The following is a 57671-nucleotide window of genomic DNA, read 5'->3' as shown; positions in this document are numbered from 1 at the left end:
GTGAGGCAGGCGGATACGGGATCACTGTGAAGGGCGGAAAATTCCTGGAAGCAGTCGCAGAAGCGGATACCGTGGTCTTTGACAAGACCGGGACGCTAACAAAAGCAAAGCCCACGGTGAAAGAAGTAATCCCGTTTGGAGATGAACCAGAGGAAGAATGCCTTCGGATCGCAGCATGTCTGGAGGAACATTTCCCCCATTCTATGGCAAATGCCGTGGTGGATGCAGCGAAGAAGCGTCGGCTCGCCCATGAGGAAATGCATTCTAAGGTAGAGTATATCGTTGCGCACGGGATCTCTTCCTATATTGACGGGAAAAAAGTGGTGATCGGAAGCTGCCACTTCGTCTTTGAAGATGAAGGATGCAAGGTCCGCCCGGAATACCGGGAAAGATTTGAGGCGCTGCCGGAAGAATACTCCCACCTGTATCTTGCCATCGAGAAGGAGCTGACGGCGGTAATCTGTATCGAAGATCCGCTGCGGGAAGAGGCGGCGGACATGATCCGCATGCTGAGAGCGGAAGGAATACGGAAAACAGTTATGATGACCGGAGATAGTGAGAAGACCGCCGCCTCTGTTGCACACCGGGTCGGCGTGGACGAATACTATGCAGAGGTTCTGCCGGAAGAAAAGGCAGGATTTGTGGAGCGGGAGAAAGCGCTGGGACACAAGGTCATTATGATCGGGGACGGGATCAACGATTCCCCGGCGCTGTCTGCCGCCGATGCAGGCATTGCCATCAGCGGCGGAGCGGAACTCGCAAGGGAGATTGCTGACATTACCATTGCGGCGGAAGATTTGGGAGAATTGATCATACTGAAGCGTCTCGCCAACGGGATGATGAAGCGGATCGGGAAAAATTATCACCAGATCATCGGGGTCAACGCAGGATTGATCGTGCTTGGCGTTGCCGGAGTCCTCCAGCCAACAACTTCGGCGCTGCTCCACAACACGTCTACACTGCTGATCAGCCTAAGGAGCATGGGGAACCTTTTACCGGAGAAAGAGGGAAGAGAAGACGGCAGACTCAGTACAACTTAAAAAACGGAAAGGGATGAGGCGTCCGGCAGAATTCAGCTTTTAAACAAGGCCAGAATTCTGCTGGACGCTTTCTGCACGTTGCTCAAAAATCTGACAGATAAGATGAATAAAAAACATAGGAGTTATTGAATTTTAACTAAAGTTAGCGTATACTAACCCATGAAAAAGAATAAATGAAGTATATTATCAATTTTTTTATCGGTGCTATTGTAAAAACAATGGAAATATTGCGAATGGGACGGAGGGATAGTTATGGCTGACGCAATCATTATACTTGTTGTTGTGATAATCCTGATCTTTGCACTAAAGGGATCGATCAAACATTTCAAAGGCGAGGGCGCCTGTTGCGGCGGCGGATCCGGCAGTGTGAAAACAAAAAAAGCAAAAAAGAAGACGCTTGACGGACCGGTGGTCGGACGGCGCACAATCCGTATTTCAGGCATGCACTGCCAGAACTGCGTCAACAGCGTGACTAACGCACTCAATTCCATAGACGGGGTATCTGCGGAAGTGAGCCTGAAGGACAACTGCGCAGAAGTCGCCTGTGACCGCCCAGTGGATGATATCGATCTGAAACAGGCGGTGGAGAAGGTTGGTTTCGAAGTGGTTGGAATTTCACAGGCATAAGGCGGAGAGAACCGTGAGCAGGAAAGATGAGATTATTGAAAGGATAAAAGAAAACGGATGCCGGATCACAAAGCAGAGGAAGATCCTGATCGATATCATCTTGGAAAATGACTGCGCAAGCTGCAAAGAGATTTTTTATAAGGCTTCACAGGAAGATGACAGGATCGGAGTGGCAACAGTCTGCCGCATGATCAATGCGCTGGAAAGAATCGGGGCGATCAGTCGCAAGAATATGTACCGGATCGAATCCGGAGAAAACTGCGCAGGCGGATGTGATATCGTCCTGGAGGATGATACCGTTTTTAGCATTCCAAAGGAAAAACTGGATCAGATCGTCCGGGATGGCGTCAGACGGTGCGGTTACCTGAGCAACGGGAAGAAAATATCGAGGATCATTTACCGCGACGGGCAGACGTAGTTGACGGAACGGTACAGAGGATGAAAAAATGTATGAAGACAGGAGACATCAGGTGAAAATGCCGGGCAGTCTCCTGTTTTTTGATGATAAAAAAGTAATAATAAAGATATTGATATCCATCCTCAAATAGTGTATCTTATAACTAATCGGTTAGAGATAACTAACTAACAGGAGAAAAATATCCGATGACAGGAGGACAGACATGAGTGTAGTAATCATAGGCGGACATGACAGGATGGTAGGTCAGTACAAGAAAATATGCAGACAGTTCAACTGCAAGGCAAAGGTATTTACACAGATGTCAGCTTCCATGGGAAAACAGATCGGAAGCCCGGATTTGGTCGTGCTCTTCACGAATACGGTCTCCCACAAGATGGTAAAATGCGCCGTTGAGGAAGCAGAAAAATGTCACGCATCGATCGTAAGATGCCATACAAGCAGCAAGAATGCGCTGGAAGAGATCCTTGGAAATGCATGTGCATGAAGCGGGATGCTTTGAAAGCCATTTTATAAATATCAAACAAGGAGGATTTTCAGATGTCTCTTATCAACAAAGAAATCAGTGACTTTACAGTGCAGGCTTATCATGATGGCGCTTTCAAAGAAGTGTCAAAGGCGGATGTGGTGGGAAAATGGAGTGTGTTTTTCTTCTATCCGGCGGATTTCACTTTTGTGTGCCCTACAGAGCTGGAAGATCTGGCAGACAAGTATCCGGAATTTCAGGCGGCGGGATGCGAGGTATACTCGGTTTCCTGCGACACCCATTACGTGCATAAGGCATGGCATGATGCGTCGGAACGGATTAAAAAGATTGCATATCCCATGCTTGCAGATCCTACCCATGTACTCTCCGGAGATTTCGAAGTGTACATTGAGGCGGACGGCGTAGCGGAGAGGGGCACATTCATTGTGAACCCGGAAGGAAAGATCATCTCCTATGAAGTGAACGCCGGGAATGTGGGACGTAATGCAGATGAACTTCTGCGCAAGCTGCTGGCATGCCAGTTTGTCCATGAGCACGGGGATGAAGTGTGCCCGGCTAAATGGCAGCCCGGAGCGGAAACCCTGAAACCGAGCCTTGATCTGGTGGGACAGTTATGAGAGAGCAGGATGTAAAAAATTTATATGATGCTGTAGTGATCGGCGGCGGCCCGGCAGGGCTGACCGCCGCCCTGTATCTTGCCCGTGCCAGATACAGGGTGCTGGTGGTGGAGAAAGAACGCTTCGGCGGACAGATCACCATCACCCATGAGGTGGTGAACTTTCCCGGCGTGGAACGAACCAGCGGGGAAATGCTGACGGAGACCATGCGCAGGCAGGCGGAACACTTCGGGGCAGAGTTTCTGCTGGCGGAAGTGACCGGTCTTGACATGGACAGCGACATCAAGACTGTCCGGACCAGCCGGGGAAATCTGAACTGCTTCGGCGTGCTGCTGGCTGCAGGTGCCCGTCCGAGGAAGGTTGGATTTAAAGGGGAAGAGGAGTGGCGCGGGAGGGGCGTGGCCTACTGCGCGACCTGCGACGGGGAATTTTTTGCCGGAAAGGACGTGTTCGTGGTCGGCGGCGGATTTGCCGCTGCGGAAGAGAGCGTCTTTCTGACGAAGTATGCCAGCCATGTGACCGTTCTGATCCGGGGGAAAGGCTTTTCCTGTGCGCCTTCTGCGGCAGAACCTGCGCTGATACACGAGAAGATCACAGTCCTTCCCCACACCCGGATTGAAGAGGTTTCCGGGGAGACTTATCTTGACCGGCTGCGGTACCGGAACACACAGACCGGGGAGGCCACAGAGTACCGCCCGGCACAAGGGGATACTTTCGGAGTCTTCGTGTTCGCCGGCTACGAGCCGGCTACAGAGCTTGTGAAAGGTCTGGCGGAACTTGACGACAGGGGCTATATTGTCACAGACCGGAGCCAGAAGACAAGCTGCGAAGGGTTATATGCTGCAGGGGATGTGTGCATCAAGCCTCTGCGTCAGGTAGTCACCGCCGTTGGGGACGGAGCGCTGGCGGCTACAGAGCTGGAGCGTTATGCCGCCGCCATGCAGAAAAAGACCGGGCTGCGTCCGGTACAGCCTGCCGCAAAGCATCCGGAGATACGAGGGGCAGCGGCGGGGCTGTTTACCCAGGATATGCTCACCCGGCTGGATTCTGTCTTCCAGAGGATGGCTGCGTCTCTGGTGTTGAAACTGTATCTGGATGACACGGCTTTGTCAGCCGAACTGGAAACCTATATGACGCAGCTTTGCACTCTGACGGAAAAACTCGCTCTGGAAAAAGACGAAAGCATGGATACGGAAACGGCGGAGGTTCAGGAGCGCCCCTGCGTGCGAATCTGCAGAGAGGACGGCTCCTGGACAGGACTTGCCTTTCACGGCGTCCCGGGAGGACATGAGTTCACGTCTTTCGTGCTGGGACTCTATAATGCGGCAGGACCGGGTCAGGCGCTGGACGAAGAGACTCTACAGAGGGTGCGGGCGCTTCCGGCGGCGAAGCTGCAGATCCTGGTCTCCCTGTCCTGTACCATGTGTCCGGAGCTGGTGACGGCAGCCCAGCGGATCGCAGCAGAGAATCCTCTGGTTACGGCGGAGGTCTACGACCTGAACCACTTCCCTCAGCTTCGGGAAAGGTATCATGTCATGAGCGTTCCCTGTCTGGCAGTTAATGATGGAGATAAAGTCGATTTCGGGAAAAAGGATATCCGGCAACTTGCGGAACTGCTGGAACTGCAGGGAAAATAGTGATAAATCCGGTCAGCCATCAGAGAGGAGGGAGTCCAGTGTTTACGATACGGCCATACAGAGAGGAAGATACAGAAGGCTGCGGGAGATGTTTTTACGAAGGCTTTTTCACCTGTCCCATTAATGAAAATGACAGGATCTTTTTGCGGGATTACGCCCGGGTCCTGATAGAAAAATGCAGCTTCGCTTATGTGGCGGAAGCCTCGGATCACCAAATCGTGGGTTTTATCAGCGGCAATTACGGGAAAAGATTCCGTTCGATGAAGACAGATCCTGACCAGTGCAAAAAGCATTATGTGGCCTGGTGCCGGATGTTCCTGAAGTTCTATCTGAAAGGGTACCGCTTGTCCGAAGCCTTTCAGAAACAGCTGGACGGCTTTATTTTACAGGCACGTGAGCGGGAGGGAAAGTTTTTTGACGGATGTGATCTGGAGCTGGTGGCCCTTACTTCCAGAAAGGATTACCGGAAAGGGCTAGGGACGGCGCTGGTATCCAGGTTTATGGACAGAGCCGCGGCTGACGGAGCCCGGAATGTGCGGCTTCTGACAAATACCCTGGCTTCATGGGAATTCTATGAAAAGAGAGGATTTACGAAAATCATAGAAAAGCCATTCACGGATGGTTCCGGGCAAAAAACCCTCATTTATGAATATAACACCAGACAAAGAGGAAAATGAAATGACCAGACAGCAAATTTGAAAAGGGAGAATAAAGGGTATGGAGACAAATAGAAGGAAACGGGAGCCGGTCAGGCTCGGCACACACGGGGAGAATTATGGCAACTGGATGTCCGCGCCGGTCTTTTATATGGTGGGTGCGCTGATTGTTCTCATGGCGGTCTTATGTGTCATATCGCATTTTATCCCCGGCATGGACCCGATCGGAGTTCTGGCGCTCGTCGTTGCAGCAGCAACGCTGATCCTGCTTGGCTGGCTTAACTGGATCCGGAGACAGTATGCTTTTGGTGGAGGCGGCATGATGGAGAAAGTACATGAGGTTCTTCTGTCTCACCTGGATTTCGACGGGAAGGGGACGCTTCTGGAGGTGGGATGCGGATCGGGTGCACTCTCCATCCGGGCGGCGCTTTCCTGGCCGGAGGCGGAAGTGACCGGCATGGATTACTGGGGGGCAGTCTACAATTACAGCCAGGCCATGTGCGAGAGTAATGCCCGGAGCGAGGGCGTATCTGAACGGTGCCGGTTCCTTTATGGCGATGCCCGGAAGCTGGACTTTCCGGACGAGACTTTTGACGCCGTGGTCAGCAACTATGTCTATCATAATATCAACGGCGCAGACAAGCAGGCTCTGCTTCTGGAAAGTCTGCGTGTGCTGAAAAAAGGCGGCGTGTTTGCTCTCAACGACGACATGAAGCCCCGGATGTACGGGGATATGGAGGAGTTTGCCGAAAAACTGCGTAAAATGGGATATCAGGAGGTGCGGATCATCGATACGGCCCGGGAGGCCTTCGGTTCCCATCGCCGGGCCGCCTTGATGATGCTGGGAGATTCCCGAATGCTGGCAGGCCGGAAATAATTCCTGCCGGCTGAACAAATATAGAAAAAAACAGGAAAAGGACCGGACGAAAAATCTGATTCTTTTTTGACAATCATTCTCAACAGGTGTATAATTTGGTTAGAAACAACTAACCAAAAAGAAAGAAGGTCTGTTAAGTGGGAAGGTATTACAGATTGTCAAAATCAATCACGGAGGAGATGGCTGCAGAGATCATAAGAGAGGCAAGAGAGGTTGAAAATGTCCGTGAGGCGGAGTTCCTGGAAGATTGTTCCAAAATCCTGCTAATGACGGAGAAGGAGAACTATCCGGAAGTGATGACAAAGCTTGTCAATATTTTCAGCCGAGTCGGACGCGGGTGTGAGATCTCTTTCGCAGGCTTTGCATATCAAAATGAGTAGCAGAAGAAAATTCCTGATCCCGGCAGCTCTTGTACTGATCGGCGTCTCTCTCTGGAATATCCTCCCTGATTATCTGGATAAGCGCACCTCATCCCAGACCTATGAAGACTTGAGAGAAGATTATACAGAGGTTCGGGCAGGGGACGATACAGAACAGAAGAAGGACTGGTGGCTCACAGATGTACTGATCCGGTTCGATGAGTTAAAAGAGCAGAATCCGGATATCGTGGCATGGATCCGCTCGGATGATCCGGGAAGTACTGGGATCGATTACCCGGTTCTCTATTCAGGGGATAATGAAAAATATCTGAGAAGAGATCTGTACGGAGAAGACCATATCGCCGGGAGCATCTTCCTGGAGGGGCTGAACCAGCCGGATTTCACGGACTATTATACGATCATATATGGGCATAACATGAATGACGGGAGTATGTTCGGCGGCCTGAAGAAATATAAAGAAAAAGAGTTCTGGGAAGAGAACCAGTACTTCACCCTATATACGGAAGATATGGCATATCGGTATCAGGTATTCGCCTGCCAGAATGCAGTAAGCGGAGGAGATGTCTATAAGATCGGATACGAACTGGGAGAAGAGTATCAGGCGTTGATCGACGGCATGGCCAATGGTTCCCTGATCGACACAGGCATCCATCCGGACAGCAGCCATAAGGTCATGACACTGTCCACCTGTACCGGAGACGGATACAGCAGACGGTTTGCAGTCCACGCAGTCTGTGTGGAAGCGCAGAGTACGGATACTGCCGGGGAGCAGGAATAACCGTGAAAGGATAGTGGAATATGAAGAAAAATGAAAATCTGTCTGCCGCCGGGGAGATCGGCACGAATGTCCCCAAAAATGCAGAGGAGATGGAAGAAGATTTCCTCGAGGTGATCTATCAGCACTGGCGGAACGGGGAGCCGATGCGTTTGGTTGATTTTGCAATGGAGACCGGAGAAAACAAGACACATCTTAGAAGCCTTGCCAGGCGCCTGATGAATCATCGGTATATTAAGATGGAAGATGATCTGATCATCCTGACGGATATAGGCAAGATGAGAGGGAAAGAGTGCCTTGACCGCCATCATAAACTGACCCAGTTTTTTCAGATGGTCAGCGGGATGGACCAGCAGGAGGCGGAGAGGGATGCCTGTCGGGTTGAACATACGATCAGCCGGGCAGCTATGGAAGGGATCACCAATTTCCTGATTCGTGGCGATGTATATGACAGAAGCTATTCCAACATGGATCTGTCCCTTCTGTTTGAACCGGGGACTTACGAGATGGCGATGGAGATTTATGAAATCGAGCGCAGACAGCCCAGGGTTATTGCCCGGGAGTGGAAGCTTTTTGAACCATATGTCTGTTTAGAGGTAAAAGACGGCGAAAGCCGTTTCTGCATCCGGAAAAGGAATCGGGAAAAGATGGTAAGCCTGTGGTACAGGAAAAAAGAAGACTGGATACAGGCTGACAGTGATTCGGCACAGATTTACCTTCCAACGTATCTGTTTGAGTATTCGGTCAGCACACAGGCTCCTGTCACAGAAGGTAACCTCGTGATCGCGGTGACCGAAGACGGGAGTGATCCGCTTATGCTGGACTGCAGGGAAATCAATGTACATGTAGTGTGAAGGAAGGAAAGGTATGGCAACGGGAGATAATTTAAAACGGGATGGAAGGCCCTCTTTACTACAGATACGGTATCTGATCGAGCTGAAAAAACTGCAGCCGGTAAAACGGGGATTTCAGGTGGTCATAGCAGAGCGGTGTCATGTGTCCAGACCCGGCATAAATAAAAGCCTGAAAAAAGCAATTGAGCAGGGACTGATTACGCAGTATTATACGTTCACAGACTATGGGGAAGAATGGATAAAATCCTATGAAAACCTGATCGACAGGCTGGAAAAATATCTGGACGATATTAATATCCCGGAATCAGAAAAAGATAAGCATATCCGGATGATGGTTGAGGATATGGATCCTTTTCTGGTGGAATCTATCCTTTCCGCCCATGAGGAACTGGTAAAACCACAGAACAGGAAATATAAAAGCCTGATGAAGGACTTCGAATACAACATAGAAGAGGGAGATCATCTTCCTGTCCGCATTGTAGTCTACCGGATGACCCGGCGAAAGAACGGTGAAAGTCCATTTTCTATGGGAAACAGAGCGTTTGATTTTACAGCCGAACTGACGAAAGAAAACGGGGATGCATACCTTCTGCTGCATCCCTGCGAGATGCAGGCAAGATCAAGACTTGACGGGAAGATCATGACTGGTAAAATCCAAAGCCTGAAATATGAATACAACGGAGTACTGCAGCTTGTGGAAGAACTGAGAGAGGGAACGGAAGTTATAAAACTCCCGTTGGAAGCGTTTAAGATTCATATTGGTACGGGCGGTGAGATTAAGGGAACACTGCCGATCACAGTGACCTGCAGCGTTGGCAACGGACATATGCCGGAGAGCACAGCCCTATTGGTGTTTTGGATGTGATAAGGAGGGTATCCTGGTGGAATAGTATCATTACAATATAATAAAGATTTGAAAATGGCATAAAAGACAGAATATATAATAAAATATAATTAAAAGTCAGAAAATTAACCAAGAAGAAACAAACTTGTTTAAAAATATGCTTGACAGTAACTGGAAGCATATGGTATATACTTGTTAGGGTTAGTAATGACTAATCAAAGAAAGAAGGAACTAACCGTATATAGCCAAAATTACTCTTGTTTTTTGTGGTGTTTCGACTAGGGAATGGCGGATGTGTATGGTTCCCTTCGAAACACCATTATTTTTATTTGCCCGAATGGGCAAGAAAGGAGCAATTTATGAAAAAGCTTTTTAAGAAGTTCGCGGCGATTGGTATGGCAGCTATGATGATCATGGCGATGGGAGTAACGGCATTTGCGGCGGAGTCAGAAAAACAGTACAAGGAAATTCCAATTGCGGCTACGCTGTATAAGGATGGAACTTTTGGGACGGATGAACAAGATGAATCAATGGGGAATCCTGCTTTTTCAAAGGGAGGGGTGATGAAAGTCTGGTATACTGTTGATGAAAGCGGTGATGAGATAGTTACTCAGACGCAAATTGTTTTAGATACATCCTCTGTTACATATATGGGATTTATTACCGGATGGATGACTGAATTAAACATTGATGGGGTTCAGTTTGAAACTACCGCAATGGATGGAGACGGCAACATCACACAGTTTACAGGAACATATGATTCTGAAATAGTTCTTGGCCAAGCTTATGATGCAACAGTAAATATAAGTGTTGGTGGTTTTATGCCAATGAATAGTCAGGGCGATATTGTCTTTACAGCACAATAAAATAACTGAACACAATTTTCAGAGTAAACTTATTAAGAAAGATTAGAAGGAGCGATAAGAGATTATTGCTCCTTCTTCTAGGAGATGGGATATGCGTACTAACATTAGTCAATTAAAAAGAATAATAATGATTTTTTTAATGATTGTTATGGTAATTACCGTTTTACCTCCGTCATTTGTGAATGCAAGTACATCAAGTACGACGATAGAGGCAGATCAGAACAATCAAAATCAGGGAAAAAGTATAAAGGAACAACTGCAGGAACTTTTGGACTATGCGTCTACTTTAGATTCTTCGGATTATACGGCGGAGTCATGGTCTCCGGTTAATATACTGTTGACCGGAATCAAAGCTAATATAGATAACGAAGAGATGCTGTCGCAGTATGGGGAACAGTGGTTAAATACACTAAAGCAGAAATTAGATGAGTTGATTCCGATAGAAGATGATAGTTCAGATGATGGTGAAACAGATTTTGAAAAAGGAGTTTATAAAGTTCCAGTAAAGGGATACGGAAATATAAATTACGAAGGTCAAACAGATAGTGCTTTATATCCGTATGGTATGTTGGAAGTGAAAGACAATGGTATAGAACTGACGATCAGATTGCAAGGATATTCTGCTTTTGACAATTTTTTTGTACTTCGTCAAAAATATATAAACGAATATATATCTAGCGATAATAAGAAAGAATATGCTCCTAATGCATCTGGCATAGATGATTCTAATCAATCAAAACAGCAATGGATAGCGGATGGAAGACTTTCGGAAGAAGAAAACGACTATTATATAGATAAGTCTAAGTTTGAAATTGAATTAGATGAAAGTTTAGATTATGCGGATATTACAATACCGTTGGAAAATACATATAATGATACAAGGTATGTAGGGTATCCCGAGTATGTTTCAAGCGATTCTCAGTCGAAAAATATTCGTGGATATTATTTAAATATTGGTTTTGATAGTGCGGAAAAAATACAAATACCGGAGGAGGGAGAATACACATGGAATATCATTGCTGATGCAGGTTCGACTGGTTTAAATATCAGTAATGATGAAACGACAGATAAGATCCAGGCTTTATTAAGTGAAGATGGAATGGCGACTGCTATAGTACAAGGTGATACAGCGACAGTTGAAATGCATTTAAATGAAGATGTCGAAGATGTCAAAATCTTGAAAAAACGAACTTTGTCGGGCTACGCAGGAACATTAAGTGCAAGGTTCAATACAAAGAGTTCAAGAGACAGTGATTATGAAACAGTCGTCCAAGAAAGTAATAAAGTAATCTTTAGCGTTGATTTGTCTTCTTATAAGGATTTAGTATTTGGCAAAAGTATCCTTATATCAGCTAAAACAGAGCAAAAAAATTTATATAGTATAATTTCTTTTGTGACAAGTGGAATAGAGAAATTAAATTTAATAGATAACAATACTGGATTATCTTATGAGACAGATTCTACTAATGTTGCCAAAGAAACAGTATTCAAAGCGACAGAACTTACAGAAGAAAATAGCTCTTATGCAACATATGAAAAGTTTTTTGGAACATCATATGCGGAATGGATGGGCTGGTATACTAAACTGGAAAAAGACGGAAACGAAATACTTCCTAAACGCAACGGGACACTGAGTATACCGTTACCTGCAGGATGGAATACGGAATTAATCCATCTTTTCCGTGTAAATGCATATGGAAATTACGAGGAGCAAGATATAACGATAGAGAATGATGTGATTACAGTACAAGCATCACAGATGGGAACGTATATTTTGTGTGTTGAACGTGATTATTCGACAGATGGTTCACAATTAGAAGATGGAACTTATTCAATTGATGTTGCAGTATGGAATATGATACAAGACCAACCATCTATGGCTGACCAAGGGGTGAAATCGCCTGCAAAATTGGTTGTAAAAAACGGAAAAAAGATTTTATATTTGGAATTTGAAGCAGTAAGCAATTTAAATCTGTCCTCTTACATGACTCATATGTGGGTGTATGGGAGTGATGTGTCATATTCTGAAGCCGGATATCCACAAGGGGATAAATATGCTGTTACAGCCTATGAATATTATCGAAATGATAATAATGATTTTTTGACAGATGATTTTAATAAAGGGAGTTTAAATTATTATCCGAAACAGATTTACTTTGAACTTCCAAATGATGATTCGGAATTCCCGGTTCGTTTTAGAGTACCTGTAATGGATGCTATTGGAGGTGGGGATTTTGCCCAGGATGCTCGTTTCCGAATTGACTATAGTACGGCTAAATTAATTTCAACTGCAACGCCGGATGCGCCGATCAAAGATGCTCTCGGAGAAATGATCTCCATAGCGGAAACGGCTGTCAAAGAAGAATATACTCCGGCAACATGGAGTGTATTAGAAGAAGCATACAAGACAGCTAAGGATGTTTATGAGAAGAATGCCTCCACAGAGGAAATGGAAACGACTTACACTTCTCTCCGTGATGCAGTGGACGCTCTGGAAAAACCGGAGGCAATGGAACTGGAACCAGGGGTTTACACGGTAGAGGACTCTTTTGACCAGGGCGATGGAGTTACACAGACCCGGCTTCTTGTGTCGGAAAATGAGACGAAGGTTTATTTTACCCTGAACGGAGTAAAAGAATTCTATTACTATGATACGGAGAATGCGCAGTATACAGAGCCGGAACTGGAGACCAGCGAAGACGGTGAAGGGAATCAGGTAATAGAGCGGGCGGTTATTACGTATGCGTCAACGCCGTCACTGATATCGGTTAAATATCTGGCGGGGGATAATGAGACAGTTACAGGTTCCCTGACACTGAATGACTGCACGAAGCAGGAAGTGACGAAAGAGGCTCTTGCGGCAGCCCTTGAACAGGCAAACAAAATCATAGAAGCAGCAGCGCAAACTCCGGAAGATTATGACGGAGAAAAAGTAGACGCATTAGTCCAGGCGGTTGCAGCATCCACAAAAGTAAACAGTGACCCGGTTGCAATCCAGACAGAAGTAGACGAACAGGTTTCTGTACTGGAAAAAGCGGCTGCAGAGGCGAGCAGCAATACTGAAGAAGAGCGTACGGCATTAGAAGCAACGATTACGGCGGCAAATAGGGAAGCGGCAAAAGAAGATGTCTATACTGCATCGAGCATCAATGAACTGAAAGATCTGATCGCTTCGGCGCAGGAACTCCTGAATGGAACGCCGACTGCTTCCGAGCTCGAGGCTATGACGCTCCGAATCCAGGCATTCTTGGAAGAGGGGCTGATCCTTAAAGCGGATTTCTCAGAACTTCAGGCACTCTATGACACAGCGGTGAAAACAGCGGAGAACGCAGACGAAAGTTATTCCGGTTATACAAACCTGACTGAGATCATCAAACAGGCAGAAACGATACTGAATAACGGTGATGCGTCACAGAGTGAAGTGGATTCTATGGCAGAAGCCCTTACTCTTGCAATCAGTGCGTTGGACGATTCTGTGGAAAAAGGGGATCTCAGAGGATTGGTAGAACAGGCGGAGAAACTGATCTCAGACGGAAATTATCAAGGATGCACCCAGGCGACACAGGAACTGCTGAATGCCAGCCTCGAGGCGGCCAGGGCGGTTTTGGCTGATCCAGCGGCGACACAGTCTGAAGTAAATAAGCACTACGATATGCTCCAGGCTGCAGATGCGGCTATGGTCAAAGAGAAGACCGGGCTTGCAGATGGAATTTATGAGGCGGATGCAACGATACTCCATGCGGCTGATACAGACGGAACCCAGCTTAGCATGGCAAATTCCGCAGTGGATAAACCGGTGCAGGTGATCGTGGAAAACGGAGTTCCAAAAGCGATCCGCTTAAGTTTCCACGCTCTGACCACTACAGGACTTACAGGATATCTCGGAAATCTGTGGTACTTCCCCGGATACCGTGATGCGGCCGTGCCAAACGGACAGACACCGGTGCAGGCGGAAGTAGAAACATGGTATACCGATGAAGAAATTGGCGAGGATCCTTATGCGGACTACATGGATGGAAAGCAGTATCCAAAATCTATGCTGATCCCCATTGAGTCAGATGGAAACGGTGTTTATTATACGGAATACTGGATCCAGGTATTCGTGCCGGTCATGGAATCCATTAATACCGGAAGCGGAACCCAGTATGCAAGGCTGAAGCTGGAGATCGATGACTGGAGCGATATGAAGCAGATCAGCGGAACTGAAAACGCAGATAAAGAGGAGCTTCAGAAACAGCTTCAGGTATTAAAAGATTTCCTTGAAGCGATTTCCGAAGAAGATGCAGATCCGTCAACAGAGGACTTCCGTACAGAAGATCTGGCAGTGCTCGAAACTGCGATCACAGCCGGAACTGCTGCCGATGAAAATATGAATATCGGTCAGGAGCTTGTGGACAGCACAGTGAAGGCACTTGCCGCAGCAGAAACACTGTTTGCTTCAGAAAGCATTGAATCAGATAAGACTGCGCTGAATGAGGCGATTGCGAAAGCTGAGGAAGCACTGGGCTTAGAAAATGTTGTCTACACAGAGGCGTCCAGACAGAACCTGGAATGGATTTTAAATGCGGCGAAGGTTGTTGCCGGAAATGTGTCGGCGGAACAGGCACAGATCACATGGTGGACCACAAGGCTTGAGCAGGCGGTCGAGAACCTGGCGCTGATCAGCGCGGACAAGACAGAGCTGGCAGCTGCTCTTGAAACAGCGGAAGAAAGGCTGAAAGAGACCGACCTTTACACAGGGGCATCCCTTGACGTCCTAAGAAGTCTGTATGAGAGAGCTCAGGAACTCTATGACAATGCCGGAAGCACCCAAGAAGACATAGATAAATACGTAGCCATGCTGAACTACTACGTGGAAAGCATGGTTCCGGTCCAGGAAGGCGAGACATTCCGGGATGGCCTGTATTCCATGCTGCTGACAGCGTCGAACATGGCAGGAAGGGAAAACTCCTTTACAGATTCCACATTAAATGCACTGAAAGCAGCAATCAAAGCAGCGGATGCTGTATATCAGGATGAGGACGCAACTCAGGCTGAGATCAACGAACAAGCGTCTAAGCTCTATTATGCGATCCTCGCATTGGAAGCTAAACCAGCGGAAACACCCGGAACAGGAACCGGTGACGGCGGAAGCGGCAATGATAACAATGACGACGGCAATAACGACGGAAATACAGATCTTGACATCGAGAACCTTGCCGACGGCGTATACTCCATCTACGGAGAGATGGTGAAGACAGACAAGACTTCCGAATCCATGTCCAATGCGGCGGTCAACCATACGATCAAGCTGTCGGTTGAGGACGGGAAGTATTACATCACTATGAACTTCAACGGCCTTCAGTATGCCGGACAGTACGGCTACTTAAAAGACCTGCAGTATTTCCTGACCGGTTACACCACGAATCAGTACGGCGTACCCCAGGGAGACCTTGCAGACGTGACCATCGATTCCTACCAGACGGACGAGGATGGAAACCGCGTCAGTGATTCCTTCGGAACAGATTATCCGGATTATGTAACCTTTGAACTAATCCCGGAGGCTCTGGAAGACGGTTTTGTACCGCTCCAGGTATTCGTTCCGATCATGGAGTCCATCGCTGACGGCACAGGCACTCAGGCCGTTTATCTGAAGCTTGACTGGAGCAGCCTGAAGCTGACAGAAGCGGATGATCCAGACTTCGAAGATGACGGAAATAATGACAACAATAATAATAACAATAACAATAATGGCAATGGAAACGGCGGTTCCGGCTTAAGTGGTGGCAGCGGACTGGGCAACAATACATTGGGAAGTACTCTTGGCGGCTCCAGCCTCGGCGGTTCCAGTCTTGGCGGCAGCTCCCTTGGCGGCTCCAGCTTAAAAAGCGGTTCCAGCTTGACCGGAGCGTCCAGTGTCAAGACAGACGACATATCTTCCGACATCAGCGGATGGGCGGCGGTACTTGCGATCGGCTGCATGGCTTTGCTGGTGGGCGTTCTGGAGAAAAGGTCACAGAAGAAAAATAAGGGAATGTAAGCCTTTATATCGGCAGGGGCGGCGCATGGAACAGACGCTGCTCCTTTCCGGTTGTAATGATTCCATCCAGAGAAGGAAGCTTCCCGGACGGAACAAGAAAAGAGACAGGAGAAAAGGATGAAATCAGTAAAGAAAATAAGAAAGATTTTTGCCGGCCTGCTTGCAGCCCTTGTGCTGACAGTGACAGGGGCGGGAGCCGGAGCGGTTCCGGTTCTGGCAGCCAGCGGCAATGTTTATACCTGCGTGATCCATCCCTGCTACGCACATCCGGTCACCGGCGTGATCGAAGACTCCGGCGGGGAGGCGTCCTATGCCACAGGCCAGGGGATGGTGGACGGCGCCATTTATACAACCGGTATCCTGGAGCTGACGGACAGCGGGGAATATTACCTGACGATCCGTATGAGCCTGATGGATTACACGTCCAACCACAGCTTCTGGGTGCAGAACGTGGGGGATTCCGGCTGGTCAAGCCCGGCCATCGGCGTGACAGGCAACGGGACAGATGACAACGGTGCTACGGCAGACATCTGTATGCAGGTGCCAAGCGAGAACTGCGTAGTCAGGGGCTCCATGTATGTGGAACCTATGGGAAGGGACGTGATCTTCTATCTGTATCCCAGTGATTACACGGCAGGAAACAATACAAATATGAATGCGACGATCGTGACAGAAGCCTCCGGAAGCGGCGGGACAGCGACAACCAGCGGCTCGGGGAGCACAGGCACAGAAAGCGGGACGAGCGGCTCCGGCAGCACGAGTACCGGAAGCGGCAATGCCAGCCTGTCCGGTTCCTCTCTTCAGAGCGGTTCCGGGTTATCAGCCTCCGGCTCTTCAGATACGGAGGCTGGAGACGGCAGTACGGAAGCGCCTGCACTGTCCAGTTCCATTGACGAAGCAGCCCAGCCGACTCCGTCTACCGATACAGAGTTAAATGACGCCCGGGGATTAAGCCTGTCAACGGGAGCAGACGCATCCGAAGAGGCGGAAGAGACGGGAAGTTCCGGCGGGAGCAGCGCATTTGCCATCGGAGCGGCAGCCACGGTCTCCGGGCTGATCCTGATGGGGACAGCGGCGGTGATCGTCTATTTCTTCCGGAAGAACTGGAAACGCTGGGGCGGAGGTTACGATGATGATGAAGCATAACTGGATCAAAAGAAACAAGAGGCTCTCGGCCCTGGCTGCCTGCGCAGCTCTCTCCTGCAGCCTGCTTGCAGGGTGTGTGGATCAGAGCGGCGGGGATGCGGGAGAAGGAACGGCGGACGGCAGCGCTTCTTCTCAGACGGAAAGTGTGGAGACCATGTTGGAGATCACGGATCCGGAGGAGAAAGCCGCCGTAGAAGCGGCAAAGGCAAAGGTGCAGGGAATGGAGGGGGAGCCCAGGATCATTGCTACCTCCCCTTCCACGGCTGAGATCTGCGACCGGCTGGAGCTGGACCTGGTGGGTGTGTGCTCCAGTTCCATTTCAGAGCTGCCCGAGCGATATGCAGAAGCGGAAGAGGTGGGGACCGCCATGGCCCCTGATATGGAGATCGTGGCGTCCCTGGATCCGGACTGGATCTTAAGCCCTGCCACCCTCCAGGCCGACCTGCAGCCCAAATACGAAGCCATCGATACGGACTGGGCATTTCTAAACCTGCGGAGCGTCCAGGGCATGTACCGCTCCATCCAGGAGCTGGGCGAGATCTTCGGCAGGGAAGAGCAGGCGCAGGACATGGTGGATGAGTTTACAGAATTTTATGAAGATTACAAGGATACTAATGAAGGGAAAGAAGCACCGAAAGTGCTGATCCTCATGGGACTGCCCGGCAGCTATATCATTGCCACCGAAAATTCCTATGTGGGAAGCCTGGTGGAGCTGGCAGGGGGCGAGAACGTCTACGCCGGGACAGACCAGGAATTCCTGACAGTCAATACCGAGGACATAAAGACAAAGGAGCCGGATGTGATCCTGCGGGCGGCACACGCCCTGCCGGATCAAATCGTGGAGATGTTCAATGAAGAGTTTGCCACAGACGATATCTGGCAGCATTTCGATGCAGTGAAGAATGAACGGGTGTATGACCTGACCTATGAGTACTTTGGCATGAGCGCCGATTTCGACTACCCGGAAGCGCTGGAGGAACTGCAGCCTATGCTCTATCCGGAGAGCGAAGAGGATCAGGAAAAGGCCAAAGAGAACAGCGAGAACGCCGCAAAGGCAGCCGAAGAGAGCGAAGCCTCCGAGAAGGTAGACGAAGAGACACTGCAGGAGATCACGAAGTAAGGAGGGAGAGCCATGAGTGAAGACAGAGACTTAAGACAGGACGGCAGCCTTACGGATCCGGTGGTTCCAGATTCCGGGAAGCAGGACCGGAGCAGAAAGAAACGAAAGACAGCCCGGGCGGCGGCCGCCTTTATTATAACAGGGATACTGCTGGCGGTGCTGATTGTCCTGTCCGTCAATATCGGGAGCTTGAAGGTCTCCCCCTCGGAGCTGTTCCGGGGACTGTTTATCGAGCGGATCGACGATGTGGCGGCCATCTACGACCTGCGTTTCCCGAGGATCGTGATCTCCCTGTTCGCAGGGGCGGCGGTGGCGGTCTCGGGCGTCCTTTTCCAGGCGGTGCTGAAGAATCCGCTGGCGGACCCGGGGATCATCGGCATTTCCAGCGGCGCAGGTTTTGTGGCGGTACTGATCACGGCATTTCTTCCGGCCCTTTACTTTTTTACCCCGCTGTTCGCATTCGCCGGCGGCGTGCTGGCCTTTTTCCTGGTGTACAGCCTGTCGTGGAAAGGAGGCTTAAGTCCGCTGCGCATCATTCTGACCGGCGTGGCAGTGAGCGCCATGTTTACCGGTCTTTCAGACGCCCTGAATTCCATGAGCGGAGGAAATTCTTCCGGCGTGGCGTCCATCGTGGAGGGGAATATCACACAGAAGACATGGGAGGACGTGCAGACCCTGCTCCCCTATGTGATCGCAGGGCTGATCCTTGCGCTTTTGTTTACAAAGATTTGCAACTTGATGTCTCTGGAGGACAAGACGGCCAGAAGCCTGGGTGTCAATGTGAACCTGATGCGGATCCTGATCTCCCTGGTGGCGGTGCTCCTTGCCAGCATCTCCACAGCGGTGGTGGGAGCCATCAGCTTCCTGGGGCTGATCGTGCCACATATCGGGCGGCTGCTGGTGGGCAGCGACCATCGGGCGCTGGTACCCTTCTCCATGCTGGCGGGAGCCTTTACCTTCCTACTGGCGGATACCATCGGCCGGACCGTGGCGGCGCCCTACGAAGTATCGGCGTCCATTGTCATGAGCGTGATCGGCGGACCGTTCTTTATCATTCTGTTAAGGAGGTCGAAGAAGTATGCAGCCTGATATGAAACAGATGAAACCTGACAGCGCCGAGTCCAGAGAAGCGGTGCAGCCGGTACAGAAGCCAGCCATGGAAGTGCGGGACCTGTTCTTTTCCTACGGGAAGAATAAAGTCTTAAAGGGAACATCCTTTACCATAGAAGAAGGGAAGATCACCACCATCATGGGAGCCAACGGGTGCGGGAAATCCACCCTGTTCAACCTGATGACCAAAAACCTCTATCCCAGGAAAGGGAATATCTTCCTCCATGGGAAGAACATCCAGAACCTGGGGCTGAAGGATTTTGCCAGGCGGGTATCCATCGTCCATCAGTATAATTCCTCTGCGGACGACATTACGGTAGAGCGGCTGGTATCCTTTGGCCGCACGCCCCATATGAAGATGATGCAGGGGCACAGCGACGAGGATGAGAAGCTGATTCAGTGGGCCATGGAAGTGACCAATGTCCTGAAATACCGGGACAGGGAAGTGAGCCGCCTCTCCGGCGGCCAGCGCCAGAGGGTGTGGATCGCCATGGCTCTGGCACAGAACACGAAGATCCTGTTCCTGGACGAGCCAACAACTTATCTGGATATCCGTTACCAGATCGAGATTCTGGAGCTAGTAAAGAAGCTGAACCGGGAGTATGGGATCACCATTATCATGGTGCTCCATGACATCAACCAGGCAATCCACTTCTCAGACCGGATCATCGGACTTAAGGACGGGCAGGTGACCGCCCAGGGCGCGCCGGATGCGGTGATCACAGAGGAATGCATCCGGGAACTGTACGGGATCTCCCTGGGAGTGACCACCATTGAAGGAAAGAAATTTGTCCTGACTGTGTGACGGCTCGCAGCGTCGGGAACAGAAATAGGAGTGAAACAAAATGAAGAATAAGAATCCATTACGGATCTTCTGGATACTGCTGGGCTTTCTCTGCCTGGGGCTGGGGGCGGTGGGCATTGTTCTGCCGATTCTCCCCACCGTGCCCTTTTTCATGGCCACGGTGTTCTGCTTTGCGAAAAGCTCAAAGCGGCTCCACGACTGGTTCATCGGAACGAATCTTTATAAAAAGCATTTGGACAGCTTTGTGAAGCAGAGGGCCATGACTATGGAGACGAAGCTGCGGATCGTGGGAACCGTGACCGTGGTGATGGCGGTGGGATTCCTGATGATGAGCAAAGTCCCGGTGGGAAGGATATGCCTTGCCATTGTGTGGGTGTGTCATCTGCTGTATTTCTTCCTGCGGGTAAAGACAATCCGGCCGGGAGAAGCACAGGCGGCAGAGTAAAGGGAGTGCAGGATGATCAAGAAAAGATTAGTGGACTTATTGTCCCATGCAAAAAAATATATTGTATATCAGGTGGCATGGAATTGTCTTTCCCTGCTCTGTCAGATCGTCATGATCTACTGTGTGTCCATGCTTCTGGAGCGGGTCCTGTTCTGGGGAGTGACGACTGGGGAGGCGGCCCGCTTCGGCGGGATTGCTGTTCTGGCTATGGCGCTGCGCTTTGTCTGTGACCGGGGAGCTTCCAGGGCGTCCTACTATGCGTCCGTGGATGTGAAGAGAATCCTGCGGGATAAGATTTATGAAAAGCTTCTGCGGCTGGGCGCAGCCTACCGGGAGAAGGTCACGACCTCCGAGGTGGTGCAGATGGCGGCGGAAGGCGTGGAGCAGCTGGAGACCTATTTCGGGAAATATCTTTCCCAGCTCTTCTACAGCCTGCTGGCACCGGTGATGCTGTTCCTCGTGCTGTCTTTCGTGAACTGGAAGGCAAGCCTTGTCCTGCTCATCTGTGTGCCCCTGATCCCCATATCTATTGTGGCGGTGCAGAAGTTCGCAAAACGTCTTCTCAATAAATACTGGGGCATCTATACGGAGTTGGGAGACAGCTTCCTTGAGAACCTGCAGGGGCTGACTACGCTGAAGATCTATCAGTCGGACGAACTGAAAGCACAGGAGATGGATGCGGAATCCCAGCGGTTCCGACAGATCACCATGAAGGTGCTGACCATGCAGCTCAACTCCACGAGTGTGATGGATATTATCGCATACGGCGGGGCAGCCGTGGGCATGATCGTGACTCTTTCCCAGTTCATACAGGGGAACTTAAGCGTACACGGCGCCCTGATGCTGATCCTGCTGGCGTCGGAGTTTTTTATCCCCTTACGTCTCCTCGGTTCCTTCTTCCATATCGCCATGAACGGCATGGCGGCAAGCGATAAGATCTTCGCCCTTCTGGACCTGCCGGAACCGCCGGAGAAGACGGAAACCCTGGAGGGAAAGGAGATGGATCTGGTATTTACCGATGTCCATTTTGCTTATGAAGCGGACCGTGAGATCTTGAAGGGCGTCAGCATGGAATTTCCGGCGGGAAGCTTTACTTCCATCGTGGGGACTTCCGGCTGCGGCAAGAGCACGGCGGCGGCCATTCTGATGGGAAGAAATCAGGGATATCAGGGTAGTGTGACCATCGAGGGAAAGGAACTTTCTCAGATCCGGGAGGACAGCCTGATGGAGCACATCACCCTGGTCAGCCATAACAGCTATCTCTTCAAAGGGACAGTGGAAGAAAACCTGCGGATGGGAAAGCCGGACGCATCAGAGGAAGAGATGGAGGAGGCTCTGCGGAAGGTGAACCTGTGGGGCTTCCTTTCCTCACAGCAGGGGCTCACAACGCCCCTGTCGGAAAAAGGAGGGAACCTCTCCGGCGGCCAGTGCCAGCGTCTGGCCATCGCCCGGGCGCTGCTTCACGACACGCCGGTCTATATCTTTGACGAGGCCACCTCGAACATTGACGCGGAGAGCGAGGAGATGATCATGGACGTCATCCATACGCTGGCGAAGACAAAGACCGTGATCCTGATCTCTCACCGTCTGGCAAACGTGGTCGGTTCAGACCGGATCTATATGATGACGGACGGACGGATCCCAGAGACAGGAAGACATGAGAAGTTGATGGAACAGGACGGAGAATACGCAAAGCTCTATCGTTCTCAGATGGAACTGGAGCAGTACGGAAAGGAGGCGGCAGTATGAGCGGAGAAATGAATCGTGAAGCCATGGGTGCAGGGACGGCCAGGGAAACGGCGCCCCGTAGGCGCAGCGGCATCCGGATCATGGGGCAGCTGATCGGTCTGGTGCGTCCCCTCCTGCCGGTCATGCTCCTTGCCATCGTGCTCGGTACAGTGGGCTATCTGTGCGCCATCTTCCTGACGATCCTGGCCGGATACGGGCTGATGCATACGCTCCTCGATGCGGCCATGGAAGCTCTGGGGCTTGGGATAGAAGCGTCCGGCGTCGGATTTTTCCTCGGAATGGAAACCGGCACCCTGTTTCTTGTACTGGTCGTGATGGCAGTGATGCGGGGGATCTTCCACTATGGGGAGCAGTACTGCAACCACTTTATCGCCTTTAAGCTGCTGGCCATCATCCGGCACAAGGTGTTTGCGACCTTGAGGAAACTCTGCCCGGCGAAGCTGGAGGGGCAGGATAAGGGGAACCTGATTTCGGTGATCACCTCAGACATCGAACTTCTGGAAGTGTTCTATGCCCATACCATTTCGCCCATCGCTATCGCCATCCTGACTTCCCTGGTCATGGTGCTCTTTATCGGGCATTTTTCCATCCCGGCGGCCATTTTAGCGCTGATCGGATATATGACTGTGGGAGCGGCTATCCCTCTGTTCTTCGGAAAAAGAGGAGCGGATAAAGGGATGGAATTCCGCACCGGTTTCGGGGATCTGAACAGCTTTATCCTGGATTCCCTCCGGGGACTGGATGAGACCATTCAGTACGGGCAGGGAGAGAAAAGGCGGAAAGACATGGCGGAGCGCTCCGATGAACTGGGCAGGATGCAAAAAGAACTGAACCGTCTGGAGGCGTCCCAAAGATCGGTGACGAACCTGGCAATCCTGCTGTTTTCCTTTGCCATGCTCTTTCTGATGATCGGGCTGCGGCAGACAGGGGGCGTGGATCTGACCGGGATGCTGGTGGGAACCATCGCCATGATGGGATCCTTCGGCCCGGTGACGGCCCTTTCCAATCTGTCCAACAACCTGAACCAGACCCTTGCCAGCGGGGAGCGGGTTCTTTCCATTCTGGAAGAAACGCCCCAGGTGGAGGAAGTATCCGGCATGGAAGAGGTCTCCTTTACCGATGCGGAGGCGGACAATGTGGACTTTTCCTATGAAGAGGAACAGATCCTGAAGGATTATACGATCAGGATCCCGAAAGGGAAGATCGTGGGGATCCACGGAGCCAGCGGTTCCGGCAAATCCACGCTGCTGAAACTTTTGATGCGGTTCTGGGACGTACAGGGCGGACAGATTAAACTATCCGGCCGGGACGTGCGGGGGATCAACACAGAGAATCTCCGGCGGATGGAATCCTACGTTACCCAGGAGACCGTCCTATTCCACGACTCTATTGCAAATAACATCGCCGTGGGGAAACATGGGGCGTCCAGGGAAGAGATCATGGAAGCGGCGAAGAAGGCATCTATCCATGACTTTATCCTGACCCTTCCGAAGGGCTATGATACGGAGGTGGGCGAGCTGGGCGATACCCTGTCCGGCGGTGAGAAACAGCGGATCGGGATCGCCCGGGCATTCCTCCACGACGCACCCTTTATTCTTCTGGACGAACCTACCAGTAACCTGGACTCCTTAAATGAGGGCATGATCCTGAAAGCTCTGAAAGAAGGGTGGGGAGATAAGACGGTGCTGCTGGTGTCCCACCGAAAATCCACCATGAACGTGGCGGATGTGGCGTACCGGATGGATAATGGAAGGCTGTCATAGGGCTGTAGTTCACTGCAGCTGGAGACGGTAAAAGAGCGATACATCAGAAGACAAGGAGAAAAATATAGGAATATGACAGGACACAGATGGAGGCGGACGGCGGCGTTCCTACTGGCAGGAGGGATGCTGCTGTCTCAGGGAGGATATGTGTATGCGGCAGAGCAGGAACCGGCGGAGATGATAACTGCAGAGCAGGAAACCGGCGCTGTCTCTGAAGCGGCGCCTGTGACAGAAACGGTACCGGAAGAAGTTACCGCTTCTACAGAGGAAGCACCGCTGTATGCGCTGGATGCTTCCAGCGCATCCGTCCAGGTTTCAGATACGGTGTGTGCCATGATCCATGACGGGACCGTATATCTGGACGAAGCCAGCGGGTATCTGCGCAGGACTGTAGACGGGAGCTGTGTAGATCCGGTGTCTGGAGAGGCTTTCCCGGAAGAGGAAGCCCCACAGCCAGCCCTGGAGGAAGACGGGGAAGCTGGCGCAGATGACGGGCAGGGAGAACCGGAGGATCCAGAGACAGCGGGAAATCGGCAGGAAAACGGAGAAACCGGTGATATTGAGGAGGAAGATGCATCAGATACCCCGGGATCCGGCACGGAACCGGAGAAAGAGAACGGCGGGACAGAAGACGGAAACGAGCCGCCAGAAGAGCAGATGCCGGAAGATGCACAGACGGAGGTGACACAGCCAGAGCCGGAAGACATCCAAAAAGATGAAGGACAACCTGAGACGGAAGCCCCCCGGGCTGAAGAAGGAACCGGCGCTTCGGACAGGGAGTCTCTGATCCAGGGGGCGCAGATCGTACAGGCGCCGGTGATCGTTGATGATTTCCGTTTCTGGACCGTGGCGAGAAAATATGGCTTTGCAAAGGAGGATCTCTATATCCGGGAAGAGGTTCCAGAAGATACGCCTGCACTGAACGCCACTTCTCTGGATGAGGAAGTACGGGCGGTCGGATACCTGAAGCAGGACGGGCTGGTCTATATCCTGAAAGAAGAGGAAAACGGCTGGCTTTACGTGGAGTCCGGAACAGTACGGGGATTTATTAAAGCGGATGAAATCCGCACAGGGGAAGAGGCACAGAAGATCCTGGAAGTATATCAGCAGGAGGCAAAGCAGAAAGCAGAAAAGATGGGGCAGGAATACAGCGGTATTGAGATTGCGGCGCCCATAGCGGAAGCGCTGGTATCCCCTGCGGACAATGAAGCATACGCCTGGCTCCGGGCAACGGTAAGCCAGACCGTGATTGCAAAAGAATATGCCCTTGCGTCTGTTTCCGGTCTTAATATCCGGGAAGGAAAAGGAGAAGATACGGACGTTGTTGGCACGATGGAGGAAGGCGCTCTCTGCTATATCATCGCAGATAGAGCGGATGACTGGGTCTATGTGGAATCCGGTGATGTGCGCGGATTTGTCAGCAGCAGCTATCTTGAGACCGGCGATGATGTCACAGCCCGTGTGGAGGCTGCCGGGGAGGAAAGTTTTCCGGCTGCCAGTGAGACTGTCAAGCCGGAGGAGAACGATGCGCTCTACTATACGCTCACTTCTGTGAAGTCAGGTGTGCCAGGCGGCGAGGTGCGGCAGTCCCTCCTTACGTTTGCTTCCCAGTTTATCGGGAATCCTTATGTCTGGGGCGGCACCAGCCTCACCGATGGTGCGGACTGCTCCGGTTTTGTCCAGAGTATTTACCGGGAATACGGCTATGAGCTGCCAAGAGTGGCTGCGGATCAGGCTTATGCAGGTACACAGATCCCGGTAGAGGATGCATTGCCGGGAGACCTCGTTTTTTACGCAGATGACAGTGGGGATATTTACCATGTGGTGATCTATGCCGGCGACGGGAAAACGATTGAGGCGCAGAGCGGAAAAACCGGGATCGTGCAGGGAACCCTTGATACGGCAGACGCTGTGTGGGCGGTACGTCTTTTGGAAGACAGCGCATTATCGTATGGTGCCGGAGATATCAGTGAAGTGAACGCTTCCACAGATATGTATGGTGAGAACCTGGGTGTTTTTGACCTGACCTACTACTGTGCCTGTGAAATCTGCTGCGACGTGGAGACCGGGGTCACAGCTACCGGAACACCGGTAGTAGAGGGCAGGACCATCGCGGTGGATCCTTCCGTGATTCCTTATGGGACACAGGTCATTATCAATGGACATGTGTTTACTGCGGAAGACTGTGGCGGTGCAGTCAAGGGAAATCACATTGATATCTATGTGAACGACCATCAGACGGCGCTGGAACTGGGAAGAAACCAGGCAGAAGTGTATCTGGTGAAATAGAGGAAGCATTCCGGAAACGGAAAATGATTTCCGGGATGCCGATCATTTGGCGGCAGGATCTTTCATTTGGGAGGTGGAAGATTATGGAACTGGGACAGTCCTTGGAGGATTATCTGGAAGCCGCTTATCGGCTTTCAAAAAATCAGGATGTGCGGAATATTGACATCGCCCTGCTTCTGGGAAGATCAAAGCCCAGCGTATCTGTGGCTGTGAAAGAACTGATGGAAAAGGGTTATGCAAAAAAGGATAGCCGGGGCAACATCATCCTGACTGAAAAAGGAAGAAAAATGGCAGAGAAAGTCTACGGCCGCCACCTGTATTATACGAAACTATTGATCGCCGCCGGGGTGGACCGGGAGAGGGCGGAGTATGAAGGATGCCGGATGGAGCATATCCTGTCTGACGACAGCCATGAAAAACTAAAAAAATTTATTGGACCATTATAGAAAATAAAATGGAAAAGGATCGGATGAAAGAATTCCGGTCCTTTTCTTTTGTCAAAAAAATAACTTCTGTATAGAAGAAAACATTGGATCCCGTATTCTTACTGTCTGGAGATACGGAAAATTACGATCCAAAGTATCCGGAATCCAGGAACCGCTATGTCACTATGGTACTTGGTGCAAGGCAATCACCAGAGAAACATTGTTCGGCATCCTTTGGGAAAATTCTGCTGAACCGGATATTATGGAATCTGTAAATTGCGATAACAGTCTTATATTCTACCTGTGATGTAGAGAAAAATCTACATGGTGCGTAATGGTGGAAAGCGCCGGATACATTTATAATTTAATGTACCGAAAGGAGAAACTGTTGGAGAACAGAGATTTTATCATAATCGGAGAAAATATCCGGCGATTGCGCAAAAGTAATAATTATACACAGGAGTATCTTGCAGAGAAACTTCATATTTCCTCAAATCATGTATTTGCCAAAGGTTTATAGGGGAAAGAAGAGAAGAACTCAAAGAAAATATTCATTGGAACAGAAACAGATCAGACTGGTCGCTGACCAGATCGAAATGCTGATCCAGGCCACCAACGGGCATACTCTTGTGCTTTTTACCTCTTATACGATGATGGGAAGCGTTTATCGGGTACTCAGGGGAAAAACCAATGTTCCAATACTGCGCGTATGGAAAGATTCCCAGCGAGTGATCCGGGAATTTAAAGATCAGAAGAATGCAGTCCTGTTCGCAGCAGGATCCTGTTGGGAGGGCGTGGACTTCCCCGGAGATATGGTGTCTTCGCTGATCCTTGTGCGGCTGCCTTTTCCGGTGCCGGATCCGATGCGGGAAGCAGAACGTGAGAAATACGATAGTCTGCAGGAGTACATTCACCAGATTATTGTTCCGGATATGCAGTTGAAGCTGCGGCAGGGATTCGGCAGAGCCATCCGGACAGAGACGGATACCTGCGTTGTGTCCATTCTGGATGGCAGGGCAGCGCCGGGAGGACGATACCATCAGGCAGTATTGGAGGCTTTACCCGAGTGCCGGATGACGGAGCAAATTGCGGATGTGGAGCAGTTTATCCGGGAGCGGAAAGGCATTGAATATTATATGTAAAAGCGGCGTTAGGATCAGCTAGAAAGATTGGTGGTTCTGCTTGCTTTTCAGAAAATAGATTGGTGGTATTGGTGAATAGCTTGTTTCACATGAAGTGGGTATACTGTGTATAGCGTCAGAGAAAGGAGAGAGGCCCGTGAGACGATACGAAGTTGGAACAGTAAAAGACGGAACCGTGAGATACTATTTCGTCCGGGAAAAGGAGACACTTGCAATCGAGCCTCTGACAGCCAAGTACCTGAAGCATTATATCAGCAGCAACCATTCACCCAACACGGCAAGGAGGGCGGCATATGCCCTGTGCTTCTATCTGGAATATCTGAATGAGAAGCGGATGAAACTTACGGAACCCTATGATTTATCCTTTGATGAGCAGTATCAGCACTTCACAGGATTTCTTTCCTGGCTGAAACGGATTCCTTACAAAATTGAAGACGAGAAGATCCCGAGGAATAAAACCTGTAACGCATATTTAAAAGATGTGTTCAGGTTTTATTCTTTTATTGAGAGTGAGTATCCGGATACCGGTTATCTCAAAGTATTGTCCTATCAGCAGACCGTGGCCGTGAATGCGGTGGGAGTAAGGAAGACCCTGCGGTATCGGACATTCAAAGGCTACCTGAAAGACGAGGAACGCGATGTCCGGGCAGCGAGCCAGGAAGAAGTCCTGGACACGCTGAAAGCCTGTACGAACTGTCGGGATCAACTGCTGATCCTGATGATGGCGGAACTTGGCTTCCGGCTGGGTGAAATCCTGGGGATTGATTACACAAAGGATATCGACTACGAGACCCATGAAGTGAAAGTAAGGTTCCGTTCCGATAATGAGAATGAGGCAAGAGCAAAGAATGCAGAAGAAAGGCGGGGAAAACTCAGTGAGGATACCTTCCTGTTCCTGCTTCATTACATCAGCGAATACCGGGAACTGTTGCAGTACCAGACCTTTCTTTTTATCAATATCGCAGGCGACACCAAAGGGAAGCCGTTAAAAGCAGCCTCAGTGTATGACATGTTTGAGAGGATGGAAGCAAAGACCGGGGTGAAACTGACGCCCCATATGATCCGCCGTTACTTCGGAAATCTCCGGTATGAATCCGGCTGGGCGCTGGAGCTGATCAGTTACGCATATGGTCACCGGCATCTGGAGACGACAAAAGATTATCTGGATATCATAGACAGCAGGCTGATCGATGCCAGCAACCGATTCTATGAAGAGACAAAAGACATTTACGGAGTGAATGGACTGCTGCGCAGGAGGTGAGAAAAGTGCCGGCTTATCAACTACATATTGCAGACCAACAGGAAATCCGGCAAGAAGAGCAGAGAAGAAAAGAATTAAGGGATGAACTGGAGAAATGCACCCAGGTAAACGGAACTTTCCGCAATAAGATCTACCCATTCCTTGTAAGCAGTCTGGTATTTGGAACGGATCCATATCGCAGGGGAGCGGATCAACGAGAGTAATCCCGCTGGCTGCCTTGTATTCGAAGATGTGAAGAACAGAGAGAACAGAGAACTGCTGAAACGGTATATGAAATATCTGATCGCAGTATCCGATTTGTCAATCAGTAACATCCGGGGCAAAAGCATGTACCTACGGAACTATCTGAAATTTTTAGATAGGGAGAAACTGACTGTGGGAGAACTGACCAGAGAGATCTTTGAGATTTATATCAATCAGATGCTGGACAAAGACCTGGAACCTAAAAGCTTTAATACAGAACTTCTGGCAGTCACACAGTTCTATAATTTCCTGTTGGTTCGGGGTGAAGTCAGTCACATGCCATATCGGCCTAATGACTACATACAGAAGAATTTTGATATCCATCATGACCGAAGTGTGGAGGCAGGCGTTAGCGAAGAAATCATCTTAAAACTTCGGTATTTCCCGGAACATCTCAGACTGATGTACCTGCACTTGTGGGGAATCGGCCTGAGAGCCAGCGAAGTTTGTACGCTAAAAGGAGATGCCTATGAATGGGATGGCAGGGATGCATGGATCAAGGTCTGGCAGACAAAGATGCGGAAATACAAGAGAGTTCCCATTCCGGAGATGCTGTACCGGCTGATGAAGGTGTACATCAAAAAATATGATATTGGTGCAGACGACTATCTGTTCCCGAACAGCAAAGGCGGAGCATTCCGCTACGGAACCCTTCGATCCCAGATGCTGCGGTACTGTGAAGAAAATCAGATCCACGGTGGGGAATATATTTTTCGCTCCCATGACTACCGGCATAATGTGGCCACAGAATTTTATGATAATGGCGTGCCCTTATCCAGTGTCAGAGACTACCATGGACATACCTATGATGAGATGACGCTGATGACCGGGCTTATCGCCAATGTGGAGGGACTGGACTTTGACTCCCTGAAGAAAGAGGGCGGGATCATGGGCATTTTTAAGAAGGCGGAGTCCAAAGTGAAGAAATTCCTCATGCAGTACGAGAAGCTGGAAGTCCAGGTGGACAGGATCGAGGGCAAACTGGAGGAGGCCCGGATGGAGATGCTCAAAGACATCGGCATGCTGGATGCTATGTATGAGAAAAACCTGTCCTACTTCCGGCAGCTTCAGCTCTACATTGTGGCCGGAGAGGAGAAGCTGCAGGAGTTGCGGGAACAGACGCTTCCCTCCCTGCGGGCCGAGGCCGAGAGGAGCGGTGATCCCATGAACGCCCAGATCGTTCGGGACTTTGAGGACACGGTGAACCAGTTTGAGAAGAAGATCCATGATCTGAAGACAAGCCGGACCATCGCCATCCAGACGGCCCCGCAGCTCCGGCTTGTACAGAACAATGACAAGCTTCTGGCTGACAAGATCCAGACGGCGATCCAGGAGACTATCCCCCTGTGGAAGAGCCAGATGGTCATGGCGCTGGGACTGTACCGGCAGCAGGAGGCTCTGAAGCTGCAGCGAAATATTACCGATACGACGAACCAGCTCCTTTTGCAGAACTCGGAGAAGCTCAGGCAGAACACCCTGGACGTGGCGAGGGAGTCAGAGCGGAGCATCGTGGATATCGCGACGCTGAGGAAGGCAAACGAGAACCTGATCAGCACCATGAGCGAGGCGGATCCTATACAGCAGGATCCGTCTTTTTTTTGGCTGTGTCTGTTGAGCTCCTCACCACCAGGCTGGCGTGGAGCAGCAGAGTGCCGATGGCCACATGGTTCATCAGGCTCTCCAGGGCATAATACCCGCTTTTCCCAAGCTGTACCCGCTCCTGGCGCACGGTGGTGAGGGGCGGGGAGGTGTAGGCACAGATGGGAAGGTCGTCAAAGCCGATGATGCTTACATCGGCTGGGACACGAAGGCCCATCTGCTGGCACTGTACAAGAGCTGCGTTGGCGATCTGATCGTGGCTGCAGATGACGGCTGTAACACCCAGCTTTAAAAGACGGGGCAGGTGTTTCTCCATGCACTGGGAGATGTAGTAGGAAGCCCCGGCATAGGTGGGATCCGTCTTCAGACCATTCTGGCGGAGGGCTGCAAAGAAGGCTTTGTGCCGCACCTGCATGATGTGGGAACCAAGAGCGTGGCTTAAGTACCCGATCTTCTTGTGTCCCAGCTTCTTCAGGTGGGCCACAGCCAGCTCCATGCCCTCGTTGTTGTCAACTCCCACGTAGGCGATGTGGGGATTGGCCATGACGTAGTTGTCGTAGAGGACAGTGGGGGTGTGGCTTGTGTGGAAATCTTTCATCCAGGGATCGCTTAAGGAAAATCCCAGAACAAAAGAGCCCAGGTAATCGTTCTTCAGCATGAAGGCGTCGTAGGAGGAGCTTTTCTGCAGCTTTTCTGTCACCGGGACGATATCTACGGTATAGCCGGCCGGCTCGGCCATCTGCCGGAAGCCCAGGATGATTTCGTAGCCGAACTGGTGGGGTTCCTGGTATTCCATATTCTCTATAAGGATGCAGAGCTTCCGGATGCCGCCGGGGCGGCGCAGTTTGGAGTATCCCATCTCCACCGCTGTCTCCAGTACACTTTTTTGTAAAGTTTCGCTGATGTCGGATGCACCGTTGAGAGCTTTGGACACTGTTCCCTTGGAAATGCCCAGCCTGTCGGCAATATCCTGTATTGTAGCCATTTTTCCGGCCCCCCTTTTATGTGGAAATAGATGTATTTATTATAGAGGAAAGTTTCGTGGAAATCAATGTGATATTGCGTAAAAACACAATAAGTTTCGGCGAGTTTAGAAAAGAGAGGATAAGGCATATTGTGAAAATGCATAAAAATCTGGAACACAATCTATGAAAAACATACAATTCAAAGAAAACGCACAATATTTTTGTTGACGAGGTGAGACAAATAGAGTATGCTGTTAAAAGAACGAAACAATACGAAACTTTTAAAGAAATGGAGATGAAGTGATGATGAAAAGAGGGTTGGCTCTGCTGCTCACAGCAGGGCTGCTGGCAGGACTGACCGGATGTGCCGCCTCGGGAGATGATGCTTCCGATGGCGCGGAAAAGGTCCGGCTTATGGTATGGTCTCCGTCCAATGACCAGTCAAAGGACAGCGGAGAATGGCTTCAGACAATGTGCGAGAGGTTTGCGGATGAGCATCCTGAGTGGGACATTACATTTGTCTACGGTGTGGCCGACGAGGCCAGCGCTGCCGGGCAGGTGTCCCAGGACCCGGAGGCCAGCGCGGATGTGTTCATGTTTGCCAACGACACGTTAACCACCATGACGGACGCCAATGCACTGGCGAAATTCGGCGGAAAGTACAGAGATGAGATCGAGTCAAACAACTCGGAGGAGGTTATCGCGTCCCTGACCATGGACGACAACCTCTACGGCGTGCCTTTCACCACCAACACATGGTTCATGTACTACGACAAATCGGTATTTTCCGAGGAGGATATCAAGAACCTTGACACCATGCTGGAGAAGGGAGTGGTATCCTTCCCCTTCACAAACTCCTGGTATCTGCCGGCCTTCTATATCGGCAACGGCTGCACCCTGTTCGGAGACGGTACTGATGAGGACGCAGGCGTGGATTTTGGCGGTGAGAAAGCACAGGAAGTGACGGATTATCTGATCGATCTGGAGAGCCATCCGAATTTCCGCATCGACGCCGACGGTTCCGGTATCGCGGGACTCCGCGACGGCAGCATCAACGCCATGTTCTCCGGATCATGGGACGCCAACGCGGTGAAGGAAGCGCTGGGCGACAATATGGGGGTTGCCTCTCTGCCTTCCTACACGCTGAACGGGAAAGAAGTGCAGATGATGGCTTACGCCGGATCCAAGGCCATTGGTGTCAATCCAAACTGTGACAACATGGTGGCGGCCATCGAGCTGGCTGTGTTCCTTGGATCTGAGGAGGCGCAGCAGGCACACTACGAGATGTGCAGCGTCATCCCCTGCCACACGGAACTGCTGGAGCAGCCGGATTTTGCCGGGGACGAGCTTGTGGCTGCCCAGAACAATACATTTGAAAACACGTCCATCCTTCAGCCTTTTGTGTCTAAGATGAACAACTGCTGGACGCCTGTGGAGAACATGGGCAAGGGTATCCGAAACGGAAACATTACCCACGACAACGCGGCGGAGCAGACCGAAGAGATGAACGATGCAATGAACAGTGATGGAATTTCATAACAGAAGGCAATGAGGTGACGAGGATGGGAATTATAAAAAAGAAAGTAAATGATTTTCCGACTCCCTATACATGTACGAGAGCCATCAGAGAGGGCGGTATGGAGACAAAGCTCTCCATGGTCCTCATGGGATTTGGAAATATTATGCACGGACAGATCATAAAAGGATTGATCTATCTGGCCGTGGAAGTGGCATACATTGTGTTTATGGTGGTAAACGGGGCCGGCTTTCTGGCCATGCTCCCCTCCCTGGGTTCCGTACCCCAGAAGGAAGTGTGGGATGAGGCAAACCAGATCTACACATACACAGAGGGCGATCAGTCGGTGCTGATCCTTCTGTACGGCGTGGCTACCGTGCTTCTGACGCTGCTTATGGTCTGCGCATGGCGGGGAGCTTTAAGAAGCGCCTACAAGGCGGAGTGCCTGGCAAAAGAGGGACGCCACGTCAACAATTTCAGAGAGGATCTGAAATCCCTGCTTCACGAGAACCTGCACAGGCTTCTCATGACGCCGCCGGTGGTATTTATCTTTGCCTTTACCGTGCTGCCGCTGATCTTTATGATCTGCATGGCGTTCACGAACTACAGCAAGATCGACAACCATCTGATGCTGTTTGACTGGGTGGGGCTTGAAAACTTCGCGGCCCTCTTTGACTCCGGCAGTATCATCGGAAGCACATTCTGGCCTGTGCTGGTATGGACTCTTGTGTGGGCATTCTTTGCCACATTCAGCAACTATATCTTCGGTATGATCGTGTCTCTTCTGATCAACCGGAAGGGGACAAGGGCCAAAGGCTTCTGGAGGTTCTGCTTTGTGCTCTCCTGTGCGGTGCCTATGTTCGTATCCCTTCTGATCATGCGGACTATGCTGCAGCCCGAGGGAGCCATCAACGTGCTGCTGAGAAATCTGGGCCTCATTGCCCAGGATGCCAGCCTTCCGTTCTTCACGGATCCAACATGGGCTCGTGTGACGGTCATCGTGGTCAATATCTGGGTAGGTGTTCCCTACACCCTGCTGCAGCTTACCGGCGTGCTTCAGAATATTCCGGCGGAGCTCTACGAGGCGGCCAAGGTGGACGGAGCCAACGCATTCCAGACTTTTACAAAGATCACGCTGCCCTACATGCTGTACGTGACGACACCGTACCTTATCGTTACATTTACAGGAAACGTCAACAACTTTAACGTCATCTACCTGCTGTCGGGAGGAGACCCGGTGACGGATCTGTCGTCCACGGCAGGAAGCACGGACCTGCTTGTAACCTGGCTGTACAAGCTGACCATTGACAAGCAGTACTACAATATCGGTGCGGTCATCGGTATCCTGACGTTCATCATTCTGGCTGTGGGAGCTCTGTTCACATACCGGAACAGCAAATCATACAAAGAAGAAGGAGGGTTCTAGAAAATGGCAGGACAGAAAATGCATTCTGCAAAGAGAAGACGTTTTATCAACAACTCCATCGTCCATGTGGTGCTGGGTGTGCTGGCTGTCATCTGGGTGTTCCCCATTATCTGGGTCATCCTCACCAGCTTCCGGGCAGAGAAAGGGTCCTACGTTTCCACCTTCTTCCCCCAGTCCTTTACGCTGGATAACTATGTGAAACTATTTACGGATACATCCATTCTGAACTTCCCGCAGATGTTCATGAATACGCTGATCATCGCCATCTTTTCCTGTATCCTTTCGACTTTCTATGTGCTGGCGGTTTCCTACTGCCTGTCCAGGCTGAAATTTAAGCTGAGAAAGCCCTACATGAATATGGCCATGATTCTGGGACTGTTCCCCGGCTTCATGTCCATGATCGCCGTGTACTTTATACTGAAGGCAATGGGAATGACGGAGGGCAATCTGATCCGGGTTGCGCTGATCCTTGTGTACTCCGGAGGAGCCGGCCTTTCCTTCCAGATCGCCAAGGGATTTTTCGACACCATCCCCATCGCGGTGGATGAGGCGGCGCTTCTGGACGGATGTACGAGATGGCAGATCTTCACAAAGATCACGCTGCCCTTAAGCAAGCCTATCATTATCTACACAGTACTGACGTCCTTCATGTCACCCTGGCTGGACTTCATTTTTGCCAAAGTTATCTGCCGGGCCAACTCGGACCAGTACACCATCGCCATCGGACTGTGGCAGATGCTGCAGAAGGAGTACATCGACAGCTGGTACACAAGCTTTGCCGCAGGCGCGGTGCTGATCTCCATACCGATCGCCGCTCTCTTCCTGTTCATGCAGAGATACTACGTGGACGGACTTTCCGGAGCAGTGAAAGGCTAAGAGATCTTAGGACCATGGAAGGATAAATACAAACAACAGTGTGAGGTGTGGCAGGATGAGAAAGACAGCAAAACAGTGGAAAGACATTTATTCAACACAGGAATTTAAAGAAAAATATGTGTGTGAGGGCGCGCCTTTGGGCGCCCTTGTCACACAGAAAGGAACCTCTTTCCGGTTGTGGAGCCCTTTTGCAGACGCCGTTACGCTGAACCTGTACAGGCAGGGGAGCGGGGCGGAGGCTTTTGAAAAGCACTGCATGATAAAGGGGGAAAAGGGGATATGGGAATACCGTACGCAGCGAAATCTACACGAAATCTATTATGATTTTACTCTGCAGATGGAGGGCCGTACGGTTTTTTCTGCTGATCCCTACGCCCGTGCCTGTGGGATCAACGGCCAGCGCAGCATGGCGGTGGATCTTGGGAAGACGGACCCGGAGGGGTGGCAGGAAGACCGGCCGCCCGCCCTGGAGCAGGAGACGGTGATCTATGAGCTTCATGTGAAGGAATTTTCCTGGGACAGATCCGGCGGGTTTCCGGAAGAGACCAGGGGGAAATACACGGCGTTTCTCCACACAGACACAACCCTGGACGGGGACGGCGTGCATCCCACCGGCATTTCCTATCTGAAGGAGCTGGGAGTGAATTACATCCAGCTTATGCCGGTCTACGATTACGGCTCTGTGGATGAGACCGGCAAGGGGGCGGATTTCAACTGGGGCTATGACCCGGTGAACTACAATGTGCCGGAGGGATCCTACTCCACAGACCCCTCCCGGGGAGAGGTGCGCATCCGGGAGCTGAAGGAGATGATCCAGTCCCTCCACGCCCAGGGCTTCCGGATCATCATGGATGTGGTGTACAACCACACCTACTCCCTGGACTCCTGGTTCCAGCGGACCGTGCCCTGGTATTTCTACCGGGTAAACGAGGACGGCACCGCCTCCAACGGCTCCGCCTGCGGCAACGATGTGGCCAGCGAGCGGGAGATGTGCGCAAAATATATTCTGGAGTCCGTCCTCTACTGGGCGCAGGAGTACCATATGGACGGGTTCCGGTTTGATCTGATGGGGCTTCTGGATGTGGATCTTATGAACCGGATCCGCGCCGCCCTGGACGAGCGGTATGGCAAGGGAGAGAAGATCCTTTTCGGGGAGCCCTGGGCGGCGGACCGCACGGCCATGGAGCAGGAAAAGGAGCAGGCATTAAAGCAGAACATTCACAATCTGGACAAAAACACAGGGATGTTCTGCGACAATACAAGGGACGCCATCAAGGGATCAGCCCTGGAGCTGAAAGAACCCGGGTTTGTAAACGGAGCTCCGGGCATGGAGACGGAGATCTTAAACAGTGTCCGGGCCTGGTGCGGCGGGGACGGACCCTCCGGCGCCAAGGCGCCCTCCCAGATCATCACCTATGTGTCCTCCCACGACAACCAGACACTCTGGGACAAACTTTCCGAGACTACCACGGACGAGGAGCTGAGGAAGCGGGAGTACCGGCTGGCTGCAGGGATCTACATGACCTGCCAGGGAAGGCTTTTCCTTCTGTCCGGCGAGGAGTTTGCCCGGTCCAAGGACGGTATGGAGGACAGCTACAACGCCCCCATAGAGATCAACCGTCTGGATTGGAGAAAGGCCTGGCGGGAGCGGGAGCTTGTGGACTACTACAGGGGACTGATCGCCCTTAGGAAACGGCTGCCCGGACTGTGCGACAAGAGCCGGGAGGCCTGGAGACGCATATACGGCCAGTGGACCAGGGACGGCGTGGTAGGCTTTTTCGTGGACAACCAGCCCGGGGCAGGACGCCAGAGGGCTGCCTGGGACACCGTCCAGGTGATCTACAACAGCCGGAAGGAGCGGGAGGACTGCCAGCTGCCCGCGGGAGACTGGGAAGTGCTGGCTGACGGACAGGACAGCTTCCGATGGGAGAAGCCGGAGCCGGCCCGGGGAGAGATCGCTGTGGAGCCGGTGAGCATGGTCATACTTGGAAGAAGGGAACAGGAGAAGTAAGAGATGAAGTGGATATACGGCAGACAGGATTTTAAGACAGTAGAAAGAAGCGAGGAGACCTGCTATCTGATGACAAACGGCCTGGGAGGTTTCTCATCTCTTACGGCAGCCGGGGCGGCGGCCAGAAACGATCACGCGTTTTTCATGGCCTGTGTGAGATCCCCCAACAGCAGGTACAACATCATTCACCGCCTCCGGGAGCAGGTGGGGGACACGGTCCTCTCCACCCAGGAGATGGCGGACGGCTCGGGGGAGGCGGGATACCGGTATCTTTCCTCCTTTACATGGGAGGACACGCCCGTCTGGCATTTCCAGGCAGATGGTGTGGAGATCCGCAAGGAGGCGGCCATGGAGCAGGGGGAGAACACCATTGCCCTGCGCTATGAGATTGCCAACAGGAGCCGGGAGGCCAGAACCTTTCTGGTTACGCCCTTCTACCAGTTCAGCCCCAAGGGGGAGGATCTGGATCCGGGCAGGGAGCCTGCCTTTGCGGATGGGAAAATTACCGGGGAGGCCGGGACGCTGGTTTTCCGGACGAACGGCCATGACAGAAAGATCAGTCCGGAAAAAGAGACATACTATTACCGTTATGACGCCTGCGACGGCAGAAGAGAGAGCGGGTCCGCCGTGGCCCTCCATCAGATGGGAATGACGGTTCCCACGGGGGAGGAGAGAGTCCTGGAGGTGGTCTGGCACCTGGAGACGCCGGGGGAGACATTTGTCTTTCCCGGGGCCCGGGAGGTCGTAGAGCGGGCGAAGCAGTTCCGGCAGGAACTGTCCCGGAAGGCTGGTTTCCAAGACGAAATGGCGGATGTGCTTGTAAAGAGCGCGGCTCAGTTTGTGTCAGAGAGAGCCTCCACAGAGGGAAAGACCATCCTGGCCGGCTTCCCCTTCTTTGAGGACTGGGGGCGGGACACCATGATCGCGCTGCCCGGCGTCTGCCTGTCCACAGGACAGTACGACACGGCAAAGGACATTCTCCGTACATTTGCGGCCTATGAGAAGGACGGTCTTATGCCCAACCTGTTTCCCGAGGGGGAAAATGAGCCCCTGTACAACACGGTGGACGCGGCGCTTCTCTTTATCAACTGCGTCTGGCTTTATTATGAAAAGACGGAGGATGGTGACTTTGTCCGGGAAATGTACCCGGTGATGGAGCGGATCATCGAGGCCTACAGAACAGGTACGGAGTACGGCATCCATATGGACGGGGACGGCCTTATCATGGCAGGACAGGGGCTGGACCAGGTGACATGGATGGACGTGCGCATCGGGGATATCCTTCCCACACCCCGCCACGGGAAACCGGTGGAGATCAACGCGTACTGGTACAATGCCCTGCGGATCATGGAGCATCTGGCCCCCCTGCCGGGAAAAGAGCCGGGGGAATACGACGGGCTGGCAGAGCAGGTGAAGCGTTCCTTCACAGAAAAGTTCTGGATGGAGGAAAAGGGGTGCCTTAAGGATTTGGTGTCCGGAACCGGCGCGGACGGTCAGATCCGGTGCAACCAGATCTGGGCTGTATCCTTCCCCTTTACCATGCTGGATGAGGAGAAGGAGAGAAAGGTGGTGGAGACCGTCTTTGAGAAGCTGTGGACCCCCTGCGGACTGAGAACCCTGGAGAAGGACGATCCCCAGTTCCACCCCTCCTACGGCGGAGAGATGAGGGAGCGGGACATGGCCTACCACCAGGGGACGGTCTGGCCCTTCCCCCTGGGAGCTTACTACCTGGCTTATCTGAAAGTCCACGGTTATTCCCGGGCTGCGAAAGAAAAGGTGAAAGAGCAGATGGAAGGACTGGAGAGCGCCCTGAGAGAGGGATGCGCAGGACAGCTTCCTGAGATCTATGACGGGGCGTTCCCCACGGTTTCCAGAGGGTGTTTCGCCCAGGCCTGGAGTGTGGGAGAACTGATTCGGGTCTATGAAAAACTGGAAAAATAGGGTATGATAATACCGTAGTGTTTATGAAATATCAGATGTGAAAAGGAGAGTATTCATTATGGAACAGGCATTACAGCGTGTATTGCAGGAAAAATTTCAGAAAGATATCAAAGACGCCACAAAGGAGGAGATCTACACAGCCCTTCTCTTTGTGACAAAGGAAAAAATGCAGGGCATGAAGGCCAACACAGGAGACAGGAAATTATATTACATTTCCGCGGAATTTCTGATTGGAAAGCTTCTGTCCAACAATCTGATCAACCTGGGAGTTTTTGAGGAGACAAGGGAAGTGCTGAAAAAATACGGCCACGATCTGACACAGATCGAGGAAGTGGAGCTGGAGCCCTCCCTTGGAAACGGAGGCCTTGGACGTCTGGCGGCCTGCTTCCTTGACTCCATCGCCACACTGGGACTTGCCGGGGACGGCGTGGGCCTTAACTACCATGACGGACTGTTCCTCCAGAAGTTTGCGGACAACAAGCAGTGGGAGGACAAAAACCCCTGGATCACAGACAATTCATGGCTTACAAAGACAGACTGCCATTTTGAAGTGCCATTTAAGGACTTTACACTTACTTCCACCATGTACGATATCGACGTGCCGGGATACAAGAGCGGCTGCAACAAGCTCCATCTCTTTGACATCGATACCGTGGACGAGAGCATGATCCACGACGGCATTCAGTTTGACAAGAGTGATGTCCGCAGGAACCTGACCCTCTTCCTCTACCCGGATGACAGCGACGAGGCGGGACAGCTTCTGCGTATCTATCAGCAGTACTTCATGGTCAGCAACGCGGCCCAGCTCATTCTGAAAGAGGCGCAGGAGAGAGGCGTGAACCTGTATCACCTCCACGAGCATGTGTGCATCCAGATCAACGACACCCATCCTACCATGGTGATCCCGGAGCTGATCCGTATTCTGACAACCCAGAAGGGCTTCAATATGGACACAGCCGTTGATGTGGTGAGAAAGACATGCGCCTACACAAACCACACCATCCTGGCAGAGGCTCTGGAGAAGTGGCCCATCGCTTACCTGGAGAAGGTGGTTCCCCAGCTTATGCCCATCATCCGTGAGCTGGACGCAAGGGTGAGAAGAGACTTCCATGACGAGAGAGTGTACATCATCGACAAGATGGACCGGGTACACATGGCCCATATCGACATCCACTACGGCTACGCGGTGAATGGTGTGGCTGCCCTCCACACAGAGATACTGAAAGAGTCCGAGCTGAAGCCTTTCTATGATATTTACCCGGAGAAGTTCAACAACAAGACAAACGGAATCACTTTCCGCCGCTGGCTTCTCCACTGCAACCATGAGCTTGCGGATTATCTGAAGGAGCTTATCGGAGAAGAGTATGTGGAGGACGCTTCCCAGCTTGAGAAACTGCTGGCATACAAGGATGACGAGAAAGTGCTTCAGCGCCTCAGGGAGATCAAGAAAGACGCCAAGGTGGAGCTGAAGAACTATCTGAAGATGACCCAGGATGTGGACGTGGACGAGAATTCCGTATTTGACATCCAGATCAAGCGTCTCCACGAGTACAAGAGACAGCAGATGAACGCCCTCTACGCCATCTACAAATACAAGGAGATCAAGAAGGGCAACCTGCCGGCAAGACCCATCACCATGATCTTCGGCGCCAAGGCTGCTCCGGCCTACACCATTGCAAAGGACATCATCCATCTGATCCTCTGCCTGCAGCAGCTTGTGAACAACGATCCGGATGTCAACAAGTACATGCGCATCGTCATGGTGGAAAACTACAATGTGACGAAGGCTGAGAAGCTGATCCCGGCCTGCGACATCTCCGAGCAGATCTCCCTGGCGTCCAAGGAGGCCTCCGGAACCGGAAACATGAAGTTCATGCTGAACGGAGCCGTGACACTGGGAACCGAGGACGGTGCAAATGTGGAGATCCACCAGCTTGTGGGGGATGACAACATCTATATCTTCGGCGAGAAGTCCGAGAAGGTCATCCAGCTCTACGCTGACAGCGCCTACAATTCCAGAGCCATCTACGAGAGCGATCCGCAGATCGAGGAGCTGGTGGACTTTATCATCAGCAAGGAGATGATCATGATCGGCGATCCGGTGAACCTGGGAAGACTCTACAAGGAGATCGTGGGCAAAGACTGGTTCATGACCCTTCTGGATGTGAAGGATTACATCCGCACAAAAGAGCAGATGCTCGCAGACTACGAGGATGAGACAGCGTGGGCGAAGAAGATGCTGGTGAACATTGCAAAGGCAGGCTTCTTCTCCTCAGACCGCACCATCGCGGAGTACAACAGAGACATCTGGCATCTGTAAAATAGATAAGAGAGGTATTATCATGAGACAGACAGGCATACTGATGCCCGTGTCCTCCCTCCCCTCCCGGACAGGGATCGGGGAGCTGGGCCCGGCGGCATACAGATGGATTGAGATGATGAAGGAAAGCGGGGCAGGGATCTGGCAGATCCTTCCCCTGAACCCTGTGGGCTACGGCAATTCGCCTTATCAGCCCTACTCATCCTACGCAGGAGATGAGCTGTATATCAGTCTGGATGTGCTTTTCCAGGAGGGACTTCTGAAAGAGCAGCCGGAGGTGTTCCGGGAAAAGGCAGTCCGGGTGGATTACGATGCGGTGCGCGCTTTCAAGCTTCCCTATCTTAAGGAGGCCTGGCAGGCATTCCGGGAGCAGGGGCTGGACCAGAAGGAAGAGTTCCGGACCTTTGCCCGGCAGGAGTGGGCCTGGGAGTACGGCGTGTTCCGCGCCCTTAAGATAAGCAACGGCGGCACATGCTGGAACGAGTGGAAAGAGGAGGATAAAAACTGGACCAAGACCCGGCGGGAGCTGACTGCCCCGGAAAAGGAAGAGGCGGATTTCCAGGTGTTCCTCCAGTATATGTTCTTCTGCCAGTGGATGAAGGTGAAAAAAGCGGCCAACGAAAACGGTATCCGCATCATGGGGGACGTGCCCTTCTACGTGGGCGTGGACTCTGTGGACGTGTGGGGAGGAAAGGACAATTTCCTTCTGGACACGGACGGACGTCCCATCTTCATAGCAGGCGTTCCGCCGGACTATTTCAGTGAGACAGGGCAGAGATGGGGCAATCCTATCTACGACTGGGACTACATGAAGGAGCAGAACTATCAGTTCTGGCTGGACCGGATCGGCTACAGCGGAAAGCTCTTTGACATTGTGCGCATCGATCATTTCCGCGCTTTTGATACCTACTGGAAGATCCCGGCCTCCTGCCCTACAGCCGTGGAGGGAGACTGGATCGAGGCGCCCGGGTACGAGGTGCTGGATCTGCTGACAGAGAAGCTGCCCGACGTGGAGCTGGTGGCGGAAGATCTGGGAGATCTGCGTCCGGAGGTTCTGACGCTGAAAGAGCACTACCATTTAAAGGGCATGAAGATCCTTGTCTTTTCCATTGAGACAGGCGGAAAGTACGCCCGTGATATCTCGGAAGACACAGAAAATATGATCATATACACCGGCACCCATGACAATGACACACTTATGGAATGGTACGGGAATTTAAGTCCCGCCGCCAGGCGGAAGGTGCGCCGCTTCCTTAAAAAGGAAGGGTGCAGGGCAGGGTCCGTGAAGGACAGGCTGATTACCTACCTGCTGCACAGCCCGGCCCAGTACGCCATCATCCCCATGCAGGACATTCTGGGACTTGGCCGGGAGGGCCATATGAACACACCGGGAACAGTGGGCTCCCCCAACTGGGAGTGGCATATGCCGGACTTTGACAGAGCCGGACGGGAACTTGCAGGATACAGAAAACAGATCCAGGCCCGGAAAGAGGTATAAAAGATGGAATTTACAGGCGTTTACCACAAAACTTCAGAGCAGATGAGCTATCCTTTAAATGAAGACGAGCTGGTGGTCAACTTAAAGACCGGCTACGACGTGAAGCGGGTGTTCATCCATCACGGCGACCCCTTCGAGGCGGGCATCCTTGGCGGGAAAGAGAAGTGGACCGGGAAGAGGGAGGAGATTGTCTACAAAAAGAGGCTCCGCCATCAGATCTGGTGGACCACCACCCTGGTTCCGCCTTACAAGAGATGCAAATATTACTTTGAACTGCACACGGACAGAGAAGTCTGGTACTACTGCGAGGACGGTTTCCTGACCCAGGAGCAGATGGATATGGAGGGAAGGATGATCCAGTGCTTTACTGTGCCCTGGATGAACCCGGCGGATGTAAACCGGACCCCCGACTGGGTCAACGACACGGTCTGGTACCAGATCTTCCCGGACCGCTTCTGCCGGGGAGTTTCCGGCGCGGAAGGAGCTGCCCGGGACAGCGCTGCCCCGGAGGGAGATATCGTTCCCTGGCGGAAGGGGCCTGTCACCAACGAGGAGCGCTTCGGGGGAAACCTGGAGGGGATCCGACAGAAACTTCCTTACCTGGCAGACCTGGGGATCACCGGGATCTACCTCAACCCTATCATGGAGGCGGAGTCCAACCACAAGTATGACACCACAGATTACACGAGGATCGATCCTCATTTCGGGGACGGGGAGACCTTTGCCAGACTGGTGAAGGAGGCCCACGCCCTGGGGATCCGGGTCATGGTGGACGCGGTGTTCAACCACTGCGGGCGCCACTTCGGCCCCTGGCAGGACGTGCTGAAAAACGGGAAGGACTCCCCGTATGCGGACTGGTTTATGATCCACCAGTGGCCCCTGCCGGACAAGCAGGAGGACACAAGGGACGGAAGGTTCTATTCCTTTGCCTTTGCGGACTGGATGCCAAAGCTCAACACGAACAATGACCAGGTCATCGACTATTTCTGCCAGGTGTGCCAGGGATGGATCCGGGACTTTGACATAGACGGCATCCGCTTCGATGTGGGAAATGAAGTATCCCACCGTTTCCTCAAAAAGATGCGGGAGCATCTGAAGGGGTGCAGGGAGGATATCTACCTCCTGGGAGAAATCTGGCATGACGCCAGCCAGTGGCTCATGGGGGATGAGTACGACTCAGTCATGAACTACCCCCTTATGAGCGGCATCCATGATTTTTTCCTGGACAAGAGCATGAAGAAAGAGGAGTTCGAGTACATGATCAACCGCTGCTACACCATGTACATGCAGCAGAACAACAACGTCATGTTCAACCTTCTGGACTCCCACGACACGGAGCGGCTTATGAACCGGTTCCATGACCTGGATATCTTTTACCAGCAGCTTGGGGTTCTCTTTACTATGCCGGGAAGCCCCTGCATCTATTACGGGACAGAGATCGCCATGGAGGGCGGCCACGACCCGGACTGCCGGCGGTGCATGCCCTGGGATGAGCTGGAGGAGAAGGACAACCAGGAGAAGATAGGCCTTGTCCGCTCCCTCATCCGGATGCGGAAGGACGAGGAGGCATGCAGGAGCCTCTACTTCCATTTCCCTTGTGAGTATGAAAACGACCGCTGCGTGGAGTACATCAAGCTGGACGGGCACCAGAATGAGATCGAGGTGCTTCTGAACTGCTCCAAGGAAGACATGAACGTGCGGGAAGAGGGGGAGATCCTCTTCTCCAGAAAATATGCGGACGGGGTCCTTGGGAAGAACGGCACCCTGATCCGCCGGAAGATCAGGCGGTAGATCTGTGTACAGAGTGGAAAGGAGATGAATATTCATGAGTGAAAAGACGACAGAAAGAAAATGGTGGCAGCAGGCAGTGGTTTATCAGATCTATCCCCGCAGCTTCCAGGACAGCAACGGCGACGGCATCGGGGACATCCCGGGTATCATCAGCCGCCTGGACTATCTGCGGGAGCTGGGGATCGACGCCATCTGGCTCTCACCTGTGTACAGGTCTCCCCAGGACGACAACGGCTACGACATATCCGATTACCAGGACATTGATCCCATGTTCGGAAGCCTTGCCGACATGGAGGAGCTTATAGCCGAGGCAAAGAAGAGAGGGATCCGCATCATCATGGATCTGGTGCTGAACCACACCTCCGACGAGCACCGCTGGTTCCAGGAGGCGAAGAAGAGCAAAGACAACCCGTACCACGACTACTATGTGTGGAGGGACGGCGTGGAAGGGGAGCTTCCCAACGATATGGAGGCAGCCTTCGGAGGCCCTGCCTGGGAGTGGGTTCCGGAACTTAAACAGTATTATTTCCACCAGTTTTCCGTGAAACAGCCGGATCTGAACTGGGAGAACGAGAAAGTCCGCCGGGAGATCTATGACATGATCCTGTGGTGGATGGACAAGGGCGTGGGCGGGTTCCGCCTGGATGTCATTGACCAGATCGCCAAGGAGCCGGACCTTAGGATCACGGCCAATGGTCCCCGGCTTCACGAGTTTATACAGGAGATGAGCCGGGAGACTTTCCAGAAAGGGGATCTCATCACCGTGGGAGAAGCCTGGGGAGCAGACCCGGAGCGGGCAAAGCTCTACAGCAACCCGGATGGCAGCGAATTTTCCATGGTCTTCCAGTTTGAGCACATCGGTCTGGACCAGCAGGAGGGAAAGAGCAAGTGGGATCTGGCGCCTCTTCGTCTGGTGGATCTGAAGAAGGCCCTGGCAAAATGGCAGGAGGAACTGCATGGCTGCGGCTGGAACAGCCTGTTCTGGAACAACCACGATCTTCCAAGGATCGTCTCCAGGTGGGGGAACGACAAGGAGTACCGGGTGCAGTCGGCAAAGATGCTGGCCATGATCCTTCACGGCATGCAGGGGACGCCCTACATCTACCAGGGAGAAGAGCTGGGCATGACCAATGTGCGCTTCCCGGACATCAGCCATTACAGGGACATTGAGACGCTGCACCTCTATGAGGAGAGGGTGGAAGCAGGCTACGACGAGGCGGATGTGATGACATCCATCTACGCCAAGAGCCGGGACAACGCCCGCACCCCCATGCAGTGGGACGGCAGCGCCAATGCGGGATTCACCGCAGGCGAGCCCTGGATCGAGGTGAACGAAAACTACAGGCAGATCAACGCAGAGACGGAGATGGCGGATCCGGATTCCGTGTTCCGTTTCTATCAGAAGCTGATCGCCCTGCGCAAGGAATATCCGGTGATCGTGGACGGGAAATTCACACTTCTCTTCCCGGAGGATGAGCAGATCTTCGCCTACACAAGAAGCAGCAAAGATTCCCAGCTCCTTGTCCTTGCCAATTTCTCGGGGAAAGAAGCCAGTTGCTCCTTACCGGAAATGTGGGCTGAAGGGCAGGTACTGGCCTGTAATTATGAGAAAGAGAACAGCGCCGGCGAAGGAGAATGGAAGAGAGGGCATCTTCGCCCATATGAGGCCGTGATGGTGCTCTGTCAAAAATAAGAAGCGACATAAAAAAGCTTGCGTTTCACATAAATCTGTTCTATAATATCTGTAATCGAGAGGGTGTATCTCAGCCCCAAGTGAGAAAGTTAGAGACATCCGCCTTTTCTGGCGGGCAGGACACAGAGGAGGCAGCCAGTCTGCCTCCGGTGTTATCTGATTATCCATGAAGATCTTCAAAATTTCCAAAGTGATGAGTTTTACAGTTTGAAAGAGCGCTCTGGTAAGGAGGCAGAATGAGCCATATCAAATTTTACCACATTACAGAAGCGTATGTGGAATATCTGCGTCCCTGCGCGCCCCATCTGTTTTACAACAGGCAGGAGGAGGGAAGGCGCAGGAGAAAGTATATAGGGATTGTGTTGCATATCCATCATATGGATTATTTTGCACCCCTCTCTTCCTTTAAGGAGAAACATGCCGCCATGAGAGAAAGCCTGGATTTTGTCAAGGTGAAGAACTATGCGGTCATCAATCTGAACAATATGTTTCCTGTACCGGAAGGACAGTACGAGTATGTGGACATTGCCCGGGAGGAGGATGACAAATACAGGGATCTGCTGCGGGCAGAATACAGATATATCAAGAAAATGGAGGATAAGATCCGCCGCAGCGCTTCCATCCTGTATAGAAAGAAAGTGGAGGGAAAGAAGTGCGCGGTGGCAGAAAGATGTATCGATTTCCGGAGAATGGAAGAGATGTGCAGACTGTATACGTCCGGTATCAGTCCGGAAGGGCAGCAGTCTTCCGGTACACAGCAAAAGAAACGACGGCTGTGATCAGTTCTGTTGCCCAGAAGGCGTGCCATACGCCGGAAGGTCCCATCAGCCGGCTCAGAATGAAAGCAGCCGGAAGGATGACCACAATGTAGCGGCACAGGGAGATGATGAGGGATGGGAACCCCTTGCCTATGCCTTCTAAAGCTCCCGAGGATGTAACAGATACAGATGAGACGATGAAGCCGGCGCTGATGATGCGCAGCGCCGCAGCTCCTGCCTGTACGGTGTTCGAATTATCCGTGAAAAGTCCGATCAGCAGGTGGGGGACTGTCAGGCAGATTAAAGTGCCTGCCACCATGATAACTGCGCACATGGTCAGGGTGACCCGGTAGATTTTCTGAACTCTTGTCCGCTCTCCGGCGCCGTAGTTGTAGCCGATGACGGGACGCATCCCCTGGACAATGCCGCTGGCCGGCAGATAGAGGAAGGTCTGCAGCTTGTAGTAGACTCCCAGGATGACGATGTAACTCTGGGACCAGGCTGCCAGGATGGTGTTGAGGGCGGAGATCATAACAGACGGGAGAGCCAGGTTCAGGGCGGCGGGGATGCCCACAGAGTAGAGCTTTGCATCCATCTGTCTGTCAGCGGCCAGATGGCGGCGGCTGATCCTTACCGGGATGGGGACTTTTCTGTAGACAGCCAGGTAGACAGCCAGTGTCAGTACCTGGCCTGCGCCGGTGGCGATGGCGGCACCTTCTATGCCCAGCTCCGGGAAGGGGCCAAGGCCAAAGATCAGCACAGGGTCCAGGAGGATGTTTGCGACACACCCGGAGAGCATGCTCAGCATGGTCAGTTTCATCCGTCCTACAGCCTGAAATATTTTCTCGAAGGCAAGCCCGACAGAGATGACCACGGAAAAGGAGAAGGCGATCACGCTGTAGCGTACACCCAGGTTGATGACTGTCTGGTCAGCTGTGAACATGCCAAGAAACCAGCGGATGGCTGCAATGCAGACCAGGGAAAGGATCAGGCCGTGGATGGCGGCAAGGAGGAGGCCGCGGGTGGCGGCAGCGCTGGCCCGGTCCTTATTATCAGCTCCCAACTGAAAGGCGATCTGCGCGTTGATGCCCACGCCAAAGCCGATGGCCACCGCGTTGATCAGGTTCTGCAGGGGATAGACCAGTGACAGGGCGGTCATAGCGTCCTCATTGATCTGTGCCACGAAAAAGCTGTCTACAATGTTGTAGAGAGAGTTGACCAGCATAGAGATGACCATAGGGAGCGCCATGGATGCAATGAGGGGGAGAACAGGTTTCTCTTTCATAAATGTATCATTCATATGTTTGTTTCCTTTCTGATCTGAAAAGTTAGTTTTTTGAAAAGGGCGGCAGCAAAAAAGCCACACATCTGCCGGGGGCAGGTGTGTGGCGAAAAGTGGCTGTGCCAGAAAAATCCACATCAAAATTTTAGGAATATGATTTTTAACTCTATAAATGTAGCACAGGAGAGAGACTGTGTCAATTCTTTAGAAAATCTTTCGTTTCTTAACACATGCTCCTTAAGAAATTGTGGGTATGCTAAGTACATACAAAGGAGGATGTGTTCCATGGATATCCAGACGCTTACAAACTATTTTCTTGAATATGGCGCATTTTTCATATTTGTGATCGTTCTTCTGGAGTACCTGAACCTGCCGGGATTTCCTGCTGGTGTGATCATGCCCCTGGCGGGGATCTGGGCTTCCCAGGGACAGATCAGCTTCCCCATGGTCATGGTCCTGTCAGTGGCGGCAGGACTGACCGGAAGCTGGGCTCTCTACCTTCTGGGCCGGACAGGCGGCAGCAGGCTTTTGGACTGGTATTTTAAGAAATTTCCCAAACATAAGCCTGTCATAGAGGAGAAGATCCGGTTCCTTCGGGAGAAGGGCTGCGTCGGTGTCTTTGTCAGCAAGCTGCTGCCGATGGTGAGGACGCTGATCTCCATCCCGGCAGGCATGGTGAAAATGAATTTTGTGAAATATACGGTGAGCTCGGCTCTTGGGATCTTTCTGTGGAACTTTCTCTTTGTGGGGGCAGGATACTTCTTTGGGGAGGCTGCCATCCGTATATTCAGCTAGAGGAGGCAATGAGACATGAAGATTGCGATGCTGACAAACAATTACAGGCCTTTTGTGGGAGGCGTTCCCGTCTCTGTGGAAAGACAGGCGAAGGCGCTGCGGGCCTTAGGCCATGAGGTGACGGTGTTTGCCCCGGACTATGGGGACGGGAAAAATGGGGGCCAGGATCCTGAGGAAGACCATGTGGTCCGGTGCAGCTGCTTTAAAAGAAAGATGTGCAACGGCATGGTCTACCCCAAAGTGGCGGACCGGCAGGTGCGTGAGGCCTTTGAGCGGGAGTTCTTTGACTGTGTTCACGTCCATCAGCCTGTCTTTGCGGGAAATACCGCCCTCTGGCTGAAAAAGAAGTACCATATACCGGTGGTCTATACCTGGCACACAAAGTACCAGGACTATCTGCACTATTTCCCGCTGTTCCGGGAGGAGGAAAAGGCGGGGCCTCTGAGGCGTCTGCTGATCCGGGCAGGGCGGGATCTCATCCTGCCGGCCTATATGCGCTGGTTCACAGGAAAATGTGACCTGGTGCTGGCGCCCTCCAAGGGGATGAAAAGGCAGATCCTGGAGATGGGCGTCAGGGCGCCTGTGGAAATGCTTCCCACCGGGCTTGAGGAAAGTTTTTTCGAGACAGATGCAAGAAGGGCAGAAGAGATCCGCAGAGAATATCTGCAAGACAGGAAATATCTGTTCTGCACCGTGTCCCGTTTGGAGATAGAAAAGAATATTCCGTTTCTTCTGGAGGGCGTGCGCAGACTGAAGGAGGAGGACATGGAGCCTTTCCGCTTTCTGGTGATCGGAGAGGGGACGCAGAGGGTTTATCTGGAAGAGCTTGCCCGGCAGATGGGGCTGGGGGATGTGGTCACATTTACCGGCAATATCCCCAACCGGGAGCTGAAAGATTATCTGGCTGCCAGCGATCTCTTTCTCTTTGCGTCCAGGTCAGAGACCCAGGGGATTGTGATCCAGGAAGCGCTGGCCAGCGGATGTCCGGTGGTGGCAGTGAAGGCTACCGGAGTGGAGGATGCTGTGGAAGATGGACAGAATGGCTACCTGACGCCGGAGGATGCGCAGGCCTGGTGTCTGAAGGTGTGGAAGGCCCTGGAAGGGCCGGCAGCAGGAGAAATGCGGTCCCGGGCAAAAGACAGCGTCAGGGGATACAGGAGCATCCTTCTGGCTATGCAGGAGGAGCGGATGTACAGGAACTGTGCAGAGCAGAGGTGGAAGGAGGTGTCTGGATGTGTGGACGGACATGGGGAAAAGCATGCTGCAGTCTCTCTTTCTCGCCTATTTAAGATTACTTAGAAGGACCGTGCAGGTGGAGTGGGCGGAGGATCAGGTGGATCCGGGGCGTCAGATCTTCGGCTTCTGGCACGAGGACAGCTTCTCCATGAACCTGGTACTGGGACAGATGGCTGAGCGGACCAGGCCGGTTCACGTCATTGTCACGGCAGACACGAGGGGAGATTATATTGAGAAAATGCTGGAAAGCTGCGGCGGCCATGCCCTGAGAGTGGCGGACGGGCGGGCCTCCTTCGGAAAACTCAGGGAGATACTGGAGGAGTACCGGCACAAAGACGCTTCTGTGGCTGTGGCCCTGGACGGCCCCCTTGGCCCCCGGCACCAGCCCAAGAAGCTGGCCTTCTACCTTGCGGAGACACTGGGACAGGGCTTTACAGGCTTTACGATCCGGTATTCTGCCTGCCTCCGTCTCCGGTGGAGGTGGGATCAGTACGCCATCCCTCTGCCCTTTTCAAAGGTAACAGTTTGGGCCCACGATTACGGCAGGGTCACCAAGAAGGAGATGCCTGTTCTTCCTGCGGCGCCGCCGAAGGAAAATCCGGGCTTTCTGTCCGGAAAGGGAAGTAGTATACTTGGAATGGAAAAGCAAAAGATACAGACAGCAGGAGGAAATTATGGAAATCAATCATATCTTGATCGTGGAAGATGACAAAGAGATCCGGGAGGGCGTGGAGATCTATCTGAAAAGCCAGGGGTATCAGGTTTTCCAGGCGGGGGACGGTGTGGAAGGGCTGGAGATTCTGGAGAGGGAGGAGATCCATCTGGCCATTGTGGATATTATGATGCCCCGGATGGACGGCATCCAGATGACGATGAAGCTGCGGGAAAAGTATGATTTTCCGGTTATCATGCTGTCAGCCAAATCCGAGGAGGTGGACAAGATCACCGGACTTAACCTGGGGGCAGACGACTATGTGACCAAGCCTTTCACTCCTATGGAACTGATGGCCAGGGTCAATTCCCAGCTCCGGCGGTACCGGAAGTTTCTGGAAAAGCTGGAGGTGAAGGGAAACGTCCATGTTATCGGCGGCCTGGAGATTAACGAAGACACGGTGGAAGTCACCGTGGACGGCAGCCCGGTGAAGCTGACTCCACTGGAGTTCCGGATCCTTCTCCTTCTGGCCCAAAATCCGGGCCGGGTCTTCTCGGCAGATGAGATCTATGAGCGGGTGTGGCAGGAGAGAGCCGTCAATACGGACACAGTCATGGTCCACGTGCGTAATATAAGAGAAAAAATTGAGCTGGATCCGAAAAATCCAAAATATCTGAAGGTGGTGTGGGGTGTTGGATACAAGATCGAAAAACAGTCTTAATGTGCGGCGTCTTCTGTCGGCGGCGGTCCTATGTGTGTGCGCGGCAGTTATGCTTGCGTTTTATCCCACGTTTGAAAAGGCGGGCCGGGAGGAGGCAGAAGAGGTATATGAAGGGGCAGAGTATCTGTCCGAAATGCTGTCCCCCGTGACGCGGGGAAATTATGTTCTCTACAACGAGATATCCAGGGATGAAGATGAGTCCCAGATCAGAGAAGAGCTGGAAACGTCTGATTTCAGGCGGCTGGAGAAATATATGGACTACAGTTTCTTCGACGATGAGGGAGAAGCTCTCCTTGAAAGCCGGTCCGGTGTGGCCGGGAAGCTGGATGGTCAGCCGGAGAACACGGCTTATGATATACAGATCAGCTTTTCTTTTGACGGCGTGGGAGTACTTGGGGACATCCAGGTGAGCAGCAGCTACCTGGATAAAGAGGTGCAGTACCAGATCGAGGAGGCGCTGCTGCACGACCAGCAGTCTCTGGAGAGGGAGTGGGAGGCTCAGGAAGCCTGGCCAATGTCCATGCCTGTGGATGTGACGGCTGTGTACGGCATGACCCGGGATAATGCAGAGTCCTATCTGTCCTCTTACGTGTCCGCGGAGGCTTACGGGGGAGCGTATGTGTATGCCTGGGGGATACTGGAAAGCTCTTCCTTTGCCTGGGTCATGATGTTCCTGACTGTACTGGCAGCAGCGGCGGGAGTTCTGTACAGGATCTTTTCCGGAGACAGGCAGGAGGCTGTCTTCAGGGCGCCTGCGGAGCTGGTGTGTGCCGCAGTCCTGGGGCTGGCCGCCGCCATGATCTGGCCCGCCATCATGATCTGGAAGACCTGTTCCGGGGAGCTGATCAGCTCATCAGGCTATGCGAATGTGGACCGGATCCTGGCATATGGACTCAACTTTCTTGTGTGGCTTGTGATCTTCGCCGTCATATTCTGGATCGGAGGATGCCTGCGGGAGTTTTTCAAGGCGCCGGTGGACTATCTGAAGGAGCGAAGTCTTCTTGTCAGGTGGGTACGCTGGCTTCTGACAGGGCAGAAGGACTTTGCAGGTACAGTAAAAGAGAAGGCGTCAGGCGTATTCCGGAAAACAAAGGGGGCGGTAAAAAAGCAGTATGAGGCGCTCCTCCATCTGGATTTCCGGGATCGTACAAACCGTCTGATACTGAAGATCGTTGGCATCAATTTTGTCGTTATATTGATCATCAGTCTGTTCTGGGGCTTTGGTGTGTGGGTGCTGACCATCTACTCCGTCCTTCTGTTTTTGTTCCTGCGAAGGTATCTGGACCAGGTGAAGCAGCAGTATGGCCAGATCCTTAAGACCACCAGCACCCTGGCAGAGGGACGGCTTGATATTCCGATCGAAGGAGATGCGGGGATCTTTGCCCCGGTGCAGGAGGAGCTGGTTAAGATACAGTCCGGCTTCCGAAAAGCCGTGGAGAGGGAAGTGAAGAGCGAGCGGATGAAGACCGATCTGGTCACCAATGTGTCCCACGACCTGAAGACGCCGCTGACAGCTATCATCACTTACGTGGATCTTCTGAAAAATGAGGAAGATGAGGAGAAACGGCGGGAGTACATCGGCATTCTGGAGAGGAAATCCCAGAGACTGAAGGTGCTTATCGAGGATCTTTTTGAGATCAGCAAGGCTACCAGCAAAAGTGTTACACTGCATTTTATGGATCTGGATATCATCGGTCTTCTGAAGCAGGTAGAGCTGGAGTACGACAGGGATATCAAGGCGGCAGACCTGCATATCCGCTGGAGTCTGCCGGGCGAGAAGGTGATCCTTAAGCTGGACAGCCAGAAAGCCTACCGGGTCTTTGAAAATCTTCTGGTGAACATCACGAAATACGCTCTTCCACACACGCGAGTCTACATCGATGTGGAGGAGACAGAGCAGGAGGCGGTGATCCGCATGAAAAATGTGTCGGCAGCGGAGCTGGATTTTGACACGGAAGAGATCACAGACCGCTTTGTGCGGGGAGATGCCTCCCGGAATACAGAGGGCTCCGGACTGGGCCTTGCCATAGCCAGGAGCTTTACGGAGCTGATGCACGGCACTTTGCAGATTTCCACAGAGGCAGATCTTTTCCGGGTGGAGATCCGCTTTCCCAAACCGTAGACTTTTTCCATAAATCATGCTAGAGTAGTAGCACAAAGCGACATGAAAGAGGAAAAAGATGGAATACTATTTTGCACCCATGGAGGGGATCACAGGCTACATACACAGAAATGTGCATCACAGTCTGTTTCCCGTCATATCCAAATACTTTACGGCATTTATCGCGCCGGGACAGAAGGGAAAGTTCAGCGCCAGGGAGAAAAACGATATACTCCCGGCCCACAACCAGGACATGTACACCGTGCCCCAGCTTCTCACAAACAATGCACAGGACTTTATCACCACAGCAGCGAAATTGGGGGAGATGGGCTACCGGGAGATCAATCTGAACCTGGGATGTCCCTCCCGGACCGTGGTGACCAAGTACCGGGGATCAGGATTCCTGGCAAAGCCTGCAGCGTTAGACCGGTTTTTTGAGGAGGTCTTTGCGGCCTGCCGGGAAGGGGGAGAAAGCTCCCTCCAGGAGATGGAGATTTCCGTGAAGACAAGGCTGGGCGTGGAGGAGCCGGAGGAGTTTTTCCGGCTCCTGGACATTTATAATAAGTACCCTCTGAAGGAGCTGATCATCCACCCCCGGACGCAGCAGGACTTCTACAGCGGCCCTGTCCATATGGATCTCTTTGCCTACGGTGCAGAGAACAGCCGCTGCCCGGTCTGCTACAACGGAGATATCCGGACCGGGGAGGATATGCGTGCCCTGACCAGCGCGTTCCCGGATCTGGACCGGGTGATGATCGGCAGAGGCCTTCTTGTCAACCCGGCTCTCCACCAGATGCTGCAGGGTGCAGAGATGCCGGATAAGACGGTGCTTCGGAAGTTCCACGATCAGATCTATGCGTGGTACAAAGAGGAGATGCCGGGGGCAAAGCCGGTGCTTTTCAAGATGAAGGAACTGTGGGCTTACATGGGGCAGCTGTTTGAGGGGGCGGAGAAACCCCTGAAAAAGATCCGAAAGGCAGAGAAGCTGGCGGCATACGAGGAGGCGGCCGCCTGGCTTTTTGAGAGCTGCGAGGTAAAAGACGGAGAGTACCATGCCTTGTAAGGAAGATGCGTGGGAATGAAAGATGGCTGTTGGAGCTGATGGCAGGAACGCTGTTCCTGCTGCTTCTTGCCTGGGTGTGCCTGGAAGATCTGCGGCGAAGAGAGATACCGGACAGGATAGGGGTTCTTCTCGTGGCGGCCGGCTTGTGCTGTCATATGGCGGGGATCTCTCCGCCGGGATGCGGACCGGGTCCTCTGGAATTCTCCGAGCGGCTGGCAGGTTTTTTCTGCGTCAGTATTCCTCTTGGTACAGCCGCCTGCCTGGCCCCCGGATCCTTCGGGGGCGGCGATATCAAACTCTGCGCGGCAGGAGGCTTCTTCCTGGGATGGAAGGCCATGCTGTCTGCAGGGGCGCTGGCTGTTCTGTCTGCCGGTGCCGCTGTGGCAGTATTCCTTCTTACAGGGAGGATATCCAGAAGAGAGGGGATCCCTTTTGGACCTTTTCTCTGCCTGGGCATGACGGCAGCCTTTTTCTGGGGCGAGGAACTGGCAAGGTGGTATGTGGGAAAGTAGGAGGACACAGGATGACTAAGGACAGGGGAAGAGAGAGACAGGAAGAAAAAAAGATGGAGCCAAAGAAGACGGTGCGGCTCTATACGAGGCAGAATGACAAGACACTGTATCAGCTGGAGCGGGACGGGCGGATCATCAACCAGCGCATTTACGTGGAGCTGCATTTCGGGGATATTGCACCCCTTTTTCTGGACAGCTATGACTGGTTCACGAGGAAGGCTTCTGCCATTGTGGAAAAGCCTGAGGATGTGCATGCTCCGATCTGGTGTTCGATCAGCCGTGAAAACTGTCTGCGTCCGGTTCCGGGGACGGTGGTATACGTGCTGGAGGTCCCGGAAGAGAAGGTCATCTACTTTGATGATGAGAAGTGGGACTATGTGCTGAACCGGATTTACCTTCCAAAGGACAAAGAGGACCAGGAGAAGTACAAACAGCATCTTAAGGAGCTGGGAGTTGTGAACGGGTTTGAGTTTTTTCAGGGGCGGTACAAAGGCATGTACCCGGAGGAGGAGCGGCGCATCCAGGAGAGCTGGAACCGTATCTTTGATATTGACAGGTGGTCTGTCTTTAATGTGTGCGGCAATATATGGGAAATAAGAAGAGAGTGGGTTCTTCGCATTGTACATCCGGGAGAAGATGTGCTATAATAGTAGAGCTAAACCCGGACTACAAAGGAGGAATTGGTATGAAATTAGTGATAACGATGAGCAGGCGTTACGGCACAGGAGCAAGCAGGATCGCCCAGGAACTCTCCGAGAGACTCGGCATTCCGGTCTATGACAAGGTGAATGTGGAAGAGGAGATGAGCAGCCATACCTATGACTCTGAAGTGGAAGTCATCAAGAAGCTGGCGGAAAGTCCATGCATCATTCTGGGAAGATGTGCCTCCGAGATCCTCAAGGATCGGCGCAATGCCTTCAACATCTATGTGTGTGCGGACAAGGAGGACCGGATCAAGAGGATCATGGGCAAAGAGAATCTCAGCCACGAGGAGGCGGAGCAGAAGATCGAGAAGACAGACCAGGAGAGGGCGGAGTACTATTATGAGCACACAGGGAAGACCTGGGGAGATGTGAACAACTATCACATGATCCTCAACACCTCCGACCTGGGTCTGGAGAACTGTGCGGATATTCTGATGAAGTATTTTGAGAGAAAAGAATATATCTGATAAACACTGACGAGAAGCGGCGGATGAAGATCTGCCGCTTTTTTATTTTTGTTTCTTGCTGTTTTTTGTGTGTAGCCTCTTGCAATCTTCCGAAGGCTTCTTTATAATGATGCTCGTTTGTGCATAGAAGAAGATAAAGGAGGAAAACTGGA

The 57671-nt window shown here is 52.2% G+C and carries 47 protein-coding genes and 2 pseudogenes (2 of these 49 cut by a window edge); 47 read left to right on the top strand and 2 right to left on the bottom strand.

Annotated features, from left to right (window positions below):
- The 27 genes and pseudogenes from Q5911_RS01680 to Q5911_RS01555 form a co-directional block, all read left to right on the top strand.
- Positions 1 to 1040, top strand: partial view of a heavy metal translocating P-type ATPase gene (locus Q5911_RS01680; RefSeq protein ID WP_303180483.1) — the end only. Its footprint begins 1075 nt before the window's first position; the window shows 1040 of its 2115 coding nt (coding positions 1076-2115); its start codon lies off the left edge, out of view; the stop codon is at positions 1038 to 1040.
- Positions 1041 to 1292: 252 nt separating this feature from the next.
- Positions 1293 to 1667 (top strand): heavy-metal-associated domain-containing protein, encoded by a 375-nt coding sequence (locus tag Q5911_RS01675; protein ID WP_303180481.1) that lies wholly within the window; start codon positions 1293 to 1295, stop codon positions 1665 to 1667.
- Between the two features lie 13 nt (positions 1668 to 1680).
- Positions 1681 to 2085 carry a transcriptional repressor gene (locus Q5911_RS01670; protein WP_303180479.1) on the top strand — a complete coding sequence of 135 codons (405 nt, stop codon included), beginning with the start codon at positions 1681 to 1683 and terminating at the stop codon, positions 2083 to 2085.
- Between the two features lie 202 nt (positions 2086 to 2287).
- Positions 2288 to 2569, top strand: a complete 282-nt coding sequence (locus tag Q5911_RS01665) for a DUF2325 domain-containing protein (protein WP_303180477.1) — start codon at positions 2288 to 2290, stop codon at positions 2567 to 2569.
- A gap of 53 nt (positions 2570 to 2622) precedes the next feature.
- Positions 2623 to 3186, top strand: a complete 564-nt coding sequence (gene ahpC, locus Q5911_RS01660) for an alkyl hydroperoxide reductase subunit C (RefSeq protein WP_303180474.1) — start codon at positions 2623 to 2625, stop codon at positions 3184 to 3186.
- Positions 3183 to 4823, top strand: coding sequence for an FAD-dependent oxidoreductase (locus Q5911_RS01655; RefSeq protein WP_303180472.1), 1641 nt, complete (start codon positions 3183 to 3185; stop codon positions 4821 to 4823). Before ahpC ends, Q5911_RS01655 begins: the two co-directional genes overlap by 4 nt.
- A gap of 38 nt (positions 4824 to 4861) precedes the next feature.
- On the top strand, positions 4862 to 5500 hold the full coding sequence (locus Q5911_RS01650; protein WP_303180470.1) for a GNAT family N-acetyltransferase: 639 nt from the start codon (positions 4862 to 4864) through the stop codon (positions 5498 to 5500).
- 40 nt (positions 5501 to 5540) lie between these two features.
- Positions 5541 to 6356, top strand: coding sequence for a class I SAM-dependent methyltransferase (locus Q5911_RS01645; RefSeq protein WP_303180469.1), 816 nt, complete (start codon positions 5541 to 5543; stop codon positions 6354 to 6356).
- A 155-nt stretch (positions 6357 to 6511) separates the two neighbouring features.
- Positions 6512 to 6736, top strand: coding sequence for a hypothetical protein (locus Q5911_RS01640; protein WP_303180467.1), 225 nt, complete (start codon positions 6512 to 6514; stop codon positions 6734 to 6736).
- The gene (srtB, locus tag Q5911_RS01635) at positions 6729 to 7514 is read left to right on the top strand and encodes a class B sortase (RefSeq protein ID WP_303180465.1); all 786 of its coding nucleotides are present in this window, start codon (positions 6729 to 6731) and stop codon (positions 7512 to 7514) included. The genes Q5911_RS01640 and srtB overlap by 8 nt, the downstream gene beginning before the upstream one ends.
- A gap of 20 nt (positions 7515 to 7534) precedes the next feature.
- Complete coding sequence (locus Q5911_RS01630) at positions 7535 to 8365, top strand: metal-dependent transcriptional regulator (RefSeq protein ID WP_303180464.1); 831 nt, start codon at positions 7535 to 7537, stop codon at positions 8363 to 8365.
- A gap of 13 nt (positions 8366 to 8378) precedes the next feature.
- A complete protein-coding gene (locus Q5911_RS01625) occupies positions 8379 to 9230 on the top strand; it encodes a MarR family transcriptional regulator (RefSeq protein WP_303180462.1) in 852 nt (283 codons plus the stop codon).
- Positions 9231 to 9568: 338 nt separating this feature from the next.
- Positions 9569 to 10075 carry a hypothetical protein gene (locus Q5911_RS01620; RefSeq protein ID WP_303180460.1) on the top strand — a complete coding sequence of 169 codons (507 nt, stop codon included), beginning with the start codon at positions 9569 to 9571 and terminating at the stop codon, positions 10073 to 10075.
- Between the two features lie 91 nt (positions 10076 to 10166).
- Complete coding sequence (locus Q5911_RS01615; protein WP_303180458.1) at positions 10167 to 16094, top strand: NEAT domain-containing protein; 5928 nt, start codon at positions 10167 to 10169, stop codon at positions 16092 to 16094.
- 117 nt (positions 16095 to 16211) lie between these two features.
- The gene (locus Q5911_RS01610) at positions 16212 to 17240 is read left to right on the top strand and encodes a heme-binding Shp domain-containing protein (RefSeq protein ID WP_303180456.1); all 1029 of its coding nucleotides are present in this window, start codon (positions 16212 to 16214) and stop codon (positions 17238 to 17240) included.
- Positions 17227 to 18360: a heme ABC transporter substrate-binding protein IsdE gene (gene isdE / locus Q5911_RS01605; protein WP_303180510.1), complete on the top strand. Its 1134-nt coding sequence runs from the start codon at positions 17227 to 17229 to the stop codon at positions 18358 to 18360. Before Q5911_RS01610 ends, isdE begins: the two co-directional genes overlap by 14 nt.
- A 12-nt stretch (positions 18361 to 18372) precedes the next feature.
- Positions 18373 to 19449 (top strand): FecCD family ABC transporter permease, encoded by a 1077-nt coding sequence (locus Q5911_RS01600; protein ID WP_303180454.1) that lies wholly within the window; start codon positions 18373 to 18375, stop codon positions 19447 to 19449.
- 10 nt (positions 19450 to 19459) lie between these two features.
- A complete protein-coding gene (locus Q5911_RS01595) occupies positions 19460 to 20275 on the top strand; it encodes an ABC transporter ATP-binding protein (protein ID WP_303180509.1) in 816 nt (271 codons plus the stop codon).
- Between the two features lie 40 nt (positions 20276 to 20315).
- Positions 20316 to 20720 (top strand): YbaN family protein, encoded by a 405-nt coding sequence (locus Q5911_RS01590; RefSeq protein ID WP_303180452.1) that lies wholly within the window; start codon positions 20316 to 20318, stop codon positions 20718 to 20720.
- Positions 20721 to 20732: 12 nt separating this feature from the next.
- Entirely contained in the window at positions 20733 to 22469 is a 1737-nt protein-coding gene (locus tag Q5911_RS01585) for an ABC transporter ATP-binding protein/permease (RefSeq protein ID WP_303180450.1), read from the top strand.
- Positions 22470 to 22492: 23 nt separating this feature from the next.
- On the top strand, positions 22493 to 24232 hold the full coding sequence (locus tag Q5911_RS01580) for an amino acid ABC transporter ATP-binding/permease protein (RefSeq protein WP_303180508.1): 1740 nt from the start codon (positions 22493 to 22495) through the stop codon (positions 24230 to 24232).
- 72 nt (positions 24233 to 24304) lie between these two features.
- Positions 24305 to 26521 carry an NlpC/P60 family protein gene (locus Q5911_RS01575; RefSeq protein ID WP_303180448.1) on the top strand — a complete coding sequence of 739 codons (2217 nt, stop codon included), beginning with the start codon at positions 24305 to 24307 and terminating at the stop codon, positions 26519 to 26521.
- Between the two features lie 83 nt (positions 26522 to 26604).
- Positions 26605 to 26967, top strand: a complete 363-nt coding sequence (locus Q5911_RS01570) for a metal-dependent transcriptional regulator (protein ID WP_303180441.1) — start codon at positions 26605 to 26607, stop codon at positions 26965 to 26967.
- Positions 26968 to 27280: 313 nt separating this feature from the next.
- Positions 27281 to 27466 (top strand): helix-turn-helix domain-containing protein, encoded by a 186-nt coding sequence (locus tag Q5911_RS14990; protein ID WP_442913462.1) that lies wholly within the window; start codon positions 27281 to 27283, stop codon positions 27464 to 27466.
- Positions 27441 to 28088 (top strand): annotated as a pseudogene (locus Q5911_RS01565) (helicase C-terminal domain-containing protein); the annotation flags it as partial. The gene Q5911_RS14990 and the pseudogene Q5911_RS01565, both read left to right, overlap by 26 nt.
- Positions 28089 to 28224: 136 nt before the next feature.
- Positions 28225 to 29349 carry a tyrosine-type recombinase/integrase gene (locus Q5911_RS01560; RefSeq protein WP_303180439.1) on the top strand — a complete coding sequence of 375 codons (1125 nt, stop codon included), beginning with the start codon at positions 28225 to 28227 and terminating at the stop codon, positions 29347 to 29349.
- Between the two features lie 270 nt (positions 29350 to 29619).
- Positions 29620 to 31119 (top strand): annotated as a pseudogene (locus tag Q5911_RS01555) (toxic anion resistance protein); the annotation flags it as partial.
- Positions 31120 to 31165: 46 nt separating this feature from the next.
- Here Q5911_RS01555 and Q5911_RS01550 read toward each other — a convergent pair.
- The gene (locus tag Q5911_RS01550; RefSeq protein WP_303180437.1) at positions 31166 to 32176 is read right to left on the bottom strand and encodes a LacI family DNA-binding transcriptional regulator; all 1011 of its coding nucleotides are present in this window, start codon (positions 32174 to 32176) and stop codon (positions 31166 to 31168) included.
- 283 nt (positions 32177 to 32459) lie between these two features.
- Here Q5911_RS01550 and Q5911_RS01545 point away from each other — a divergent pair, with 283 nt between their 5' ends.
- From Q5911_RS01545 to Q5911_RS01500, 10 genes are all read left to right on the top strand, one after another.
- Positions 32460 to 33695, top strand: a complete 1236-nt coding sequence (locus tag Q5911_RS01545) for an extracellular solute-binding protein (protein WP_303180434.1) — start codon at positions 32460 to 32462, stop codon at positions 33693 to 33695.
- 23 nt (positions 33696 to 33718) lie between these two features.
- The gene (locus tag Q5911_RS01540; protein ID WP_076777982.1) at positions 33719 to 35098 is read left to right on the top strand and encodes a carbohydrate ABC transporter permease; all 1380 of its coding nucleotides are present in this window, start codon (positions 33719 to 33721) and stop codon (positions 35096 to 35098) included.
- A gap of 3 nt (positions 35099 to 35101) precedes the next feature.
- Positions 35102 to 35974: a sugar ABC transporter permease gene (locus Q5911_RS01535; RefSeq protein WP_076777981.1), complete on the top strand. Its 873-nt coding sequence runs from the start codon at positions 35102 to 35104 to the stop codon at positions 35972 to 35974.
- 55 nt (positions 35975 to 36029) lie between these two features.
- Positions 36030 to 37985 carry a type I pullulanase gene (gene pulA, locus Q5911_RS01530; RefSeq protein WP_303180431.1) on the top strand — a complete coding sequence of 652 codons (1956 nt, stop codon included), beginning with the start codon at positions 36030 to 36032 and terminating at the stop codon, positions 37983 to 37985.
- 3 nt (positions 37986 to 37988) lie between these two features.
- Positions 37989 to 39926, top strand: a complete 1938-nt coding sequence (locus Q5911_RS01525) for an amylo-alpha-1,6-glucosidase (RefSeq protein WP_303180429.1) — start codon at positions 37989 to 37991, stop codon at positions 39924 to 39926.
- Between the two features lie 58 nt (positions 39927 to 39984).
- Complete coding sequence (locus Q5911_RS01520; RefSeq protein WP_076777978.1) at positions 39985 to 42246, top strand: glycogen/starch/alpha-glucan phosphorylase; 2262 nt, start codon at positions 39985 to 39987, stop codon at positions 42244 to 42246.
- Between the two features lie 22 nt (positions 42247 to 42268).
- Positions 42269 to 43744 carry a 4-alpha-glucanotransferase gene (malQ, locus tag Q5911_RS01515; protein WP_138303468.1) on the top strand — a complete coding sequence of 492 codons (1476 nt, stop codon included), beginning with the start codon at positions 42269 to 42271 and terminating at the stop codon, positions 43742 to 43744.
- Positions 43745 to 43747: 3 nt separating this feature from the next.
- Entirely contained in the window at positions 43748 to 45535 is a 1788-nt protein-coding gene (locus Q5911_RS01510) for a glycoside hydrolase family 13 protein (protein WP_303180426.1), read from the top strand.
- Between the two features lie 34 nt (positions 45536 to 45569).
- Positions 45570 to 47228 (top strand): glycoside hydrolase family 13 protein, encoded by a 1659-nt coding sequence (locus Q5911_RS01505; protein WP_303180424.1) that lies wholly within the window; start codon positions 45570 to 45572, stop codon positions 47226 to 47228.
- Positions 47229 to 47464: 236 nt separating this feature from the next.
- A complete protein-coding gene (locus tag Q5911_RS01500) occupies positions 47465 to 48007 on the top strand; it encodes a type III toxin-antitoxin system ToxN/AbiQ family toxin (RefSeq protein WP_303180422.1) in 543 nt (180 codons plus the stop codon).
- On the opposite strand, the gene Q5911_RS01495 is transcribed toward Q5911_RS01500, so the two are convergent.
- The gene (locus Q5911_RS01495) at positions 47952 to 49286 is read right to left on the bottom strand and encodes an MATE family efflux transporter (protein WP_303180421.1); all 1335 of its coding nucleotides are present in this window, start codon (positions 49284 to 49286) and stop codon (positions 47952 to 47954) included. The two genes, Q5911_RS01500 and Q5911_RS01495, sit on opposite strands and share 56 nt — an antisense overlap.
- 267 nt (positions 49287 to 49553) lie before the next feature.
- Between Q5911_RS01495 and Q5911_RS01490 the strand changes: the two genes are divergently transcribed.
- From Q5911_RS01490 to Q5911_RS01445, 10 genes are all read left to right on the top strand, one after another.
- Positions 49554 to 50063: a DedA family protein gene (locus Q5911_RS01490; RefSeq protein ID WP_076777972.1), complete on the top strand. Its 510-nt coding sequence runs from the start codon at positions 49554 to 49556 to the stop codon at positions 50061 to 50063.
- A 15-nt stretch (positions 50064 to 50078) separates the two neighbouring features.
- Positions 50079 to 51362, top strand: coding sequence for a glycosyltransferase (locus Q5911_RS01485; RefSeq protein ID WP_303180420.1), 1284 nt, complete (start codon positions 50079 to 50081; stop codon positions 51360 to 51362).
- Positions 51298 to 52008: a DUF374 domain-containing protein gene (locus tag Q5911_RS01480; RefSeq protein WP_242943657.1), complete on the top strand. Its 711-nt coding sequence runs from the start codon at positions 51298 to 51300 to the stop codon at positions 52006 to 52008. The genes Q5911_RS01485 and Q5911_RS01480 overlap by 65 nt, the downstream gene beginning before the upstream one ends.
- Positions 51974 to 52672 (top strand): response regulator transcription factor, encoded by a 699-nt coding sequence (locus Q5911_RS01475; RefSeq protein WP_076777969.1) that lies wholly within the window; start codon positions 51974 to 51976, stop codon positions 52670 to 52672. Before Q5911_RS01480 ends, Q5911_RS01475 begins: the two co-directional genes overlap by 35 nt.
- Positions 52644 to 54794 carry a sensor histidine kinase gene (locus tag Q5911_RS01470; protein ID WP_303180418.1) on the top strand — a complete coding sequence of 717 codons (2151 nt, stop codon included), beginning with the start codon at positions 52644 to 52646 and terminating at the stop codon, positions 54792 to 54794. Before Q5911_RS01475 ends, Q5911_RS01470 begins: the two co-directional genes overlap by 29 nt.
- Positions 54795 to 54852: 58 nt before the next feature.
- On the top strand, positions 54853 to 55836 hold the full coding sequence (locus Q5911_RS01465) for a tRNA dihydrouridine synthase (protein WP_303180416.1): 984 nt from the start codon (positions 54853 to 54855) through the stop codon (positions 55834 to 55836).
- Positions 55837 to 55841: 5 nt separating this feature from the next.
- Positions 55842 to 56348 (top strand): prepilin peptidase, encoded by a 507-nt coding sequence (locus Q5911_RS01460; RefSeq protein ID WP_303180415.1) that lies wholly within the window; start codon positions 55842 to 55844, stop codon positions 56346 to 56348.
- An 11-nt stretch (positions 56349 to 56359) separates the two neighbouring features.
- Positions 56360 to 56995 carry a DUF3841 domain-containing protein gene (locus Q5911_RS01455; protein ID WP_303180412.1) on the top strand — a complete coding sequence of 212 codons (636 nt, stop codon included), beginning with the start codon at positions 56360 to 56362 and terminating at the stop codon, positions 56993 to 56995.
- 38 nt (positions 56996 to 57033) lie between these two features.
- Positions 57034 to 57519: a cytidylate kinase-like family protein gene (locus Q5911_RS01450; RefSeq protein ID WP_076777964.1), complete on the top strand. Its 486-nt coding sequence runs from the start codon at positions 57034 to 57036 to the stop codon at positions 57517 to 57519.
- A gap of 151 nt (positions 57520 to 57670) precedes the next feature.
- Position 57671, top strand: a 1-nt sliver of a protein-coding gene (locus tag Q5911_RS01445) for an MATE family efflux transporter (protein WP_303180410.1). Its footprint extends 1352 nt past the window's final position; a 1-nt sliver of its 1353-nt coding sequence is all that appears in the window; the start codon is cut by the window's right edge — 1 of its three bases falls inside, at position 57671; the stop codon falls past the right edge of the window.

Origin of the sequence: Lachnoclostridium phocaeense (genome assembly GCF_959599685.1) — a bacterium.
GTDB classification, from domain to species: Bacteria; Bacillota; Clostridia; order Lachnospirales; family Lachnospiraceae; genus Claveliimonas; species Claveliimonas monacensis.
Note: the sequence above shows the minus strand (reverse complement) of the source record. Positions and strands in the feature narration are given on the sequence as shown.

Excerpts from the sequence above, each read along its gene's own strand:
- pulA (WP_303180431.1), top strand. The coding sequence starts at position 36,030 with ATGAGAAAGACAGCAAAACAGTGGAAAGACATTTATTCAACACAGGAA.
- Q5911_RS01505 (WP_303180424.1), top strand. The coding sequence starts at position 45,570 with ATGAGTGAAAAGACGACAGAAAGAAAATGGTGGCAGCAGGCAGTGGTT.
- Q5911_RS01545 (WP_303180434.1), top strand. The coding sequence starts at position 32,460 with ATGATGAAAAGAGGGTTGGCTCTGCTGCTCACAGCAGGGCTGCTGGCA.
- isdE (WP_303180510.1), top strand. The coding sequence starts at position 17,227 with ATGATGAAGCATAACTGGATCAAAAGAAACAAGAGGCTCTCGGCCCTG.
- Q5911_RS01520 (WP_076777978.1), top strand. The coding sequence starts at position 39,985 with ATGGAACAGGCATTACAGCGTGTATTGCAGGAAAAATTTCAGAAAGAT.
- Q5911_RS01575 (WP_303180448.1), top strand. The coding sequence starts at position 24,305 with ATGACAGGACACAGATGGAGGCGGACGGCGGCGTTCCTACTGGCAGGA.
- Q5911_RS01550 (WP_303180437.1), bottom strand. The coding sequence starts at position 32,176 with ATGGCTACAATACAGGATATTGCCGACAGGCTGGGCATTTCCAAGGGA.
- Q5911_RS01655 (WP_303180472.1), top strand. The coding sequence starts at position 3,183 with ATGAGAGAGCAGGATGTAAAAAATTTATATGATGCTGTAGTGATCGGC.
- Q5911_RS01485 (WP_303180420.1), top strand. The coding sequence starts at position 50,079 with ATGAAGATTGCGATGCTGACAAACAATTACAGGCCTTTTGTGGGAGGC.
- Q5911_RS01645 (WP_303180469.1), top strand. The coding sequence starts at position 5,541 with ATGGAGACAAATAGAAGGAAACGGGAGCCGGTCAGGCTCGGCACACAC.
- Q5911_RS01570 (WP_303180441.1), top strand. The coding sequence starts at position 26,605 with ATGGAACTGGGACAGTCCTTGGAGGATTATCTGGAAGCCGCTTATCGG.
- Q5911_RS01620 (WP_303180460.1), top strand. The coding sequence starts at position 9,569 with ATGAAAAAGCTTTTTAAGAAGTTCGCGGCGATTGGTATGGCAGCTATG.
- Q5911_RS01615 (WP_303180458.1), top strand. The coding sequence starts at position 10,167 with ATGCGTACTAACATTAGTCAATTAAAAAGAATAATAATGATTTTTTTA.
- Q5911_RS01675 (WP_303180481.1), top strand. The coding sequence starts at position 1,293 with ATGGCTGACGCAATCATTATACTTGTTGTTGTGATAATCCTGATCTTT.
- Q5911_RS01455 (WP_303180412.1), top strand. The coding sequence starts at position 56,360 with ATGACTAAGGACAGGGGAAGAGAGAGACAGGAAGAAAAAAAGATGGAG.
- Q5911_RS01495 (WP_303180421.1), bottom strand. The coding sequence starts at position 49,286 with ATGAATGATACATTTATGAAAGAGAAACCTGTTCTCCCCCTCATTGCA.
- srtB (WP_303180465.1), top strand. The coding sequence starts at position 6,729 with ATGAGTAGCAGAAGAAAATTCCTGATCCCGGCAGCTCTTGTACTGATC.
- malQ (WP_138303468.1), top strand. The coding sequence starts at position 42,269 with ATGAGACAGACAGGCATACTGATGCCCGTGTCCTCCCTCCCCTCCCGG.
- Q5911_RS01585 (WP_303180450.1), top strand. The coding sequence starts at position 20,733 with ATGATCAAGAAAAGATTAGTGGACTTATTGTCCCATGCAAAAAAATAT.
- Q5911_RS01525 (WP_303180429.1), top strand. The coding sequence starts at position 37,989 with ATGAAGTGGATATACGGCAGACAGGATTTTAAGACAGTAGAAAGAAGC.
- Q5911_RS01595 (WP_303180509.1), top strand. The coding sequence starts at position 19,460 with ATGAAACCTGACAGCGCCGAGTCCAGAGAAGCGGTGCAGCCGGTACAG.
- Q5911_RS01510 (WP_303180426.1), top strand. The coding sequence starts at position 43,748 with ATGGAATTTACAGGCGTTTACCACAAAACTTCAGAGCAGATGAGCTAT.
- Q5911_RS01540 (WP_076777982.1), top strand. The coding sequence starts at position 33,719 with ATGGGAATTATAAAAAAGAAAGTAAATGATTTTCCGACTCCCTATACA.
- ahpC (WP_303180474.1), top strand. The coding sequence starts at position 2,623 with ATGTCTCTTATCAACAAAGAAATCAGTGACTTTACAGTGCAGGCTTAT.
- Q5911_RS01665 (WP_303180477.1), top strand. The coding sequence starts at position 2,288 with ATGAGTGTAGTAATCATAGGCGGACATGACAGGATGGTAGGTCAGTAC.
- Q5911_RS01500 (WP_303180422.1), top strand. The coding sequence starts at position 47,465 with ATGAGCCATATCAAATTTTACCACATTACAGAAGCGTATGTGGAATAT.
- Q5911_RS01465 (WP_303180416.1), top strand. The coding sequence starts at position 54,853 with ATGGAATACTATTTTGCACCCATGGAGGGGATCACAGGCTACATACAC.
- Q5911_RS01580 (WP_303180508.1), top strand. The coding sequence starts at position 22,493 with ATGGGTGCAGGGACGGCCAGGGAAACGGCGCCCCGTAGGCGCAGCGGC.
- Q5911_RS01590 (WP_303180452.1), top strand. The coding sequence starts at position 20,316 with ATGAAGAATAAGAATCCATTACGGATCTTCTGGATACTGCTGGGCTTT.
- Q5911_RS01630 (WP_303180464.1), top strand. The coding sequence starts at position 7,535 with ATGAAGAAAAATGAAAATCTGTCTGCCGCCGGGGAGATCGGCACGAAT.
- Q5911_RS01475 (WP_076777969.1), top strand. The coding sequence starts at position 51,974 with ATGGAAATCAATCATATCTTGATCGTGGAAGATGACAAAGAGATCCGG.
- Q5911_RS01450 (WP_076777964.1), top strand. The coding sequence starts at position 57,034 with ATGAAATTAGTGATAACGATGAGCAGGCGTTACGGCACAGGAGCAAGC.
- Q5911_RS01460 (WP_303180415.1), top strand. The coding sequence starts at position 55,842 with ATGCGTGGGAATGAAAGATGGCTGTTGGAGCTGATGGCAGGAACGCTG.
- Q5911_RS01490 (WP_076777972.1), top strand. The coding sequence starts at position 49,554 with ATGGATATCCAGACGCTTACAAACTATTTTCTTGAATATGGCGCATTT.
- Q5911_RS01535 (WP_076777981.1), top strand. The coding sequence starts at position 35,102 with ATGGCAGGACAGAAAATGCATTCTGCAAAGAGAAGACGTTTTATCAAC.
- Q5911_RS01625 (WP_303180462.1), top strand. The coding sequence starts at position 8,379 with ATGGCAACGGGAGATAATTTAAAACGGGATGGAAGGCCCTCTTTACTA.
- Q5911_RS01600 (WP_303180454.1), top strand. The coding sequence starts at position 18,373 with ATGAGTGAAGACAGAGACTTAAGACAGGACGGCAGCCTTACGGATCCG.
- Q5911_RS01610 (WP_303180456.1), top strand. The coding sequence starts at position 16,212 with ATGAAATCAGTAAAGAAAATAAGAAAGATTTTTGCCGGCCTGCTTGCA.
- Q5911_RS14990 (WP_442913462.1), top strand. The coding sequence starts at position 27,281 with ATGGTGGAAAGCGCCGGATACATTTATAATTTAATGTACCGAAAGGAG.